This is a genomic window from Terribacillus sp. AE2B 122 (assembly GCF_902497585.1).
Lineage (GTDB): Bacteria > Bacillota > Bacilli > Bacillales > Amphibacillaceae > Terribacillus > Terribacillus saccharophilus_A.
The window spans coordinates 129121-186791 of sequence record NZ_LR700945.1; the positions used below are offsets into that span (position 1 = coordinate 129121).

Below are 57671 nucleotides of genomic sequence, written 5' to 3' on the forward strand. Positions count from 1 at the left end.
CGTCCTTCCAGGATTCTCTCGATTTTCTCTTCCTTCTATTATCGGAGAACTTTATTTTAACTCAGGAAAAAAGGTGAAAAAACGTGTGGAAAAGCGGGTGAAAAACAGCCAATTTTGAACAGAAAAACTTACTCATTTTTCTCTAGTTTTCCTTTCTTCAACAAATTCGGAAATCCGGAGATCTATATTATCACACTATCTTCAAACTGTGATATTTAGTTTAAATAAAAATTAAGTAAGATTAAGTTTTATTAACTTTATTTTATATAAAATGTATTTTACAATAAAGATGTAGTAATTAATTGTTTAATTTATCGTACAAAGGGATGGTAAAGAATCATGGAATTCAAACATATTACAATAGCGGGCAGTGGGGTTTTAGGAAGTCAAATCGCTTTTCAAACTGCATTTAATGGTTTTCATGTAACAGTATACGATATTAATGATGTAGCATTACAATCAGCTAAAGACAAAATAAACATATTGAAAGGGCGTTATCAAGAGGATTTACAGGCTAGTAAAGAGCAAGTAGATTCTGCATCTGACCGCATCTCTTACTATAGCGACCTGGCAAAAGCAGTTGCTGATGCAGATTTGCTGATAGAAGCAATACCAGAGATAGTGACGATTAAAACAGAGTTTTATGAGAAGCTAAATCAAGTTGCGCCAGATAAGACTGTTTTTGCATCAAACTCATCAACATTGATGCCAAGTCAGTTTGCGGGAGCGACAGGACGTCCTGAAAAATTCCTGGCACTTCATTTTGCTAATGAAATTTGGATTAATAATACAGCCGAAATTATGAAGCATCCAGGCACAGATATGAATGTGTTTGACCAAGTAGTTGAGTTTGCGAAAGCAATTGGAATGGTAGCATTGCCTCTTCATAAAGAGCAGCCAGGATATATTTTGAATTCATTGCTTGTTCCTCTTCTAGATGCAGCAGAGCTATTGCTATCAAGAGAGGTTGCAGATGTGGAGACGATCGATAAAACATGGATGATTGCTACAGGAGCTCCGAAAGGTCCATTTGCAATATTGGATGTTGTCGGAATCAAAACATCTTATAATATTGTGAAGGCTAAAGCGGACGCAACAGAAAATTCAGAATTTAAGAAACTCGCAGAGCTACTGAAAACAGAGTATGTTGATAAAGGAAAACTTGGAGTTGCTACAGGAGAAGGCTTCTATAAATATCCTAATCCTCGATTTATGGACCCTGATTTCTTGGGGAATCAATAAAAAAGTAATCCTCCTGTCATAATGGCAGGAGGATTCTTTTTAAAGTCTATTTTAAGTCTTGCAAAAGATGCTCGGTAAACTGGTCTACCATTTCCGGACATTTTTCATTTTTTCTCGTCACTCGCCATAAATAATTGGAAAGGGTAAAGTACTCATTAATCGAAATCGTCACCACTTCATCTCTTAAATGTGCCGGCAATGCTTGGATAATATAATCATTCGTTATCGTGATAGCATTCCTTTGCAGCACCATTTGTAAAAGGACATCTCCATTATTTGTCGTTAATGCAATCCTATTTCTCAAGTTATCTGGAAACAAATCTTCAGCTATTTTCTTTAAGTAAGGGTCATTGTACAATACGATTGATTCATTCATTTCGTTTATGATTTGGTCAAGGGAGATTTTATTGTTGAATCGTAGTAAGGAGCTCTTATTAACGGCAAGCACCACTTCAACCCTTTTAATCGGTTCCCATTCCAATGCAACATCATGATTGTTTGACCCTAGTGAAACAAACCCCATATCTGCATGGCCATTTTTTACTTGTTCCAGCACAGCAGCCGTATCTTCCTCCACTACTTGCACATTTACATAAGGATAGCTTTCTCGGAATTCGAGGGTATTGTTAATGATTTGGGACACTAATCCGGGAATTGTAGCAATGACAATATTACCGTACTGGTTGTTTTTTGATACTGCAATATCATTTTTAAGCCTGTCGATTGTTTTCAAGACAGAAACAGCATACTGGATGACCTTTTTTCCTTCAGCGGTTGGAACTACTCCTTTGCGTGAGCGTGTGAAAAGCAGTACGTCTAATTCAGTTTCTAACTGGGTTATGGAGAGACTGATTGCTGGGACGGTCATCATGTTCTTTTTAGCAACCTCAGTAAAGGAGCCTAACTCTCCGACATCTACTAAATATTGAAGCTGGGTTATATTCATGTTTTGTCACCTTAAATAGTTTTAGTTTGTAAAAGTTAGTTTATCAAAAAAGAGGGGAGATATGATATGTAAATAAAGATAAAAGTATAGTGGGCGAGGAATTTAAAGGAGGTTTAATAGGAGCAATAAGGTATGCTCAAAAGCAACATCGGTCAGCGGTTTCTAAAAAAGAAAGCTTTTATGCATAAGTGCTAATTTTGGGTAATCGATTCCTTAGTCCTCATTTACATTCTCACGGAAGGGAAACTAAAAAGCAAAGAGGACGAAATTATTGATTAATGAGACTTGCTACAGTGCGGGTCTTTTTTCACTGCAGTTTCTTGCGATAAGAGAAACGGTATGATAATTTTATAATGAACGTTCAATATAAAAGAGGGTGTCATATGAGAAAGTCACAAAAAAAAGAAGCTATATTGAATACGGCAGAAAAGTTATTTTATCAGAATGGTTTTCATGCAATTGGTGTTAAATCAATATTGGATCAAGCTGGAGTCGCACCGATGACTATGTATTATCATTTCGAATCAAAGGAAGAATTAATTAAAGAAGTATTAGCCCGAAGAGAACATCAATATTTTGAATTAGTAGGAGATAAGCTTAACAAAGGTGATGGTATTCATACTTACGTAAAGTCGTTGATTCAAGCTCATATAAACTGGTTAGAAGCAGAAGGTACAAATGGTTGTTTGTTTTTAAGAGCAAAGCAGGAATATGAAGGTGTAAACGAGGGAATTGCCTCCTTAAGCAGAGAGCATAAAAAAAAACTTGTTAACAAAATTAAAAATGATATGAAGGTATTTGATGTTCCAAAATCCTTGGGTATGCAAATCATGATTATTTTAGAGGGTTTAACATCCATGACCCAAATACAGGAATTAGATGAAATAAAAGAAGCAGCAGAACGTTTAATGAAAGGTATGCAGGTTTCTGATAAATGAATTTGAATAGGAAGATCAATGTAGTGCATTGTTTCCTATTTTTTTTACTCAATTATTATAATGAACGTTATATATAAAATAAGAGGTGATAGATATGTTTGAAAATAAATTGATTGTTGTTGGGTTACCAATGATTGCTGTGACATATGGTTTATCTCGATTCAGTTATGGGCTGATGCTTCCATATATTAATGAAACAATGAATATGGCACAATCTACTAGCGGGGTCATTTCGTCTTTGTCTTATATCGCATACTGTATAGCAATCGTTTTGGCAATGGTATTTTCGAACAGAGTATCACCGAGGTCTATTCTTATTGTTGCAGGATTCTCATCCACTATTGGTTTGGGGATTATATCTGTATCGGGTAATTCTGGAGTATTAGGTTTAGGTATATTTCTGGCCGGGCTAAGTACAGGTTTTTCTTCACCACCGTACGCTGATATTATTGATGAAAACGTAGAAATAAAATTACAGAATCAGACTAATTCATGGATAAACTCTGGTACGAGTATTGGAACAGCTTTAACTGGAGTTATTGCAATTATAATGACAGATAGTTGGAGAGAAACGTACTTAATATTTATGGTCATTGCCATAGTAGTATTATTCGCTAATTACAAAGTGCTGCCTAAAAAACAAAATCAAACTTTAAATAAAAACGTAAAATCAGGTTTCTCAAAAGAAGAGTGGAGAAGAGCCATACCATTAATTCTGGCATCTCTATTGTTAGGAATCTCCTGTTCGGCCTATTGGACATTTTCAAGAGATTTTATGTTACAGAATGAGAGTGTTCCTGATTACCTCGGAGAGTGGCTATGGGTGATTATTGGAGTTGCAGGGTTATTAGGAGGAACTGCAGGTGCATGTATCAATAAGTTTGGTTTAATGCCTGCATACAGGATTTCTGTGATAGCACTTTCAACCTCGTCTCTGCTATTAGGGACATTTACAGATTACATTATGATAGGGTTTCTATCACCAGCCCTTTTTGGTAGCTCATATATTTTTATGACCGGTGTGTTAATAGTATGGGGAATTTCCGTGTTTAAGTCCAACCCATCATTTGGACTAGGTATACCCTTTTTAATACTGGCACTTGGTCAAGCAATAGGATCAATTTTCTCCGGGGTCATTGCAGATCTATTAAGCTATAATGTTCTATTTATAGGTGCTTCTATAATTGGGTATCTAGCTTTAATATTTAAAAGAACATGAAGTTAGATTTGAAATTGCACCCTCTGTTATGGGTGTGTCAGTTGAATAGTTTAATCAATTAGAATATCTACTGAACTAACATGTAGTGTGAGATCCTTTTCTTCTATATATCTTCATCCTACTATGTCTAATTAAAAATAAACTCCTCCTAGTGAAAATAACTTCAGACCTGAATTTTGGTAAATAAACAATTTCGATATCCGGGTCTTTTTTGTGCAAAGACTTTGTCTTTCCTAGCTTGATTTTATCTTGTCTAGTAATAGTATATTATGGATATTGAGAGTAAAGAGAATGTGGTGCTAACGTGGTCTTTTATATTTAGAGCTGAGCTGTATTGTAATTACTATATTCACAATCAGGAGGAAAGCCAAAATGCTAAACGAAGTTAAACACAATTTAATCGTATCCTGTCAGGCTTTACCAGAAGAACCCCTACATAGTTCATTCATCATGTCCAAAATGGCATTAGCTGCAAAGCAAGGGGGCGCAAAAGGCATAAGGGCAAATTCTAAAGAGGATATTATAGAAATAAAAAAGGAAGTGAGCCTTCCTGTTGTTGGAATAATTAAACGTGATTATAAAGATTCCTCGGTATACATCACACCTACATATCAAGAGATTGATGAACTGCTAGAAAGTGGATGTGAAATGATTGCTATGGATGCTACAGAAAGAAGAAGGCCTGAGGGCATTGAATTAGGGGAATTAGTACGGTATGTTCGAGAAAAGGATTCATCGGTACAATTGATGGCTGACATTGCTACTTTAGAGGATGCTATACAAGCTGATCAGCTTGGTTTTGATTGTGTCTCCACTACATTGTATGGCTATACGGAGGAAACAAAGAATAACAAGCTTTACGACAACGATTTTGAATTCTTAAAAAGAGTACTTGATAATGTTAGTATTCCGGTAATTGCTGAGGGTAATGTCATAACACCAGAAATGGCAAAACGATGCTTACAATTAGGGGCATATTCTGTTGTGGTCGGTGGTGCGATTACTAGGCCGCAGCAGATTACTGAACGCTTTGTAGATATAATAAATTGAAAAGATACATATTTAAATTCCTTCGTGTAAAGATATACATTTGATATACAGACCTGGATTTCGGTAAAATAATTATCTCCGATCTCCAGGTCTTTTTTATGTGTACCTAGTTCGATATTCAGTTTTCTTTGCACTTTTTACTGGTTAATAGTAAAATAAAATGTTGTATTTTTTACTATGTTTTGATATGTATTGCTTGAGCGTGTTTAAAGTAAAAGAAACAGAGCATCTTTGCTCCTTGAATAAATATTAGATTTGTAACTATAATGAGAGGGTTTTATATATGAAAGATAATTTCTGGCGTGATTTACCACGACCATTTTTTGTATTGGCTCCGATGGAAGATGTGACGGATGTTGTGTTCCGTCATGTAGTGAGTGAAGCTGGCAGACCTGATGTGTTCTTTACTGAGTTTACAAACTCGGAGAGCTATTGTCATCCAGATGGAATAGATAGTGTGCGTGGCCGTTTGACGTTCACGGAGGATGAACAGCCGATGGTGGCTCATATATGGGGAGATAAGCCTGAGAATTTTCGCCAAATGAGTATTGGTATGGCGGAGTTAGGGTTTAAGGGACTAGATATCAATATGGGCTGCCCTGTACCTAATGTTGCAGGAAATGGAAAGGGAAGCGGCCTTATTTGTCGTCCTGAAGTTGCTGCAGAGCTGGTACAAGCTGCAAAAGCAGGTGGATTGCCCGTAAGTGTGAAGACAAGACTTGGATATACGGATATAGATGAATGGCGCGACTGGCTGACACATGTATTGAAGCAAGACATTGCTAATCTTTCCATCCATCTGCGTACAAGAGCGGAAATGAGCAAGGTAGATGCACATTGGGAATTGATTCCGGAAATCAAGAAACTTCGTGATGAGATAGCTCCTGATACACTTCTAACGATCAATGGGGATATTCCAGACCGTGAAACTGGCTTAAAACTGGCTGAACAATACGGAGTTGACGGGATCATGATTGGGCGCGGGATTTTTACAAATCCGTTTGCCTTTGAAAAGGAACCGAAAGAACATAGCAGTAAGGAATTGCTTAATCTTTTGAGACTGCATCTGGATCTCCATGATGAATATTCAAAAGCAGAAGCCCGTGCGTACAAGCCTCTTCCACGCTTTTTCAAGATATATCTTCGAGGATTCCGAGGTGCAAGTGAATTGAGAAATCAATGCATGAACACGAAGTCAACGGATGAAGTTCGCGCATTGCTTGATGATTTTGAGAGAAAGTATCTTGTTGAGGTGGAAGAGCAGTAGAAGTGTATTAGGTAGAAATGAAGTGGAAGCAAAACAAGTTTTAGTATAGAATTGGCTGGTATAAAAGCGGTATTGAACCGATTATGCCAGCCAATTTTTATATTATATGATTTTAATAATCTATTGAATGGTCTCTCCTAGTTGAATTTATGAAGACGAGCATATCCACTTACGTTTTAAATTAGCTTAAACAAATGATGCAAAACCAAATCTAAATACAGCAATGAATATCATAAAAGGGATAACAACAATAGCAACGATTGAATTAATAATTATAAGTAGTAGTTTAACTCTTTTTTCATTTATAAATATCGAAAAAGTAAGTCCGATGATTGGATTTAATATACAAAATACGACAAGGAAATTCATGATTGAATTTGCGAACAATGCACCTTGTGATATATAAGTAGCATATGTATAAAGGGTTAGCAGTGCTATTATGGTTAATATTAGGCAAAAGATAGAGAGAAATGGGTTAAGGGACCTCAAAGCATTCACATCCTTTAGTGAATTAAGTTCATTTTTTGCTATATGATTGGAATGTTACTGGTGTTTAAAATAAAGAGACTGGATAATGAGTGTGAAATAAGCATATAAAGAGTCTCAATATATAGGTTAGATTATATGATTAATCAGCTTTTATTATCCTTTAACTTTTCAATCAGCAGCGCCGAAGTAATTACAATAACCAAAATATCTACTAAAACCAGCGAACTAAAAAATGCGTCAGCAAGTGAATGATTATTGCTTAATCTATAAATTAACGAACCCAATGAAAATAATGCAAAATAAACAAGCATATAGAACACTCTTCCAGATGTTAACCACACTATGAGACCAATTAGAATAACTCCTATGATAACCCAGTCTATAGCAGATATTACTATTACCTCCATCAAATGAATAATCACTATTTCTTTACAAATTACAAGGTACACTACAATATATATACAAAATATACCATTTTTTCTGACGTGGTTAAAACTTTCTTCTAATGTACAAGAATCTATCATACTTTTAGCGCTAATGTCTTTTGAATTTATTTTGTATTTCTAATAAGAGTAGGTGTCTTATACATGTTAATTCTTATATGTGGTATTGGTCACTTGATGGCGTGTCTTCAAAACATCTGAATCAGGCAGCTCTAACAGGATAGTAGGCTATCGAACAAAGCGATCAATGAAGAATGAAGCTTTGTGGAAATTAGGGCAATCTTATGCTGCTAAATTGCTAGTGTTGGCAGGAGTGATGCATATAGTCATTGGAGGGATAGTGTTATTGTTTTTTCGCTATGAAAATGAGTTTTATTTGTTTGTTGAATTACTGTGGGTAATTATTTCTTTATTTATGTTATATGGATTAACTGAATGGAAATTGAAGCGAAAAGAGGAAGAAATAATTACTGAAAGAGAGCGATGATGCTGATTTTTTAATTGTGTCCGTACTTGAGTTGCTCATGAAAACAAAGAGAATACCTAACATTAACAGATATTTGAATCTGTTACGATATTGTTTTCGTAGGCATATAAAATATCTATTTTTAATATTACATAGGTTGGAGGTGTACTGGTGATAAAAAGTAAAAAAATGTTGTGGATTGCTCTTTCCCTATTTATTATTTCTACAGCAATTAGTTTTCCTTTTCCACATGCAATTCCGTATGGAGAGACCATTATATCAGTCTTTAATTTTCCGATTCGTACTGTAAATGGTTTGAATTTTATGGGTGTATTTTCATTTGCTTTATTTATTGCAAGTTTATTTTTCCTTACCAGATCGTTGAAGAAGTATCATAAGCGTGCAGTCTTAATTGCAATTATTTTAGTTGTTCTTTTGCCTCAAATGCTCATTAGTTCTTATCAAAAAACAATTGCAACCGGAATTTATGCTGTTTTTTACGACAGAGAAGCTAGTTATTGTGAATTTGAAATGGTTGGCGAATCAACATTAGGTGGAGAATGTGAACTTTCTTTTGAGAATTACAGCACGGATGATCTCCAATATACACTTGAGTTTCAGGAGAGCTACCCTTTTGAAGATGAAGTTCCTATGGTCTCACTCATGAATCATAATAAAGTTCCATATGAGGTCAGCATAGAGGGAAAAGAGAAAAAAGTAGTGAAAATCAAAACAAACATAGATGTTTCGAACATAGAAAACCATGTTGAAGGGGGAAGTGCATCAGATATAAATATTATTATTAGGTCCGGTGATAAAATAAGGAAACTGTGATTTAGAGAAGAGTGAATCTATATAAAATTTAATAAGGGAATGCTACAATTAATTGGAATTTTAAGTTAGGAGTGAGTATTTGTTAACTGTACTTCGTATTATTTTAGCAATAATTGTAGTGACATTCGGAATTTATGGATTGGTCACAGGTAATCATGAGCTATCTCCTTATATGTTTTTCTTTTTAGGTCTAATGATGATGGTTATAGGGATTTCTGAATTTAAGGTAAAACGGCAGGGGAATGCTGTTTTGTGTATTCTAGTGTCTATAATTGTCCTTTTTGTTTCCATTTTTTACTGGTTAGAATAAGTGTAATCCACTAATATAAGATCTGAAATGAGGATCATTGAGTGATAGTTAAAGATTCTTATTCGGAGGTCAGCAAGGTGTGGGCTATAACAGTGGTGAAGATGCTGAAGCGCATTTCCATACTGTATGGCGTGATAAGTTAGCTGATTACGGCGGAGCGTTTTCGGAATAACAGTTAGAATAAGTACTAAAAAGGCGTTAGCCCTATTATCCAGGTCTAACGCTTTTCTTCAATATATATCATGAATTAAATTTTTTCATCAGCAAACAATTGCTTCTTATCCCATTTCCCCCATTTATAATAAGAAAATGAAAAGATACTGCTTAGAATAAAACTAATTCCCATTCCTAGTGCGATTCCGTTTTCCCCAATGAAAGCTGAGCAGATATACGTCAGCGGGTAGCGAAGCAGCCAAAAGGATAGGATGTTCAAAATCAGTACTTGGTACATCGCTCCTGAGCTTCGGACGATGCCGTTCAAGATAAAATTAAGCCCGATAAATGGATAGAAGAAAGCAATTATTTTTAAGTAATCGGTGCCGAATGAAACGGCTGATTTTTCCTCAATGAACAAGCTGGTTAAAGGTTCCGCGAGTAAAAAGACAAGAATGGCAATCACAAGCATAATAGCTAGATTAAACAGTGCGCCGTACTTCGCGATTTCTTTTACCCGGTCCCAGCGTCCGATACCAATATTCTGGCCGGCCATACTGTTGACGGCTGTCCCTAATGCCATGGCAGGCAAGGTGATCAAGCTATCAATTCTTTGCGAAGCTCCAAATCCGGCGACGACCGATCCGCCGAAAGAGTTGACGACACTCATTATTGCTGTCACACCAGCATAGATGACCATCATTTGCAGACCGGATGGAATGCCAAGCTTCAAAATAAGCAATACTTGCTCCTTTTTTGGTAAAAAGGGGATAGACAACGGAGCGAGTCCATTGCGAAGTGTGTACCACAAACCTAAGAGAAAAGCGACTGCTTGCGATAAGACAGTGGCATACGCTGCGCCTTCGATACCCCAGCCAAAACCAGAAATGAATAATGGATCCAGAATGGTGTTCAAAATAACGGCAACTAAAACAAACTTCAATGGTGTTTTACTATCCCCTAAAGCTCTTAAGACAGTACCAATAAAGTTGTAGCCCATTAAAAACAAAATACCGATAAAGTTAACCTGTAAATAAGTTCTGGCTTCATCCACCATTTCAGCAGGTGTATGGAGCATGATGACAATTTGCCTGGAGAAAAGCAATCCGATAATACCAACAAATATGGATAACAATCCGAGTACAACAACGAAGGCATTTAAGTAAGCTTTTAATCCTTGATTGTCGCCTCTTCCTCTTTGTTGAGACAAAACTGTCAGAGTGGTATTATTGATCCCAATAATAAATGCAAGTATCGTTAGTAAAACGGTAGAGGAGACGGTTACTGCACCAAGCGCATTTGCGCCTAGGAGATTACCGACCCATAGACTGTCAATGAATTGATATGAAACCTGCAATAAGTTCGTAAGCATAATAGGTCCGGCAAAAGTAAAGAGCTGCTTCATAATCCGGCCTTCTGTAAAATCCTGTTGAACCAAGGTGATTGACACTTCCTATCTTTACGTATGTATGAATACCTATGTGAGAATCATACTGTTCTGCATTTATCCTTATCGTATTCGTCTAACCATAACATAAACGCTAAATTAGGTTATAACATAGAACAGAAAACCCTACAAATCCGAGGTTATCTTGATTTGTGCGGTTTCTTAATAGTAGTTCATATACTCGTTATGGAGAATATCAATGTTGAAAATTTATGCTTATTTAGGATAAAGACTTACTCTGTTTTCTTAGCGTTAAGATATTAAATATAGACCTTATACTAGAGTTTAAGAGAAGGATGATAAAAGTAACATATTGAATCGGATTAGTCGTGCCTGATTCTCGAATAAAGATCATATAGAGCAGCATTGCTATACAGACAGTAGCAAAAGTAAGATTTATTACCAAAGAAAAGATTAGGCGTTTTCTTGCAGATCTTGCTTTTGTTGCTTCCATAGCTGACCTCCTAATGTTCTTTATTAAGGTGAACTTTATAATTGCTTGTCTCTTCCTTTTCTAATCCGGATTTTTTAATGGCTAATCAAGTATAAATAAATCATACTATATTTTTCCAAAGTAATATAAGCGAATTCCTCTTCGGAAATGAAATTAAAAGAGCCATTCTAACCAATCAATACATTAGTAATAGCTTGAACCATGAGCCTGTATAACGCACCTAATTCGGGAAATCCTAACTTTGAACAATTTTATGAGAAGAGGAGGGAGATCCCATGGTTAAAGATTCCTATGCACCTCGCGAGAAAAAGAATGGCGAAGGTAAGAAGCCTGATGAACAAAGAAGAGGAAAAGCGAGATCAAATACTCGCGGCGGAAGAAATTAATAGTAAGATTGGATCGAAATATCTAATTGGCGTTTCTTTTTAACTAAATGATTATTCCTTATATAGACCCGGTATATGTGAGATATTCTTTCATTATACTGGGTCTTTTACATGTGAATTCGCGGCATCACGAACTGGATTTTTTGCCTATTTCAATCACCATAACTCTTGTCTATACTTAGGGTGTTATTTTTATACAATTGTTTGAATTTTTAAACTAAGCCAAACAGGAGGTATAGGGATGGAGCAGTCGCACAAAAATGGCTTTATCATGCGATCTTTGAATGGTATTGAACGAGTTGGCAACAAGCTTCCTCATCCAGTTACGTTATTTTTCATCTTTGCTGCAGTAGTGATTGTGTTATCGGCTATTTTTTCTGCAATCGGTGTCAGTGTAGAAGACCCTTTGAATGAAGGAGAAACAATCGCTGTCAAAAATCTGCTGAACTCTGAAGGGATTTTGTATCTGTTCGAAAGTGCTGTAACAAACTTCACTAATTTTGCCCCGCTTGGAACAGTTTTGGTGACGATGCTTGGTATCGGGATTGCAGAACGCTCGGGATTGATCAGTGCCGCTCTTCGCGGGCTTGTTACTTCGGTTCCCCGCACACTGATGACGGCAGCATTAGTTTTCGGCGGTGTCATGTCGAGTATGGCAGCGGATGCTGGCTATGTTGTATTGACTCCATTAGGAGCTGTCTTGTTCGCGGGCTTAGGACGCCATCCACTGGCGGGTCTCGCTGCGGCTTTTGCCGGAGTATCCGGTGGCTACAGTGCGAATTTGCTGCTAACTTCACTTGATCCGCTCCTTGGCGGTATGACGCAGGATGCCGCAGCAATCATCAGCCCTGAATATGCGGAAGGCATCAACTATGCGATGAACTTTTACTTTATGTTTGCTTCCGTTTTCCTGCTGACAATTTTAGGTACATGGGTGACCGATAAGATCGTAGAACCGCGGCTTGGCACGTATAAAGGCAATGTTAATGAAGAAGTTAATTACCTTAAGCCGGAAGAGAAGAAGGGTTTATGGGGAGCGCTTATTGCCTTCCTCTTAACTATCGTCGCTATTGCGTTACTTGTTATTCCTTCTTGGGGGCCATTAAGAGCGGGTGAAGCTAATATTATCGATGCACCATTCTTGAATACACTTGTCCCAGTCATCCTGATTGTATTTTTTATCCCCGGGCTTGTATATGGGCTCATTACAAAAGAAATCAGAAACGATAAAGACGTCGCCAATCAACTCTCGGAAACGATGGCAACGATGGGATCGTACATTGTGCTAGCATTTGCCGCAGCTCAATTCGTTTCTTATTTCAACGAGTCAAACCTTGGTACCGTTCTTGCGGTTAGAGGTGCTGCTTTCATTGACTCCACCGGTTTTACAGGTATTCCGCTAATACTGACCTTCATCATCGTTTCAGGTTTTATCAATTTGTTTATCGGCAGTGCCTCTGCTAAATGGGCTATCATGGCACCAGTGTTCGTCCCAATGATGATGCTCTCGGGCTATTCACCTGAGTTTACCCAACTCGTGTACAGAATAGCCGATTCAACCACTAATGTTATCTCCCCTTTAATGCCATATTTCGCAATCGTCATCGCATTTGCACAAAAGTACGATAAAAAGGTTGGGATCGGTACATTGATTTCGACTATGCTTCCTTACTCAATTGCCTTTACCATCGGCTGGGTATTGATGCTGCTAATTTGGATGTTGACTGGAATGCCGATAGGACCTGGTACGCCAATTGAATATCCTTGATCAATGAATAGCAGGAGCCCGATTCCTTGAATGGAATCGGGTCTTTTTCTATTTGTAATTATTCAGATATATTTTGAGGGAAAAACTTTATCTGGCATCCTGCTGCAAAACATGTTAAAAAAGTATAGGAGTCAATTCAGAAAAATTACCTTTCATTAAGTTGATAGATTAATAGATTCCTCACAAGAAGGGAGGAAAAATAATGAAGAAAACAACGAGAGTAATCCTAGATCCAGAAATCATGGACACAGAAATTAGCTCGCTAGACAATAAAGGGGCTGGCCAGGCAGTTGTATGGGTGGATAAAGGACAGGACAAGCTACGGAAAGTGAAACTGACTGTACCGAAGACATTGCCAGGTGAAAAAGTACGAGCCACTGTAGCTTGGCCGCATGCGAAAAGATCCAAAGCCGCTTTAGAGGAAGTTTTGGAGGCACATCCAGAACGGGTTACTGCAGCCTGTCCTCATTTTGACTTATGTGGCGGGTGCGCATGGCAGCACTGGCAGTATGAAGGACAGTTAACACATAAAACAGCTCATGTTAAAGATGCTTTGTTAGGACAAGGCTTTGATCCAGAGCTTGTGAAGGACACTATTGGTATGGAGAATCCTTGGCAGTATCGCAATAAAATGGATTTTGCTTTTGCACCGGATGGTTCTATGGGCTTGCATGAACAGGGGAATTTCCGTAAGATCATCCCGCTCGAGACATGTTTGATTATGGAAGAAGATATGAAGGAAGTTGCAATGGAAGTTGCCAGTTGGGTGAAGGACCATGCATTAAGTGGTTATAACAAAGATACGCATGAGGGTCTGCTTCGGCATTTGATGGTAAGACAATCATTTGTTACAGGAGAAATCATGCTGGCACTGTTTGCGACACAAGTGCCAGATACAGGTTTGGCTCAGGCTACCGAACAGCTCAAGAAACGAATTGAACAAAATTATCCGAAGGTAAAAAGTCTTTTATGGTTTGTAAATACAGATTGGGCCGATAGCATCCAAGCAGAGGACATGCATCTATTGGCCGGACGTGATTTCATTTATGATGAAATCGGAGGCTATCGATATCGTCTTTGGTTTGATACCTTCTTCCAGGTCAATCCGGTACAGGCACAGAAGCTTATCGACACAGCTCTAGAAATGGCACAGCCGAAAAAAACAGAAACAATGCTGGAGCTGTTTTGCGGAGTAGGAACCTTTTCACTTCCTTTTGCCAGCAAAGTTGAGAAACTTGCCGGCATCGAAATTGTGGAAAGTTCCATCGAATCAGCAAAACGAAATGCAGCAGACAACGGCATTTCCAACACCTATTTCCTAGCCGATAATGCCAGATTTGGAATGGATAAAGTTCTAGAGAAATTTGGCACGCCAGACTTGCTGCTGTTAGACCCTCCGCGGTCTGGAGCAGGCGGGAAAGTAATGAGAAAAATCGGCCGATCCAAACCAAAACGGATCGTTTATGTATCCTGCAATCCAGAAACATTTGCAGTTGATATTAAGGAACTAAATGAATTTGGTTATACGTTGAAGGAAGTACAGCCGGTAGACTTATTCCCGCATACTGTGCATGTGGAATGTGTTGCTGTACTAACTTTAGATTAACAAAGAAAGACAGATCACTTGGAGCAAGTGATCTGCTTTTTTTCGTTATTTTGCTGGTAAATCTTCAATTGAATCAATGTCCATGTAGGATGGTACAACAATACCATTTTTTGCGCCTGTCAAATTTGCACCTAAATCAATGATATCATCCTTATACTGTTCAAAGAATGGCCCATGTGTTACTGGTAACCAAGGAGCTACTGATGCATCCCCTTCTCCTTGGGCAATTGATTGGAATAAAACGGCTGGATCGACAGGAGTGACAGTTACCTCAAATCCTTGCTGTTCTAATACTTGCTTTATAACTTCACCAGAAGCACGTTCTGAATCCCAAGGGGTAGCGACTAATTCAAACTCTTTTCCCTGGACCTTATCTACGCCTTCCGTCCATTCCTTAACTTTATCTTGATTTGCGTCAATCCATTTAGTTGCAGCTTCCTCAAATTCCATATCTTGAGCGTCATTCATCACAGCTTCCATGTCTTCTATTTCCCAGTTAAAACGATCAAGAACTTCATAAGCTTCCGGAAAATCTTCTTGTAAACCTGTTCGGACTATTGTATGTATGCCTTCATCTCTACCCATAGTACCTTTTGGATCTTCTAAGTATTTTAAATCGTATGAAGCAAACATCCAGTGCGGATTCCAGCCAACTATTACAATGGGCTCTTCATTATCAATGGCCTCACCTAACTCGGTTAACATTCCTGCAGTTGAGCTCTCAAAAAGTTCCCATTCATTTAAGTTCTCATAACCCTCTACCGTATCTTCAGCAAGCCCCATTGCACCAGCTCCTGGTTCAATACCTGTAATTGTATAATCTAATTCTTCGCCTAAATCTGCAGCTTCGCTGTTACTCTCAGAGCTGCCGCAGCCTGTTAAAACAAAAACAAAAGACAAGACTGATATAATACCGATTATTCTTTTTTTAATCAAAAATTCTTCCCCCTTCTCTTTATAAGCACAAGTATTATGTTAACTCATACAGAAAATACAGTAAATTCTATAAAAACTGTATAAATTGGTGTTTACTGCTGTAGGGCGGCGTCAGGTGGATTAAGCTGTATTATCCATTTAAATACACAGTTATGGTCCGTTTTAAGGTGCTATCTGAATGAAATGGCTTACAAAGAGTGAAAGGGGAGTTTCTTGGATTTTGCCCTGATTAATGATGAATCCTACCACGTGATAACTTGGTTGGCTAAGTTGAAATGTGTAATTGGATACTGATTACTGGTATTTTATCCTGCGACAAAAGTTTGGTTTTTGGAAATTTCATCTAAATTACTGGGAATGAATGGATCGCTTTTGTATAATTTTTAACGACTATAGTAATAATCCATTAAGATCATCTACAGAGGTGAGTGACCATGAAGGTTAAATTTATTGTTGCTTTATTTATGACGATTTTTGTACTAGGAGGTTGTAACATGAATAATGATAACGAATCAAAATCTTCTTCAGCAAATGAAGCTAAAGAATTTCCAGAAGTAACAGCATTTCAAGATGAGTTTACGAGAGAATTTTTGGAATCTACCGAACCAACAAGGGAAGGTTATTACCCGTTCTTATCCAAAACAGGTGCTTATAAAATGGATTTCCCTGAAGGTATGAAAATTAATGATAAAAGTTACAGTATAGATCCGGATAAAAATAGTGAGGTAGTGATATTCTCCTCTCAAAATTCAAATGGTCCCTTTATAGACCATCATGTAGAATACTACAGTTTTATAAATGATCCGCAACATGGAAGAGATCAGATAGAAGGACGAGTGGGTGTCGAAATTAATTTTGAAGAAGTGTCCACAAATTACGATCAAAAACTTGAAATAGCTGAATATGAATACGAGAATTCTTCAGGTATAGTATCGTTGATTACAAAAGATGGTGTAGAGGGACAAATTCAAACTTTCTCAAGCCTCAGATGTTCAAATGATATGGAGGGGAATGTTTGTAAAGAGCAAATTGAAGATGAAAAAGCAGAAATAAAAAATTGGTTAAAAAGCATTCAACTAATTTCTAAAGAAAGTGAGTAAAGTTATGAGCGAAGATATTATTAGCGGCTCAGAATTTAAAACAAGACTAATTGATTTAGGATACAAGGATTTATCATCCGAAGAACTCGAGTTTAATATCAGACAAATATATATGGAGGAAAATGGAGAGTTATTAAAAGCTGACATTAAAATCCTTAAATCATCTGATATAGAAAGTGATTTTGTTAAAGATTCAGGCTATGACGGAATTGCAGTTCATATCGACACGGTCGAAAAGGAAGAAGTTTATGTAATATCAGAAGGTACCCAGGACTTGCCAGATTGGCTATATAATATAAAAGCTATGTTAGCAGGCCAAACCATCAAACAGGCACAGGCCACAGACGTATTTGTTCAAGAAGCAAAAAAACATTTTAATGTCGACGACAATGTTGAAGTAAATGGGATGTCACATTCATTGGCACATAATAATAATACTATAGCTCTCTTATCTTTTAATACTTTCGATAATGTGTATAGTGTAAATGGTGCACAATTAAATTATTATCAGCTTTTTAATACAGATTTCAGGTTTAATGATGCTGTTAAAAACGAGTTCTCTTTTAATAATGACGATGAAGTTTACAATCTTTCGCCCCAAGATCTACATGACTTTGCAATGACCTATTACGAAGATAAGACTGATAGAATAGATCAAGTTATTTCAACTGACGATCCTTTATACGCCGTTAGTGTTGTGCGAGGCTTCTTTACACTTGGCAGTATTACGATGGTTGATACAAATCCGGATGTTCCTGGACTTCGGGAGCTGATTGCCGATATACCTGATAATGTTATTAAAGATTTTCAGGAGCTGGCAATTGATTTTGCGGTTGCTTCTAATGAAGGCGGGACAAATGAAGGTGTAAAAGAACTGATAGGTATAGATGTCGGGGCATTTAAAGATAAAGAGGGGATGGAACTAGCTGGCCACATCATAGCGAACTATGACACTATGGTCCGTGCTTTGAATGAGAAGCTGCCACCTCTTCTGGATAGAGTCCAAACAGTTACTGCAAATTCAGATGAAATTTTCGGCAGCTTAGAGGAAGCTGGTTATATAACGGAGAGGCAAAAAGAAGTAACCATTGATCATTTGACCAAGATAGAGAAATCATTGATTGATATTGAGAATATCCTTAAAGACAACGTTAATCTCAGAGATAAACTCAACAATCCTTTTTTAGGAGCTGGTAATGAAATTGTTACTATTCTAAGATTAGCCAGTAACTTGGTTGAGATTTATATGAGTTATATGGAAATTGAAAAGACAGGTATTCTGAAGCGATTAGAGTCCATTAAGGATAGTCATGGTCTGCAGGAGATGCTTTCATCTATGTCAGATGGATTGAAGAGTTACATAGGTGCAGACATGATCTACACATCAACATCAACCAAGGGCGAACCCATCAAAGTAAATATCTCCGCAGCACTTCGAATGTATCAGAAATCCATCCCCATCCTAGAAGCAAAATCAACCAAGATCAGTAATTTCGAAAAGGCAATAAAACATGAATTAGATGAGTCGTACAAGGACGAGAAGAGAAAAGTTCAGGATGAAATCAATCAAATGGAATCCAGTCCTAGCAGCTATCGATTCTTATTAAGTAAACATGGGTATTACCCGACTTTCAATAAAGAGATAAAATCAATCAGGGTTCATGAGATATTTTATCCGTTAGAGAATAAAGATTTTGAAGAACAGCTGGAAGAGTTGAAGAAGTCGGTAGAGTCAGGCAAGTTATATATAGAAAAGTATCGAAAGGCTATTGAGGATTTATTTGAGGAAGAAGAAAACGTATCTCAGTTATTCGACCTATCGAGGAGGATTTGAATGCCTCAATTTACATTCACTGTTACAGAACAACTGATTCCGAATCAAGATTATACCGATAAGAAAAAGCAATTGCGTGTACATGTAGATAATATGAGAGCAGATGATGACGAGTTTTATGCATTGGTAAACAATATCATTGTCGGTGAAGATCAGAAAGGAAAAATTATTGATGCAATGAAGAAAGAGACTACCGCCCGCAAGGATCGGGATGAGTCTATTTATACTGACGTGATTTCAAAGATTAATAAAGCTGTTAATTCATTTAATGAGCAAGTCGCTGATATGAAGAAGCAGAGGTTATCAGTTACTTATGAAGATAAAACTGAATAAATGAAAAGGCTTTGACTCCTTATAAGAGATCAAAGCCTTCTTTTTTACCTTTAATAGTACGAATCATTCTCACGCCAATTCTCTTCTTCCTCGTCTGTCATCACGTCGTCAGGATCTATTAATCCGGTCATTTCAAAGCTTTCTCCGTTATCATCAGAAACAAGCCTTGCTTTCACATTTCCACCGTAATAATCTCCATTGGTGCCTTGTCCCATCTGCATGACGATCTCGTCTCCATCAAACTCCGCCGATTCCATTACCGAAAAGACATCCTTGTATATGCCTGGCAAGACTACCTCGAACTTATCCCAATTCGATCCGCCGTCGGTTGTGCGATAGTATTCTGTAGGACCTGTTGAACCAAAGCTCATGAAACCAAGGTCCATAGAGACGAAGGTTCCGCTTTGCACAATCCGTTCACTTGGCGCGCTGCCGACTAGATTCCATGTCTTTCCGCCATCAGTTGTTTGGTGAACTTGATTGCCTTCGGCTGACATGGTTCTGCCGCCTGACAGAATGACAAAACCATCCTGCTCGCTCGTAAATCCGATGATTCGCAACCGGATACCTTCGATTGCACCAGGCAGTTCCGCTGTCTCCCATGTCTTGCCTTGATTAGTTGATGACAAGATGGCAGTTTGCTTAAATCCTCCAACAATAAAGGCGAGTCTGTCTTGAGATAATACATAACTTTGATCCATCAGTTCCGTTTTGGAGCCTTGATATTCCCCAGAAAAGAGCTCGTCGACTTCGACAGGAACTTCCATCCAATCCTGGCCATTATTCATAGTTATATGCAAGCCTGATTGATCAATTGTATAAGATATAACAGAGCTGGTAGATGTTGGTTTTTCTTCAGGTTTCGGAGCCTCTTCTTCCTGGCAGCCAACTAACAGAAATAAAAAGAGACAAATACCTACAATATAACGCATATTTCTACATCCTTTCTTTCATTCTATTTTATGGTAAAAGGGAGTGAGAGTACAACCGATGCTTCTTGATTTTAACAACTATCATGACAATGTTTCCCCTTGCGATGAGTATGTAATGGGGAAAAGCTTCATACTAAATTGCAGACGAAGCTCAAGGAGGATTGACGGAAATGAATCAAGAAGAACGTGGAGTAGAACATACAAAAAAACTAAGAAAATTAAAAGATCAAGTCATCGTCATAACCGGCGCAACCAGCGGTATCGGACTAGTAACAGCCAGAATGGCAGCTGCGAAAGGCGCGAAAGTAGTACTTGCTGCAAGAAACGAAGCAGCGCTGAAAGAGTTAACAGTAGAACTACGGCAAGCTGGTCATGAAGCTGTTTATGTACGAGCGGACGTTGGTATTGAAGAGGATGTGAACATGATTGCAGAAACGGCGCTAAACTCTTTTGGCCGGTTCGACACATGGGTGAACAATGCGGGTGTGGGTATTTATGGTAAGGCAATGGAGGTAAGTAATGCAGATATGAAACGACTGTTTGCCACAAATTATTGGAGTGTTGTTTATGGCTCCAAGCAAGCAGTACGTCATTTCTCGGAACGGGGAAATCCTGGGGCACTGATTAATGTTGGTAGTTCATCTGGAGATAAAGGCACTCCCTATCTATCTTCTTATGCGACTTCAAAGTTCGCTGTACGGGGATGGACAGAAAGCTTGCGAATGGAGCTTGAAAAAGAAAAAGTCCCCGTTTCGATTACACTAATCCATCCAGCAAGAGTCGATACTCCTTATAGTGAGCATGCCAGAAGCTATCTCAAGCATCATCCAGTTCATAAAGGCATGATCTATCCTCCAGAAGCAGTAGCTGAAGCTATTTGTTATGCCGCTGCGAATCCGAAAAGAGATATCTATGTTGGCTCGCAGGCAAAGGCGATGCAATTTTTAGGAGTGAATTTTCCCAGCTTCACAGATAAGGCATGGGAGCTTGTTTTTCCTCGGACGCAGTACGATAAGAACAGGCTATCAAATTTACCGGAAGAAAGTAATCTGTATCATGCTGGATACGGTATGCATGAGCGTGGTGCGAATCTCGGATGGAAACGAAAACGGAGTATATTTGTTAAAGCAGTGAAACATCCTGTTCTAACACAAGTTCTGATAGCGGGGTTAAGTGCATGGTTATTCCTAAGAAGGAATCGAGATAATTAGAAGGACATATATATTAAGATAAAGTTAATTTGGAATAAATGTAAATTTAACAATTAATCTTGTAATCCCGCAGAAATACCACTATAATTGTTCTTATTAAAAAGACAGTTGTCCTTTTAGGGTGGACTGCTACTATTTCTCCCTTAGTACAGCATAAGAAGTGAGGGGATTATCATGAGAAATGCTTTAAAACTGTGGAATCGGTTAAGCTTGGTGCAGCAGATTATTATTGGTCTTATTATCGGTATTATTTTAGGAGTAACGATTCCAGATGCTGCGCAGCCTGTCACAATTCTAGGTACGTTGTTCGTTGGTGCTTTAAAAGCCATTGCACCGGTGCTTGTGTTGTTCTTGGTTATGGCAGCAATCGCGCAGCACAAAAAAGGACAGCAGACAAATATGAAGTCGATCATCGTTCTTTATCTTGTCGGCACTCTTGCAGCTGCAGTCGTGGCTGTAGTAGCAAGCTACATTTTCCCGATCAGCTTATCACTTGCAGATCGTCCTGAAGATGTAGCGGCAGCTCCTGGTGGCATTGCCGAAGTACTGCAGACATTATTGCTGAATATCGTGGACAATCCGGTCAATGCAATCGTGAACGCAAACTATATCGGTATCCTAGCCTGGGCTATTCTGTTCGGATTGGCATTGCGGAATACATCAGATACAACGAAGTCTGTCATTTCCAACTTCTCGGATGCCATTTCGAAAGTAGTTACTTGGGTGATCAAGCTTGCGCCACTTGGAATCTTGGGTCTTGTTTTCACATCCATTTCGGAAAATGGTCTATCGTCCTTAGCAAGTTACGGTCAATTATTGGCCCTGCTGCTTGGCTGCATGTTTTTCGTGGCACTCGTTGTCAATCCGCTTATTGTCTACGTGTTGATCAGACAGAACCCATATCCACTTGTATTTGCTTGTTTGAAGGAGAGTGGTGTAACAGCATTCTTTACTCGCAGTTCAGCAGCAAATATACCAGTTAATATGAAGCTGAGCGAAAAGCTTGGCTTGAACAAAGATAGCTACTCTGTTTCCATCCCGCTCGGTGCAACAATCAATATGGCTGGTGCAGCAGTTACCATATCTGTTTTGACTCTTGCAGCTGTTCATACGATGAATATTGAAGTCGACATCGTGTCTGCTATCCTTTTAAGTGTTTTAGCAGCTATCAGCGCATGCGGTGCTTCTGGCGTGGCAGGGGGATCATTACTTTTAATCCCGCTCGCAAGCAGCCTGTTCGGTATCCCGGCTGACGTTGCGATGCAAGTAGTAGGTGTAGGCTTCATCATTGGTGTCGTGCAAGACTCCGCTGAAACAGCACTTAATTCCTCTACAGATGTCTTGTTCACTGCTGCTGCTGAGTTCAAGGAAAGAAGAAAAGCAGGAGAGAAGATTAAGATCAACGTTAATAATAAAACTGCTTGAAACTAAAACTGCATCTTTGATAAGATGCAGTTTTTTTCATGTGGAGAAAAGATGCAAGATGGTTCTTTTGTTATAATTAGTTAAATTATGTAAGTATACTAGAATAGTGGAGACGAGACATGGTTCATATAAGAAAAGTAAAGAAGTCTGAAGAAGCACTGCTTCATAACCTTATGCAATTTTATATTTACGAATTTAGTAAATACATCCCGGAAATTAAACTTGAAAGCAACTTTAAGTATAAGCCCTTTGACCTGAGTCAGAACTGGGAAGACGAAACACATTTTGCTTACTTTTTCTGTCTGAAAACTGAAGTGATCGGATTTGCACTCATAGAAAGTAATAAGAAGATAAATACGGTGCTAGAGTTCTTCGTCCTAGCTAGTTATCAAGGGAAGGGATTTGGAAAAGCAGCTGCTAGAAATATTTTTAAAGCATTCGACGGATACTGGAATGTCTCTCAAATTGAAAAGAATCAACCAGCTTTAGCTTTTTGGCGGAAAACGATTTCCGATATTACGAATGGAGACATGGAGGAAGTCTATGAAAATAGGACGTATGTTCAGAAGTTCCATACTAGTTCTATCGTGTGACGACTTCTGGGGATAGATGTAATATACAATCTTTTTATCGGCATTGAAGGTGTAAGTTTAGCTTTGTAGGAAAATCAGAACCGCATGTCAAATATCTTTGAAGGAGTAATAATGTGGTTAAGCATAAAGATAGTTATACTAATTGATTGAGAGAAGAAGCATGCGAAATTGCACATGCTTCTTCTTTTATTTAAATATCTGTTAGATGAAAATGCTCCACAACATATTGCTTGAACTTCTCCGCAATAGGCGATAAAAACTTCCCTTCCATACTAGCGATGCCGATTGTCCGTTCACACTTTGGTGAGCTTATACGAACCTTAGCGATTTTCGTTCGATCCAAGCTTTTAACGTCAGGAAGGATGGAAATGCCCATCCCAGCTCCGACGAAACCGGCAATCGTCGTTACCTCTTCACCCTCAAACATAATCTTAGGAACAAGGCCCACTTGCTCGAAGATACTATCAATTGTTACGCGCAATGCATAGCCTTCCTCCATAAGGATAAAAGGTTCATCGGCGATTTCTTGTAATGTGATCGATTCTCGATTGGCTAGGGGATGGTCTTTTGGGAAGAACAAGAAGAGCTCCTCTTGCCATAATGGAGTCCAGGCAATTTTGGAATCCTCAGGGAAGGATGCGAGCAGACATAGATCCAGGTCGCCAGATTGTAAGTTTTCCAACAGCCAATTGGAATGGTTCTGTTTTAAATGAAATCTAACATGCGGATATTCTTCTTTAAATGCACCGATTATATTAGGAACTATTGTTGTGCCGAGTGTGTGCAGAAATCCAAGTGAAATTTCTCCCTTATCCGGGTCAAGCAAAGATTGGATTTCGTCTTTTCCTTCCTGGAATTCCTTTAAGATGAGGTCAACTCGCTTTAATAGAAGTTCTCCATACTTATTCAATTTAATTGTTCTGCCTTGACGGTCAAAAAGCGGCGTGCCAATTTGACTTTCCAGTCGAGCAATCGAGCGGGAAAGAGCTGGCTGGGTAATGGACAGGATCTGCGCAGCTCTTGTAACGTGCTGTTCACGTGCGAGTGTCTGGAAATATTCGAGTTGTTCCCATTCCATGCTGTTTAGCCTCCATTTATTATGTATTACATAGAGTAATTAAAAACATATTTATTATGCATTATACATTATACATAGCGAGTGTTACGATTTTATAGGAGAAATAAAGATACAGGAAATCTGAGGAGGATTACCATGGATTATAGGATCGAAAAAGATACTCTTGGGGAAGTAAAAGTACCAGCGGATAAATTCTGGGGTGCACAAACACAGCGAAGCAAAGAGAATTTTAAAATAGGATCGGAAAGAATGCCGGAGCGTGTCGTGAAGGCTTTCGCTATATTGAAGCGCAGTACGGCTATTGCCAACCAGCGTCTGGGAAATCTGGCTAAAGAAAAAGCAGACGCTATCGTAACAGTCTGTGATGATATTCTTACTGGTAAGTATGATGATAATTTCCCGCTTGTTGTATGGCAGACAGGAAGCGGTACACAAAGTAATATGAACATGAATGAAGTGGTTGCAAACCTTGCTACTGCTTTGCTGAAGGAAAAAGGTTCAGAAGCAGTAGTACATCCGAATGATGATGTTAACCGCAGCCAAAGCTCAAATGATACATTCCCGACGGCTATGCATGTTGCAGGCGTGCTGGCTGTTTATGAACAGTTGCTTCCTGCGGTAGAACAGCTGCGTGACACGCTAAATAAAAAAGCGGAAACATTCCATAACCTCGTGAAAATCGGACGTACACATCTTCAGGATGCTACGCCTTTGACGCTAGGACAAGAGATCAGCGGCTGGGTGCATATGCTGGATCGATCAAAGGAAATGATTGCAGAATCTACTGAGAAACTGCGTGCCTTGGCAATCGGAGGAACAGCTGTTGGAACTGGCATCAATGCACATCCACAGTTCGGTGATACTGTAGCTGAAGAGATTAGCAAATTTACAGAGCAAGAATTCAATAGCGCATCAAATAAATTCCATGCATTGACTAGTCATGATGAAATGACATATGCCCATGGTGCATTGAAAGCACTAGCTGCTGACTTGATGAAGATTGCCAATGATGTACGCTGGCTGGCGAGCGGACCTCGCTGTGGCATCGGCGAAATCATTATTCCTGCTAACGAGCCAGGCAGTTCTATCATGCCCGGGAAAGTAAATCCAACGCAGTGTGAAGCATTGACCATGGTTGCAGCCCAAGTGATGGGGAATGACGCAACAATCGGATTTGCAGCAAGTCAGGGTAACTTTGAACTGAACGTATTCAAACCAGTTATTATCTATAACTTCCTACAGTCTGTTCAGCTATTAAGCGACAGCATGGTATCTTTCCATGACAACTGTGCAGTAGGCATTGAGCCGAACGAGCAAACCATCCAGGATAACCTAACGAATTCTTTGATGTTGGTAACTGCTTTGAACCCGCACATCGGATACGAAAATGCGGCGAAAATAGCTAAACTGGCACATAAAGAAGGACTAACACTGAAAGAAGCTGCAGTGAAACTCGATCTGCTGACAGAAGAGCAGTTTGATGAGATGGTGAAGCCGGAGGATATGGTGAAACCGAATATCTAATATGCAAAGAAGCAACCAAGCAGCTAACGCACTTGGTTGCTTTTTAATTTTTAATAGACTTATGGCATCTCGCTTATTCGGAGCATGTGCGTGAGACCTTTCCAAGCAACATAGCTATGGTTGTCTCCGAAGCGTTGAATGTGCGACTTTATATTCTCCCATTCTCCTCGAAGCATAGGATGTATTTCCGTTGTATCCGCTATGATGTATAGAGTATCTAAGAAATCAATTGTTTCATTTAGAAGAAAGGGATCTTTAACCGTGAGGAGTACAGAAATGACATCTGGTATAGCAGAAAAAGCCTCAAATGATGATAAGTTCGTTGTTAACTCCTCATAGCAATCACTAAAATACCATTCATTCTTCTCTAGCTTTGTCTCCCAATTTGCAAATATCTTAATCAATTCATTTCGCATCCTACAAAGAATACCCCGTCGACTGGAAAAAGAACTGTGACTGCTCGTAATTATACGATATTCGCGAGAAGTCAAACGGAAGACCATTGTTCAAATAGAAGATTGTTTCTACGAATAGTTTTGGATCACCTACAAGAAGTCCAAGATGCGATGCTTCATCTTCATTCAGCTTCTGGATGTGCACGTACATATCGGAGAAGCCGATTTTGGCACCTAAGGCATTGCTAATGTAATCGAAGATGGATCCGGTGGCGATTTCGTTATTCAGATAGGTGACAATATCCTTGTTGTAATAGGACTCTTCAAGACAAAGTATTTGTCCGTTGATATAACGTATCCGTTTAACGTAATGGACGTCATCTTCCGAATCGATTTTCAGGTTGAAGGCGACTTCTGCTGATGGTTTCCGGATATCGAGCTCCAGCACTTTTGCTGTAATGTCGAATCCGCTCAGCTCGTCACTGAAGCCTTGGTTCGAGAAGCTGATGTAGCCTTTTCGGTTGCGGCGCCGTACGAAGATGCCGCTGCCGCGCACTTGGTAGACAAGCCCTTTTCGTTCGAGCAGGCTGAGTGCTTTGATGACAGTGCTTTTGCTTGTTTTATATTGGGACATCAAAGTTTCCAGCACAGGCAGCTTGGTACCCTGCGGGAGGTCTTTCTTTTCGATATCGTGTTGGATCTCATTGGCGATTTGCTGATATTTAAGCATAGCTACATTCCTTATTTGTTTGGATAGAGCGATTTTAGCACATTAAATCTTTAACGAAAACCCTACTCTTTTAAAATGCTCTATTAATTTTATTAGTTTATACTTGATAAATTATACCGGTATAATTATAATGTAAGCGTATACTAAAAGAAAAAGAGGTGTCCCAAGTGGCTGAAAAAGTAAGGGATTATCCAAAACTTGCTGGGGATATACTGGAGGCTGTCGGTGGGGAAGAGAATATTGTAAACGCTACCCGCTGTGCGACACGGTTGCGTTTAGTGCTGAAACGTTCGAAGCCTTCTGCTAAACAAGAGGTAAATAGTTTGCCAGGTGTCATTACAGTAGTAGAAAACGGTGGTCAGTTCCAAGTCGTTATCGGTCAGCATGTCGGCGAGGTATATGATGAATTTGCCAAACTCGTAAATGTTGATACTGCTGAAGCAGGTAACGAGAACAAAGGCTCAATCCTTAACCGAATTATTGCAACAATGTCAGCTGTATTCGCACCATTCATCTATGTGCTTGCGGCGGCCGGTATTCTGCAAGGTGCACTTATTCTAATCAACTTGGTTTTCCCAAACTTCGAAACAACTAGTACGTACCAAGTATTTAGCTTTATTTCGTGGGCTCCATTTACGTTCCTGCCTATTTTCATTGCTATTACGGCGTCTAAGCATTTCAAGACAAATACGTATATAGCTGTTGCTGCTTGTGCAGCGCTTGTCAGTCCTGATTGGGCTACGATGGCTGCAAGCATTGCGGACGGAAATAGCATGAACTTCCTTGGGTTGCCTTTGACAGAAACGACTTATACATCATCTGTCTTGCCGCCACTGTTCCTAGTTTGGATCCTTTCTTACTTGGAGCGCTTCTTGAACAAGCACATGAACGAAGTAATCCGTCCATTGTTCGTGCCATTGATTTCTATCATAGTCATGGTTCCGCTGACACTTGTAGCAATAGGTCCATTGACTTCTCTTGGAGCAAATGGAATTGCGAACGGATACAATTTCTTAGCTGAATACGCACCATGGCTTGCAGGAGCGATCATTGGCTCCCTATGGCAGGTTATCGTTATCTTCGGTGTTCACTGGGGTATTACGCCGATGGTACTGGCTAACTTCGAGCAATATGGTCGTGATTCTTTCCAGGCTTATCAAACGATTGCGGTAATCGCACAGGTTGGAGCGGTTGTCGGTGTTATTTTAAAAGCGAAAAGTAAAGAAGTTAAAAAAGTCGGTGTTTCCGCAGGTATTACCGGTATATTCGGTATAACAGAACCAGTAATCTATGGTGTGACACTGCGATTCAAGAAACCATTTATTATTGGTTGTATATCTGGTGCAATTGGTGCAATTGTAGCAAGTTTCTTCAATCCATATTATTTCGCTTATGCTGGACTTCCAGGACCATTAACTATTGTGAATGGTATCAATGGAGACTACCCTACAAGTTTCATAGGTATTGTTATCGGCGCCGCTATCGCTATTGTGCTGCCAATCATCTTGATTCAGATTTTTGGTTTCGGTGAAGATACTGCAGCACAAGCTGACAGCAGTGTGGCAGTAGATCAGAAAGATAGCAACGCAGAAGCGTCTGCAGCAGAAAACAATGAAGAAGTAGTTCACGCACCGCTAAGCGGTAAATTGCTGGCGTTGGAAGAAGTGCCAGATGAAGTGTTCAGTTCAGGAGCAATGGGGAAAGGGCTGGCAATTGAGCCAAGTGAAAATAAAGTTTATGCGCCATTTGACGGAACCATTGTCATGCTCGCACCGACAAAGCATGCAATCGGATTACGCTCCAAGTCTGGTGCAGAAGTATTGATCCACGTAGGTCTTGATACAGTTAAGCTTAATGGCTCACCGTTCACACTGCATGTGAAAGAAGGAGACCGCGTGAAGCAAGGGGATGTATTGAGCGAGTTTGACAGCGAAGCGATTGAAGCTGCAGGTGTGCAAACGATTACGCCTATCATTCTTACCAATCCAGCTAATTATAAAGAAATCATCATTGACGAAACAGAGACAACGACGCAAGGCAATGACTTGCTGACGGTTGTGAAATAGGAGGAGATAGAGATGAATACATTACCGAAGGACTTCTTATGGGGCGGCGCTCTTGCCGCCCACCAATTCGAGGGTGGCTGGAACCAGGATGGCAAAGGCCCAAGTGTTATTGATGTATTAACTTCTGGTGCACATGGTGTGCCGCGGGAACTTACAGAAACGGTGGAACCGGATAAGTTTTATCCAAACCATGAAGCTATCGATTTCTACAATCGCTACAAAGAGGATGTTGCCTTATTCGCAGAGATGGGTCTTAAGTGCTTGCGTACATCCATTGGATGGACACGCATCTTCCCGAAAGGCGATGAAGCGGAGCCAAACGAAGCGGGCTTGAAGTTCTACGACGATCTTTTTGATGAACTATTAAAGCATGGCATTGAACCAGTCATTACACTATCCCATTTCGAAATGCCATTACATTTGGCGCGTGAGTTCGGCGGATTCCGCAGCAGAGAGGTTGCCCACCACTTTGTCCGGTTCGCAGAAGTCTGCTTCGACCGTTATAAAGACAAGGTTAAGTACTGGATGACATTCAACGAAATCAATAACAAAATGGATACCGATAATCCATTATTCCTTTGGACGAACTCTGGTGTCACAGTGAAAGAGGGCGAAAATGCCCGTGAAGTGATGTACCAGGCTGGTCACCACGAGCTAATTGCAAGTGCACTAGCTGTCAGCAAAGGAAAGGAAATCAACCCTGAATTCCAAATTGGCGCCATGGTATCACACGTGCCGATTTATCCGTATTCCTCCAATCCAAACGATGTGATGCTGGCAGAAGAGCTGATGCGTGAGCGTTACTTCTTCCCGGATGTACATGTTCGCGGCTACTACCCAAGCTATGTGCTAAAAGAATTCGAACGAGAAGGTTATAACATCGTATTTGAAGATGGCGATGAAGAGATTCTTCGCAATGGTACGGTTGATTACCTTGGATTCAGTTATTACATGAGTACGACTATCAAAAGTGATAAAGAGACGGAACAAGACAGAAATATGACAAATGGCGGGTTGGCACAAAGTGTAGAGAACCCATATATCAAAGCAAGTGACTGGGGATGGTCCATTGACCCAACTGGTTTACGTTACACATTGAACCGTTTCTACGACCGTTATCAGATTCCATTGTTTATCGTCGAGAATGGCTTCGGCGCAATTGATAACGTGGAAGAAGACGGATCCATCCACGATCCACAGCGGATTGATTACTTGCGCTCCCATATCGAGGAGCTAATAAAAGCAGTTAAATACGATGGCGTTGACCTGTTAGGCTATACGCCGTGGGGAATTATTGACATCGTATCCTTCACAACTGGTGAAATGAAGAAGCGCTATGGCATGATTCACGTGGATCGTGATAATGAAGGAAACGGCAGCATGAAACGGTCGAAGAAGGATTCGTTTGAGTGGTATAAGCAAGTGATTGTTTCGAATGGGGAAGAGCTGTAAAAAAATAGACCTCTGGGATGGTGTCTCCACCTCCAGAGGTCTATTTTTTGTTAGTAACTTTTGTAGTGCTATTTATTTATGTCTTGATTTACTTTTTTCTTTCTTCCAATCCTCATTCATGGCCTTCCAGAGCGACCAAACCATAAACAGGAGTATAAAGGCGAAAGGAAATGCAGAAACAATGGACGCAGTCTGTAACGCGTTAAGTCCGCCAGTTGCCAGCAGTACAGAAGCAATTGCTGCTTGGATAATCCCCCAAGTTAATTTAATTTTATTGGATGGATTGAGGCTTCCACCTGATGTTTGCATACCAAGCACAAACGTTGCAGAGTCAGCAGAAGTAATAAAGAATGTGCCGATTAAGAACAACGCAACGACTGATAGTAACGTAGACATCGGCAATCCTTCGAACACACCAAATAACGATTGTTCTTGCGCAAGGTCAGTAAGTCCTGTATTGATTCCGTGAATTTCTTGGAACAGACCAGTACCGCCAAAGACAACAAACCAGAATGCACAGAAGATAGCTGGGATAAATAAAACGCCTATTACAAATTCACGAATGGTTCTACCTTTAGAGACACGTGCAATGAATGTTCCTACGAAAGGTGACCATGCAATAAACCAAGCCCAATAGAAAATGGTCCAGCTCTGAACCCAACTATTAATATCACTATCAAATGATCCTGTCTGAAAACTAAGTGCAGGCAGGGACTCCGCATACGATCCCATAGTAGATATAAACGTGTTAAGGATAAATTGTGTTGGGCCTAGGAATAAAGTTAGTAAAAGCAGTAATACTGCCAACACAATATTAGCGTTGCTCAGCCATTTTATTCCTTTACCTATGCCTGACCAAGCAGATGCCAGGAACAGAATGGTAACAATGATAATAATAACAAACTGCGTACTGAAATTATTTTTTATATCAGTAATGAATGCCAATCCGCCGGCGATTTGGGAAGCTCCTAATCCAAGGGAAGTAGCAACACCAAAGATAGTGGCGAACACAGCTATAATATCGATTAGTTTTCCAATCCATCCATTTGTTCTGTCACCAATCAAGGGCTGGAATGTGGAACTTATGAGTCCCGGAGCACCTCTGCGGAATTTGAAGTAAGCAATGGCTAAACCAATGACGGTGTACACGCCCCATGTCTGTAACCCCCAGTGGAATACAGAATAGCGAAGTGCATTCTTAGCCGCTTCGATACTTTTCGGATCAGCTTCGGGTGGTGCTGCAAAGTGCGCAAGCGGCTCTGCAGTTCCCCAGAACACAAGTCCTATACCCATACCAGCACTGAACAACATAGCAAACCATGTAATACGTTTAAATTCTGGTTTTTCTCCTTCTTTTCCTAAACGCATAGACCCAAAACGACTAAAAATCAGGTAGATGGAAAAGATCAGAAAGATAGCAACTGAAAGAATATAAAACCAACCAAATTTTGAGGTCAAAAAGGATTGTGCCTCAGTAGTTATATAATCCATATTCTCTGGTGCTATTACGCCCCAAAGAACAAAAATAGCGCAAAGGATTAAAGATATCCAAAAAACATTGCCTACTTTATTCATAATTCTATTCCCCTTTCAAAAATTCTTATAATCTCATCAATAGCTGTTTTTATAAGGAGTGAATTTATCTTAGTGATTCTAAATTCTACTCTTTCTAAGACAGCGGCCAGGATCATAAGAATTCTAACAACTTATCCGAACTGTATAGAACGACCTTTCTATTTTTAACATAAGTTTAATATTCAATCAACCGATAAAGCTTCTTCAGCGCCGTAAAAACCCCTTGATAATATAATTTTAACGAAATATTAAATAAGCAATAAAGCCCTCCGTTATCACTCATTATCTTGTTAATTTAAATCGTAAGGTACAAGACGGGAAAAGATTTTACAGGAGGCAGTAGAAAATTGTTTGACTTGTAATTACTGTAGGTTGTAATTTGTAATTTAGGTCTATCTAATTTAAAGGAGCCGTTAAGCATATGAGTCGATCTACAAAAAAAGATATGTTACTGCAAGTAGCGGAACGATTGTTTTATGAGCATGGATTTCGCGGTGTAGGTCTTAAGCAAATCATCCGGGAGGCAAATGTTGCTACAATGACGCTTTATAACCATTTTCCTTCCAAAAATAAATTAGTTGAAGAAGTACTGAAGCGACGAGAAGAACGCTATTGGTCTTATCTGGATTCTTATATAGAGAAAGGTTCGAGTTCTCCTTTCATTCTAGCTGTAGAAGCGCACTGTCGCTGGTTAAAGGAACATTCCTATAAAGGGGATATGTTTTTGAGGGCAATAGAAGATTATACAGGGATAGACGATGAAATTGAAAACATCGCTAGAGAACATAAAATAAGATTGCTGCACTATTTTCAACAGCTCGCACAAGAAAATTGGGATAATAATCCACTTGATTTAGCCAATCAGCTGACGCTGCTTCTTGAAGGAACCACTTCTATGACCACCTTGATTGGTGCGGATAAAGCAGCGGACTACTCCATTGCGATGGCAAAAGTACTTTTTCAGCACACGTCATGATTTTTATTTTTATTAGAGCCTGATATATACATCTGATTTATTACGTTAAGTGAGATAGAAGGTATAATTCAGTTTTTCATCAAGTCATCTTTCACCTTTAATGTTTACACACAAACAGTACGCTGATTTGCGTGGTCAATATCGAGAAAATGAATAATATATCTGAACTGAAGAAGCAGAGTAGTGGGAAGACTAACCTAGTGAATAGAACATAATGAAACACCCTTCAAGTACTGCAGAGTGATAACTGGAGGGTATTTTTTATGGAGAAAAACAGCTATCCAAAGCCGTTATTGACTGTTGCAAAGATAACTTAATCGGTCAGTATATCCGGATTACAGATCAGGAAGAGATTGGGTAATAATATCCAGTAAATGTATTTCTAAGCAACTAGAGTGTTGCATGTTATCCCAATCTTGTAACGAAGGCCATACAACTTTTGTACCCAATCACTAGTCAAAATGTAAGCGCTTTAATATAAAATGAAATCAGGAGGTGAATCCAATGATGCTAGACAAGCGGCCATCCATCTTGCTTGAGCAGCTTATCCGTTCACAGCACATTACATTGCAACAGCTCATGGATCTCACTCAATTATCCAAAAGGCAGCTGACTTATGACTTGGAGAAGCTGAATGACTGGCTTACAGCAGAGCAGTTGCCGCAGATCCTATATAAAGGGACGCAGCTCATTCGTGTACCTCAGGAGGTGGTGCAGTGTTACCAAAAGAAGCAGCTGATTCAAAATGGTCAGCAGCTTGTATTAGGCGAAGAAGATCGTCTGCTTTTTCTTTACCTGTATTTGTTCATAAGGGAGGAGCCTGTATCATCTTACCATTTAACACATGTGCTCCAAGTTAGCAAAAATACAGTAGTTGCCGATATCAAACGTGCCAATAAGCGGATTAATCCATTCTTAGTAGAAATTCGTTATACAAGACAGAATGGCTATCATCTTAGGGGATCCGAAGCGGATAAAAGAATTTTGGTTCAAAATCATCTGGCGAAGATGCTCCAAAATCCCACTTTTCCGACAATAGTGAAACATCTCACAGCACATTTAAAAAATGTGACAGCAAAAGATGTGCAAGATTTATTGCAGACGATGGAAAAGGATTTCGGACTTCAGTTTGTTGAGGAAAGGCTGGATCATTTCACTTATTTTTTAGTGCTGTATGCCTGCCGACTTCGTGAAGGAAAAACAGTCCGTTTCCATGAAGACGAAATTCTCAATATGAAACAGGATGCAATGTGGGGTGTGACACTCTCTGTTTTTGAAAAGCTTCAACTACCACTTGATGAAAATGAAGTATGTTATTTCAGCATCCACTTGCTTGCTCTATCACTAGGTCAAATACAGCAGGAAAGCAATACGCGAGATCTGCTGTATAGATTGTGCGAACAATTGGTCTTGGATTTCGAGAACAAGGCTGCTGTCGTTTTCGAACGAAGGGCTAATGTCGTACGCACCCTCTATCAGCATATGAGGCCAGCTTACTATCGAATGAAATATCGGATTCCGATACACAACCCGCTTTTACAACAGATTAAAAATGAACATCAAGAATTATATCTGATTGTACAAGAGCTGTTACAACCGGTTGGAGACCTGCTCAATATAGTTATTCCGGAAGAAGAGATAGGATTTATTACGATTCATTTCGGCGCGTTATTAGAAAAGCCGACACAGCAAATGCCAAGGAAGAAAAGAGCTCTAGTCGTCTGTCCGAGCGGTATAAGTTCATCCTTGATGGTGAAATACATGCTCGAATCATTATTTTCAGAGATTGTGGTCGAGGATACATGCTCACTCCGACAATACGAACAGAAGACTGCAATGGATTATGATGTTATCTTCTCAACAATTGATTTGCAGTCCAGTATCCCGTGTTTTCACGTTAAACCGATCATGTCGCCTACTGAAAAAAGTGCTTTAGTCAATGGCGTATATGAAACATTATTCGGGATTCAATATGATGGCGTATCAGTAAGAGAGCTTCTTCAGGAAATCAGCCGATACGCCAGCATCCATGATGAGAAACAATTAGAAAACATGCTGCGGACATTCCAGTTCCATCGCAAAACAGAACGAAGAAAGGAGAATCAACCAGTGTTACAAGACTTGTTACATGAAGATACTGTTCAACTAGCTGAAAGTTTACCAAGCTGGCAAGATGCCATTGCCTGCGTTGCCAAGCCTCTGCTGCAAAATGAGTCTATCTCGCCAACTTATGTAGAGGCAATGATAGAAAATATAGAAAAACTAGGGCCTTATGTAGTGATAGGACCGGATGTTGCCATCCCGCATGCCAGACCGGAATCCGGTGTGCATGCAGTAGGAATGAGCTTTCTTAGATTAAAGGAGCCTGTCTATTTTTCCACAAATCATACCAAAGGAGTTAGATTATTATTTTGTATTGCGGCAATCGATAACAAAACCCATTTAAGAGCACTGTCGCAGCTGACCAAACTGCTCAGCGATAAAGAAAATGTTGCAACACTGATTGAATCTGACAGTAAGGAAGAAATACTTGCACTATTTAAAAGTTATTCAACTATAGCTTAAAAATTGGAGGAGTAATTATGAAGATATTAGCAGTTTGCGGGTCAGGACTAGGAAGCAGCTTTATGTTGGAGATGAATGTTCAACAGATTCTATCAGAGTTAGGTGTCACTGGCGTAGAGGTGAGTCATTCAGATTTGAGCTCGGCAACTCCTGATGATGCCGATTTGTTTATTGCTGCCAAGGATATTGCTGATGGGATGCATCACTTAGGTGAAGTAATCGTGATTGACAGCATCATCGATATGGACGGAATCAAAGCAAAGCTGCAAGAGGTTCTTCAACAGAAAGGCATCATTTCCTAAAGAACAAAGGAGGAGAATACAATGGTCGAAAGATTTCTGAAACTGGTCATCGATATTCTTAGCACGCCGGCGGTATTGGTCGCATTGATTTCCTTGGTGGGGCTAATCATCCTGAAGAAGCCGCTGAGCGAGATTATTAAAGGGACGACGAAAACATTCCTTGGTTTCTTGGTAATCTCTGCTGGTGCGAATATCATTGTTGGCTCACTAGATCCATTCGGACAAATGTTCCAGCATGCTTTCAATGTAAATGGTGTAGTACCGAACAATGAAGCTATCGTAGCGATGGCACTGACAGAATACGGAAGTACAACTGCATTTATTATGTTCTTTGGTATGTTAGCCAATATTCTGATCGCGCGTTTTACTAGATTGAAATTCATCTTCCTTACAGGTCACCACACGCTGTATATGGCTTGTATGCTCGCTGTAATCCTTGCAGTATCAGGATTGAAGGGTGTTCCGCTTATTATTGTCGGTTCCTTGGCTCTTGGGTTGATCATGGCTGCTTTTCCGGCAATTTGCCAGCCGTTCATGCGGAAAATCACAGGTAACGACAATGTGGGATTCGGTCATTTCTCAAGCTTAGGTTATGCACTTTCCGGAGTGGTAGGCAAAGTAGTTGGGAAGGGATCCAGATCTACAGAAGATATTAAGTTTCCGAAAGGATTGGGGTTCCTGCGAGATAGTTCGGTTACGATCTCGCTTACGATGGTTGTGCTTTATGTCATCATTGCACTATTTGCTGGTCCAGGATATGTAGAGGGGGAATTGAGCGGAGGCACTCACTATATCGTCTTCTCTATAATCCAAGGTGTCACGTTTGCAGCAGGTGTATTCGTTATCCTGACAGGGGTGCGTCTAGTGCTAGCTGAAATTGTCCCTGCTTTCAAAGGTATTTCGACGAAACTTGTTCCGAATTCTAAACCAGCTCTTGATTGTCCAGTTGTTTTCCCTTATGCACCAAATGCAGTTCTTATCGGATTCTTCTGCAGCTTCCTTGGAGGAATCGTTGGCATGGTGGCACTCGGGCTTGCTGGAGCTGTTATCATCTTACCGGGCGTTGTACCGCACTTCTTTACAGGAGCTACAGCTGGTGTTTTCGGAAACGCCACTGGCGGTGTGAGAGGAGCAACTATTGGAGCTTTCGCAAATGGATTGTTGATTACTTTCCTTCCGGTATTTTTGATGCCGGTACTAGGAGATTTAGGATTCGCTAGTACGACTTTCTCAGATGCAGACTTTGCGGCTTCCGGCATCGTACTTGGACAGGTGGCGAAAATATTCGGTGCAGCAGGTGTTACCGTAACGGTTGTTGGTCTTGTTGTGTTGGCTGTTGTCTTCGGATTGTTTAAACGCAATAAAAAGACAAATGACTCCAATCAGATTGGTGCCTAATAGATGCTGAATAGGAAGGAAGAAGATAAATGATGGATTTAGAGAAGGTAGAGAGGTTCCGGGATGAAATTAGATTGAAGACACTTCAAGAGCTTCATCATTTGGGGTTCGGTCACTATGGAGGAAGCTTATCTATCATTGAAACATTAGCAGTACTTTACGGAGATGTGATGCAAGTTGATCCGACTGATCCAATGTGGGGAGATCGAGATTATTTCATTTTATCAAAGGGACACGGTGGCCCAGGGCTTTATGCAGCGCTTGCAGTAAAGGGATATTTTCCTGAAGAGATGCTGTATACACTAAATCAAAATGGTACAAAGCTGCCTTCTCATCCAGACAAAAACCTGACTCCAGGTGTGGACATGACGACAGGTTCGCTCGGTCAAGGTATATCAGCTGCTGTAGGTGTTGCGCTGTCTCATAAGCTCTCCGAACGGAAGAACAAGACATTTTGTATCGTAGGTGACGGAGAACTGAATGAAGGCCAATGCTGGGAAGCTTTTCAATTCGCTGCCCATCATAAACTGCACAATTTATTCGTTTTCGTTGATGATAATAAGAAGCAATTGGATGGTCTGACGAAGGATATCATTGACCCTATCGATTTTGCTGCAAAGATGGATGCCTTTGGTTTTTATACTTGCAAAGTGGACGGAAGTGACGTAGGAGACATCCATCAAGCAATCTTGCAAGGTATGAATCAAAAGGAAAAACCAGTAGCCATCATCTTGGATACTATCAAAGGGCAGGGAGTCCGTTATTTGGAGGAGTTGGCTGATAATCACCACATCAGACCGAACGAATCAGATACAGCGGCAATTGAACAGGCAATTCATGAGTTGGAAACGAAACTGAAGCAGGAGGTGGGAGGATGATTTCGACTGTTTATGAAAAAGAAAAACGAGAGATGCGCCAAGTCTATGCTGAAACCATTCTGGAACTGGCAAAAGCAAACCCGGAAGTGATAGCTCTGGAAGCGGACTTGATGAGTGCTATCACAACGAATAAAATCAAAGCAGAAATACCAAATCAGCTCATCAACAGCGGTATTATGGAAGCCAACATGATGGGAGTTGCAGCTGGTTTATCTCTTACAGGGAAAATTCCTTATGTGCACACTTTCGGCCAGTTCGCTACGAGAAGGACATTTGATCAGCTATTCGTTTCAGGCGGATATGCCAAGACAAATATCAAAATCCTCGGGTCAGATGCAGGTATTACGGCAGAGCATAACGGCGGTACCCATATGACATTTGAGGATATTGGGCTTATGAGGCTGGTTCCGCAAGCGCATGTTTATGAAGCTAGTGATTCTACTATGCTTGGGTACTTGCTGAGACGTATTGAAAAAGAGCACGGCATCCACTATATCCGTACAATTCGGAAGAATGCCGTCAAGCTTTACGAGGAAAACGAAACCTTTGAAGACGGAAAAGGGAAGCTATTGCGTGACGGATGTGATGTCACTATCATAGCAACCGGTATTATGGTTGCAGAAGCTTTACAGGCTGCAGATATTCTCGAGCGGCAAGGGATCCACGCGGCTGTCATTGATATGTATTCTATCAAACCAATTGATGCAGAATTGATCACAGAATATGCCCAAAAGACAAAAGCAATTGTAACAGCAGAAAATCATAACGTAATTGGCGGATTAGGCAGTGCTGTATCAGAGGTATTGGCTGAGAATCATCCTGTGCCGATGTATCGAATAGGTGTGCGAGAGCAGTTTGGGCAAGTGGGAAAAGTAGATTATTTAAAGACTTTTTATAAATTGAGTGTTAAGGATATTGCAGAGGCAGCAATCGAATTGTTAGCTAGATAATACACAACACGCTCATTTTGAATAATTCTTCTTTTAGAGAGCCAGGTAAACCAAAAGAAAATAGTTAAACGAGGAGATCAAGTAACACTTGATCTCTTTTTGTATTTCTCAAGCTGTTAATTTGTCAAAATAATTAGCAAACGTTATAATCCCTATGAATATCATCAGAATTATAGGTTATAAGAAATTGCTATTATTTAGGAGAGATGCGTGTTGGGTGATATAAATTATGAATTGGGGATTGATATCGGCGGAACTTTTACCGATCTTACCCTAAAGGAGATAGATGGATCTGGCATTTGGAATGTAAAGACGCCTACTGTGCCTAATGATCCAGCGAGTGGGATTTCCAATGGATTGCAACTGCTCAAGGAAAAGGGTATTGATTTGACGAAGATAACCTATTTCGTGCATGGGATGACAATCGGGCTGAATACGTTGCTGCAGCGGAATGGTGCGAAGATTGGCTTATTCATAACGGAGGGATTTCGGGATATTCTTTCCATCCAGCGTCTGCGCCTGCCAGTGCCATATGATCTTCATTCGAGATTACCAGAAAGCTTGATTGAACGGCAGCATGTTTATCCAATTAAGGAACGGATGCAAGCAGACGGAAAAGTGTTTACATCATTGGATATGAACGCTGTAGATCAGGCAATTGATCAAGCAGTTGAAGCAGGCTTGGAAGGACTTGTTGTTTCATTCTTACATAGTTATCGTAATCCGGCACATGAATTGCAGGTGGTGGAGCGAATTAAGGAACGTGCTCCTCATTTGTATGTTGAGGCTTCTTCATCTATATGGACTGAGATGCGTGAGTATGAACGTACAGTTATTGCGGCAATGAACGTCTATATTCAGCCCAATGTGAAGCGTTATTTTGAAACGCTGGTTGAACGGCTTGAACAAGAAGGTATCCAAGCGAAGCCGTTCATCACACAATCCAATGGCGGATTAATGGAAATCCATGCAGCGGCTGAGCAGCCAGTTAAGACTTTGTTCTCAGGACCAGCTGCTGGAGTTATGGGAGCAGTACAAGCAGCAGACGCATCGGGGATTGATAATGTCATCACCTTTGACGTTGGCGGAACAAGTGCGGATATTTCACTGATTGAAGGCGGCGAAATTCTCTACACCCAAACGAACGAATTGGGTGGACTGCCGACGATTCTTCCATCAGTGGCCATTTATTCGATTGGAGCAGGCGGAGGTTCGCTTGCATGGATTGATAAAGGCGGCATCTTGAAAGTTGGCCCGCTGTCAGCGGGATCTGATCCAGGACCTGCATGCTACGGCCGCGGAGAGGAACCTGCGCTTACGGATGCATTTCTTTTGAGTGGCTATTTGAATAGCGCTTCATTTGCCGGAGGAAATGTTGGCCTCAATCAAGACAGATCTGCTACAGCCTTCCAGAAAATTGCTGACCATTTAAATAGTGATGTGCTGGAAGCAGCTGACCAGACGATTCAGGTAGCTGTAGCGAATATGTTCACAGAGTTAAGCAATGTTTTGGAGCAGCACGGAATTGATCCGGGCGACTTCAGTTTGATGGCTTTCGGCGGCGCTGGACCAGTACTTGCCAATATGGTCGCAGAAGAAATCCAGGCCAAGCAAGTGATCATACCTGCAAACCCAGGTAACCTCTGTGCACAAGGCTCCTTGGCTGCAGACTTTGTTTATGATGCAATTACCTCCAGACAGGTACTGCTGAAAGATATGGACAAAGCGGAATGGCATACGATTTTCACAGCGATGGAACAGGAAGCAACAGACTGGCTTGACCGTCAGCAAGTAGACGCCTTCCTTCAATCAACACAGCTGCACCACACGATTGATGCGCGTTATAAAGGACAGGCGTTCGAACTGGAAGTACCATTCCAGCTTGATTGGCTCGAAACAGATCCTAGTTTGAAGCTGGCGGAAATCTTTCATGCGCAGCATGAGCGGCTATACGGACATAGTGATCCAAACGCAAGCATAGAACTGATGAATTTCAAAGTACGCATTGTTGGTGAAACTGCTGCAACAAGTCATACAGGTACTGTACTGAACGAGAATTCCTTAAAAACGACTGAGCGTTCCGTTCGAATCAATGGACAGACATTCAGTGCAGCCATTGTTGAAAGAACAGCACTTCAGTCAGGTATGGAGATACAAGGACCAGCTATCATCGAGCAGCAGGATACAACGACTGTCGTTCTGCCAAGCTGGAAAGCTAAAACAGATGAAGCAGGCAACTTGTTATTGGTAAGAAAGGAGATGAACTAATGCGTTCGAATCCCGCACAACTAGAGATTATGCGCAGTTATTTCAATGCGATTGCCACTGGAATGGGGCATGTCATCGAGCGGACTAGCTTCACAACATTCGTAAAAGAATCCGCCGATTTTGCGACAGCACTAGCGACTCCGGAAGGCGAATTTTACATGTATCCGAAATCAGTCGGAGTAACGATCTTTCTAGGACTAAGTCTGCGTAAGGCGATTGAATCCGTTGGGGAGGAAATCGAGGAAGGCGATATTATAATCACAAATGATCCGTATACAACCGATGGCCTTGCAACTCATCTGCCAGATGTGCATGTGTTCAAGCCGATTTTCCATGATGGAAAACTGGTGAGCTATGCTTGGGCATTCGTTCATGTTAGTGATGTCGGCGGCCTTGTACCTGCCAGTATTTCCCCGACTGCGACAGATGTGCATCAGGAAGGCTTGCGTATCCCGCCTGTGAAGCTGTATCGCAAAGGAAAGCCGAACAAGGATGTATTGGCGTTCCTTCGTTTGAACAGCCGTGTAGCTGATCTTAATGAAGGAGATATCAATGCGATGGTGGCAAGCGTGAATACTGCCGAAAACCGTTTGCATCGTATGATCGGCAAGTTTGGAATGGAAGCTGTAGAAAATGGTATCGCTGATCTGCTGGAGCAAGCGGAATCACGGTCACGGGAAGTGCTGCGTCAGATTCCTGATGGAGAGTATTCTTTTGCTGATTACTTGGATGATGACATGGTATCAGAGGTGCCGATCCGCTTGGCAGTCACACTGCGTGTAAAAGACGGAGAAATCACGCTCGATTTCTCAGATAGTGATCCACAGACACAGACAGCTTTCAACTTGGTAACAAATGGGCAGAAGCATAGTTTTCTTTATCAAGGACTGATCAATTTCATTATTACTTCTGATCCGCATATTCCGAATAATGGCGGCATCACGAGACCATTCTCTGTCATTGCTCCGAAGGGGACACTAGTGAATCCTGCTTATCCAGCAGCAGTAGGTATCCGTCACTCGATCACGATGCGGATGTACAATGTGGTGCTTGGTGCGATTGGCCAAGCCTTACCTGAGCTTGTTCCAGCAGCAGGAGCAGGGCAGTCAGCAATTGTCGTCTTATCTGTTCCGCAGGATGATGGAACAAGGAATATGGCTGTTGTTGAACCGATGGGCGGCGGAGGCGGAGCCCAGCAGGAGCAGGATGGAATCGATGGAATCGATCATTCTTCAGGCTTCCTGAAAAATACACCAATTGAAAGTCTGGAACAGCATATTCCTGTCCTTGTCGAACGCTATGAATATGAAAAAAACACAGGCGGAGCCGGTCAATATCGCGGCGGTCATGCAATTACACTAGCTTTCCGTATCCTGGAGTCTGACTCGATGGTAACGGCAAGGGGAATGGAGAGATTCCGTTTCCAGCCTTGGGGATTAGCTGGCGGCCAAGCTGGACAGCAAGGCTTTGTTGTTCGGAACCCAGAGAACGAAGCAGAGAAATTGCCAAAGATTGATGTACTGCGTCCTGCAAAAGGAGACATTATCTCTATCACATCACCAGGCGGAGGCGGATTTGGCCCGGGCTATCTTCGCCCAGTCGATAAAGTGGCAGCAGAAGTGGCAGATGGTTTGCTCTCTGCAGAGCGGGCGGCAGAAGCGTATGGAGTTATATTTGGTGACAGTGGCGTAGACGAAACGGCAACTAAAGAAGTACGTTTGAAAATGGAAGCAGCTGAAAACAAGGCTTGGGATTTCGGTGCTTTCCGTTCTGCCTACGAAAGTGTTTGGACGGCTGAAGCGAGTGCAGCATTGGCTGTAGCGCTGCGCAGCTATCCAGCTAACCTGCGAAATGATATGAAACGGCAAGTTCATCGCCATTTCGACGCACAAAAACAGTCGCTGACGAAACAAGATGTATTGGATGCCTTACGCCAAATTACGGGGGAGGAAGCGAATGAAACGGTTAGGTAAATACGCTGCTGCAAGCGTAGCACTCATTTTATTGCTTGTATTGGTTTCGTGCAGCAGCGGCGAGGAAGAAAAATCCGTCACTATTGGTGTGTATGGCGGTGATTGGGAAGCTAATATCGGTGAGGCAATTGATAGCTTTGAGAAAGAAACGGGCATCAAGGTTAATGTCATTGCTGGTACAGATGCCGAATGGTATATGAAAATGCGGGCAGCAGATGGCTCCAATGTCCCGTACGACTTGTTGATCCTGCAGCCTGATACGATTCAGCGTGCTATGTCTGCTGATCTGCTGGAACCTCTTGACGAAGAGAAAGTACCGCATGTGGCAGAACTGTATGATTCTGTTCAGCAGCGGTTCGAAAAAGACGGCAAGGAATATGCAGCAGCCTTCAGTATGGGACAGCTTGGTATTGCCTATACTCCGGATGCAGTAGAGAATGTACCAAAAAACTGGCTTGATTTAGCGAATGAGGAATACCAAGGACAGCTTGGGCTGTCATCACCTTCATATTCCGCAGGTTTGCAGTTCTTCTCAGGTGTTACACAGGCACTTGGTGGTGAAGAAGGCAATCCAGAGGATATTGATAAGACGTTTGAGGAATTAAAGAAAATCAATAAAAATGCAGTCGCCTATCCGGATAATCCAGGAACAATCCAGACATTGCTGGACAGAGGGGAAATCAGCATCATACCATTCTGGGACGGTCGGATTTTCGCGTTGCAGGATGCTGGGATGGATATCGATTTTGTATACCCAGAAGATGGTGCTGTGGCAGCTGTTGCCAGCTGGGCCATGATGAAAAATGCACCGCATGAAGAGAATGCCTACAAACTGCTTGATTATTTGAGCAGCCCTGAAGTGCACAGTATGTTCTCGGAGAAATCCTATTATGGTATGGCAAATGAAAATACACAATACAGTGACGCAATTAAGGATAAAGTCAAGGTCGGGGAAGATCAATTTGCTTCTTTGAAGTGGGTCGATTATGAAGTATCCACAGGCAAAGTATCCGAATGGACGAATAGATGGTCACGAGAGTTGGGGGAATAACATGAGTGGAATAAAACTAGAAGGAATAAGCCTTGATTATGGTAATCACTTGGCATTGAAAGAAGTGGACTTGGAAATCAAACAAGGGGAGTTCTTTTCCTTGCTTGGTCCAAGTGGCTGTGGAAAATCGACGCTTCTGAATATTATTGCGGGATTTCTTGGTCAAACGACGGGTGTCGTTTATATCGGTGACGCGGATGTAACGAATATACCGCCTTATAAGCGGAATCTCGGCATGGTTTTTCAGAACTATGCCCTGTTCCCGCATTTGTCGGTCCGAGATAATGTGGCATATGGTCTTAAAAACAAGAAAATGTCCAAGCAAGAAATCAAGCAGAAAGTGGACGAATCGCTTGCGCTTGTCCAGCTGGAATCCTATGCAAAGCGCATGCCGCATCAACTGAGCGGCGGACAGCAGCAGCGAGTTGCTATAGCCCGTGCGCTTGCTATTGAACCAAGCGTGCTGCTGCTTGATGAGCCTCTAAGTAATCTGGATGCCAAGCTGCGAAAAGAGATGCAGTTCGAGCTGCGCCGGATTCAAAAAAGTGTCGGCATCACGACTGTTCTGGTAACACATGATCAGGAGGAGGCGCTCAGCCTGTCAGACCGGATTGGTATCCTTGGAGATGGCGTCCTGCAGCAGGTAGGTGAACCGCTTGAAGTATACCGCCGCCCTGCAAATCGCTTTGTCGCTGAATTCATCGGTCAGGTGAACATATTTGATGCAGTACTTAGCGAAGGTACTTTTTATGAAACTACAGCTGGATTCAAGCTGGAGGCTGAGCACCATGAAAGTGGAAAGCAGCCGAAACGCGTTCGTTTCATGCTTCGGCCTGAGCGGATTTTTGTGGAGCAGCAAGCTTCTGGAGAAGACACTGTCAACCGTGTCAAAGCAGTAGTAAAAGAAAGCAGCTACATAGGAAATGCCATCCGCATCAGAACAGAAGCAGGCGGCATTGAACTGGCTGTCCATGCACCGGATCCGCTGTTTCCAGTTTTGCCGGCACCAGGTCAGGAGCTAGCGCTTTCATGGAACAAAGAAGATATCATTTACTTAGAGGTTCTGGATTATGAAAGCAACTAGACAAAAGAAGTTTTATGGCATCTTATTAGCTCCCACTCTGATCTTTCTGGGTATCTTTTTGCTGCTTCCGCTCATTCAATTGCTGATCCTAAGCTTTCAGCAAGTAGATAATTTCTTCGAGGTTATCAATGGGTATACGTTCAGTCATTATATCGAGGTGCTGACAACACCAGTCTATTTGAAAACAATTTGGCAGACATTATTTGTGGCAGTCATTACTACGGTGATTTGCTTGGTCCTTGCTTATCCAGCTGCCTATTTGCTTGTTCGATCTCCAAAGCGCTGGCGGGCATTTTTCTACATCCTGCTTGTGTCGCCGTTGCTGACGAGTGTGGTTATCCGGACATTCGCATGGATCATCTTGCTGGCGCAAAACGGACTCGTCAATGATGTACTCATGAAGACGTCTATCATTGATGAACCGCTGGATATGCTTTGGAATATGAATGCAGTCATTATTGCTTACGTACAAGTTATGCTGCCATTCGCAGTGCTGCCTATTGCGACGGCAATGTCGGATATTAAAGGTAATCTGCGTTCGGCTTCCATGATTCTTGGCTCAAACCGGATTTCGACCTTCTTTCGCGTTACCTTGCCGCTTACGATTCCAGGAATGATCAGCGGTGCGATGATCGTCTTTTCACTTGCGGCCGGAAGTTATATTACACCGCTATTAGTGGGCGGAAGAATGCAACCATTACTACCGTTATCCATTTATCAGCAGATCATGCAAGTCTATAACCTGCCGCTAGCAGCTGCGATGGCCTTTACGCTGATGGTGCTCGTGTTCCTTGTAATTGCGGTACTTGGTTACATCCTGAAAAAATGGGAGGTGCGTGTGAATGGGTAATAAAGGTACAAGATGGCTGGACAGTCTTATCTGGATTGCCGGCATTGCTGTTTATCTATTCCTAACAATCCCAGTATTAGTGATTATTTTGTCAGCTTTCAGTCCGACGGATTATCCGCAGTTCCCGCCAACCGATTTTTCTGTGCGATGGTTTGAAGAAGTATTTCAAAGTGAACAGTGGATGCAGTCACTTTGGTCCAGCACTCTCGTTATGATCATCGTGACACCGCTCACTGTTCTGCTTGGGACGATGTCATCTTATGCATTAGCACGATTGTCCTTTCCGGGTAAAGGGCTGATTCAGTCCTTCATCATGTCACCTTTGATGATTCCGCAAGTGGTGCTTGGTGTTGCACTATTGTATTTGTTCTCTTCTTTAGGCTTATTCGGTTCTACACTAGGTCTTATTATTGGACACATCGTTATTTGCTTCCCGTATGTTGTGCGTACCGTTTCCGTCAGCATTACTAATCTTGACAGCAGACTGGAGCTTGCTTCGATGAACCTTGGTTCGACACCATGGCAGACGTTTTATCGCGTCACACTGCCATTGATCAAACCTGGTATCATCGCTGGAGCTGTCTTTGCAGCAGTCACATCATTCGGAGAAATCTCCGTCAGTCTATTTGTTAGTACGCCAGAGACAATAACGATTCCGGTTCGGACCTTCGGGTATATCGACCAAACCTTTGATCCTAGCGTCAATGCCATTGCCGTTATCTTTATAGCATTGTCGGTCATTGCACTTGTTATCATTGAAAAAACAATCGGATTATCCAAAGTAATGTAATAAGAAAGAAGCTAAGCGATGTCAGCTTAGCTTCTTTACTTTACTGCCTTCCAAATTGTCCACCTGTCCATTTCCACAATATCCCTTTCCTCTGTGATACAATCGTCTATATACAGAACTAACTTCTCCAGTTCGTCATCCTCTAAAGCATGCAGGATGCTTCTCCCCAGTCTGGCACGAATATCTGCCAGCAGTTTTTCTTTCGATACATGTATTTGACGAACTTCCCATAATGTATGTTTCTCTATATCATGAAAGCCGCAATCTTCTAGATCCTTTATCACTTGAGCGGATGTATGTCTTCTGCTAATTTCCATCTCCGCGAGTCTTGGAAAACATGAGAAGAAGTATCCTCTAATATGCTCGGGACTTCCTGTCAGCAGGCAATCTTCTGGTGTGCGGTCCTGAATAAGCAATACTCCGCCAGGTCGCAGCAAACGATGTGCTTCAGAGAAACAAGGCTGCAGCTCCTGTAAGTGATGAATCAAAGCGCGTTCAAGAATAAGGTCGCAGCTCACTGATTCTAACCCAGTTACGTGAGCGTCCCCCTTGTGGAAACGAATTCCTTTCCAACCCCGACAATTCTCTGCTGCTGCCTCAAGCATGACCTCTGATGAATCTACTCCTGTCACAGACGGTAGGCCTATTTCCATAAGTGCTTTCGTGTAAATACCGCCACCGCAACCGATATCGAGAGCCTGTTCAATAGGATGATTTTCGATGAGGGAGGTATAAGTTCTAATCCATGTGGCGTTTGCATTTCTTTGGGTATAACTCCATTTATTCTTTGTATGATGAAAATCCATAGTTTCTATCCTTTCTGATTGGAAGTGTTGATAAATGGCTTTACAGATGTTGGATCTAAATGGGGCACAGCAGGGTGTCATTATGAAGCATAATAAGGATAAATCTGCTCCTATCTTGTTATTTCTGCACGGAGGTCCTGGATTTCCTGCTTATCCGCTAATTAGCGCGAACAGAGTAGAGCTGGAACAAGAATTTACCGTTTGCTATTGGGATCAGCGCGGTACCGGTTCCTCCTACAAAGCAGCAAAGGGCGGAGATTCGCTTACGTTGGAACAACTGCTTGCTGATACGTTAGAATTGATTGCTTTCTTAAGGAAGACATATGCCCAGGAGAAGATATATGTACTTGGACATTCTTGGGGCAGTATTTTAGGTACTTTGGCTGCGCAAAAGATGCCAGAACATCTTCATGCCTATATAGGTGTCGGGCAAATTGGTATTCAGTTTGAATCGGAAAAAGAAGCCTATGACTATCTCGTCTCGGAAGCGGCTCGTCGTTCAGATGAAAAGGCAAAACGGGAATTAGCTCGAAGAAAATTTGATGAAGATTACTATCAAAACCGTGCCTACGGGGCAGTTCGATTTAAATATACAAGAAAGTATGCTGTCGGTTTTACGCGAGATGGATACAGTAACAGCCGCCTCATCCGGGAAATAATGCGCTGTCCAGAATATAGATGGAAAGATAAATTCAACGTATTCGCAGGCAGCGGATTATCGTATCAAAAGTTAGCAAAAGAGATAAGTACAACCAATCTAACTCGTACGGTTCCTGAGTTGAAGGTGCCGGCATACTTCCTTCATGGGCAGTATGACTATCAAACTACTTATCAGCAGGCTTACAACTTCTATACATCACTTAAAGCACCAGTTAAACAGTTTCATACTTTTTCAGAAAGTGCACACAGTCCGTTTCTCGAGGAACCGAAGAAGTTTATCAATCTTTTAAAAACGATACGGGAGACTGTTGCATCGTGACAAATCAAAAATCAGAAGTTCGTCCGCTTAAAAGTACCGATGTCGCCCTTCTGGTCAAATGGCTGTCAGATCCTGAAGTACTTGCATTTTATGAAGGCGGGGGTTCCGCAAAGTAATTGCAAAAGCGTGAGTGGCATGAAGGGAGCTATCGGGATTGCTGGTTAATGGAATAGTAAGGAGATGCATATGAGAATAAAGTTACGTGAGCTTATGGAGGAGGACTGGGAAGCTGTCCATGCGTATGCCTCACTGGAACAGGTTTGTGGTTATCAGCCTTGGGGGCCGAACACGGAAGCTGAATCGAAACAGTTTGTAGAGGAAGTGTTGCAGGATGCTGAGGAAGAGCCGCGGAAGCGATATGTATATGCAATCATCTTCGAGGAGAAAATGATTGGTTCTGCAGAATTGTGTATCAATAGCACACAAAACCAAGAAGGGGAAATCGGCTATATCATCCATCCCGATTTCTGGAACAAAGGCTTTGCAACAGAAGCTGCTAAAGCTGTTCTTTCTATTGGATTTCGTGGATTTGGTCTGCATCGTATCTATGCTACCTGTGATCCGAATAACCTGGCTTCTGCAACCGTATTGGAGAAAATCGGCATGCAGAAGGAAGGTTTTATCCGGGAACATATTCGCATGAAATCAAGCTGGCGGGATTCCTTCCTTTACAGCATGCTAGAACAAGAACACCCTCAAGAATGGTAGCCATATGTGTACGAGAATAGAAAATAAAGGACTGCAAGCAGAGCTGCCAGCGGTATGGTGACGCCCAGGATATTGGAGCGTTTCCAGGGACCTTTTGGATCTTTATAACCTTTATACAACAGATATATTAATAAACCGATCATCGGTACAAACAGTAAATGACGGATATCAGCTACCCATTCATTATTCACGATCCAATTCACGTTAGGTGTCGTTGCTCCTTCATAAGCGTTATCAATGCGCTCCTTAACAATAACAAACAGAGCACCGAGTACTAGATAGTAAATAATAAATAAACTTTTAATAGGTTTGTTTAAATAGCGGGTAGATAGGATGACCGCAAAAAATAAGACAAGCAGTATAGCTAACAGAATATATTCCTGCATGATATATATTCTCCTTTCTCTTATTGAACTGACTTACATGAAGATAGGATTGATAATGTGAAATTAACTTCGACCAATCAATTTGTGAGACAAATGAGTCTGAAGGAAGAATCCTCAGCGCTCCTTAATCATTTCCCATTTTCACTGCCAGTCATTCAAAAGTTAGGCAAACTTTCTTTCCATCCCAATGTTACGTACTTCATTGGAGAAAATGGCATGGGCAAGTCGACACTGCGTGAAGCGCTTGCTGTCGCACTCGGCTTCAATCCTGAAGGCGGTTCGAAGAATTTTTCTTTCTCAAGCTACGCATCACATTCCGAATTGCATGAACTAGTGCGAGTTGTACGCGGCGGGAACCGCCCAAAGGATGGCTATTTTTTTCGAGCAGAGACTTTCTATAATGTAGCAACTAATATTGAGGAAATGGATCGGGAGGGGTACGGGCGAAAAATCATTGATTCCTACGGTGGAAAATCACTTCATGAGCAGTCCCATGGAGAAGCTTTTTTTGCAGCTTTCATGGAGCGATTTTCCGGAAATGGACTATACATTCTCGATGAGCCGGAGGCAGCTTTATCCCCAATCCTCCAGCTATCGATGCTTGCTCGGATTGATGAGCTGGTGGAGGAGGGCTCACAGTTTATCATCTCGACACATGCTCCGCTGTTGATGGCTTACCCGGGCGCGAAGATTCTACAGCTGGATGCGGAAGGAATGGAAGAAGTCCAACTGGAGGATACACAGCATTATAGCATCATGAAGCAATTTTTCGAAGATAGAGGCAGGCTTTTGCATCATTTATTTAAAAAATGAATGGGGGAGAAATTGTGTTCGAATTGACAATCCGTTTTGCTGTTACCGATATTGAGAAAGCCAGGAGCTGGTATACGACCTTTCTTCAGAAAGATCCGGACTTCATTCCGCATGCAGGATTTCTAGAATGGGAAGTAGTGCCAGGCTGCTGGCTGCAGTTAGCCGAAACACCGGAAACTGAATATCGAAACGGACCACTCCGCCTAGGTGTAAGGAACTTGGAAGCAGCAAGAGAAAGGGCTATCGAACAGTTGAACATACAGGATTTTGACATTCATATGCGTTCAGATGTACCAGTCAAGTGGGCAACCTTTCCTGATCCTTGGGGGAATCAGCTCGGATATTATGAATATCTCGATAAAGAAGAAGAACAGAACAGGACAAATCAGTTAAAATAGTTGAATAGAAGAATAGCATGTGATAAGGAGTGTTCCCAAATGACAAATAGTGAAACGAATCCTAAGGTTGACGAGTTCTTAAGCAAGGCTAAACAGTGGAAAGAAGAATTTATAAGCCTGAGAAATATTGTTCTTGACTGTGAGCTAACCGAAGATTTTAAGTGGAAGCATCCTTGTTACACGCTTGAGGGTAAAAACATCGTTTTAATCCATGGATTCAAAGACTATTGCGCGCTTTTGTTTCACAAAGGTGCTTTGTTAAAAGATGCCCACGGGGTACTGATTCAGCAAACGGAGAATGTACAAGCGGCACGCCAAATAAGGTTCACCAATGTACAAGAAATAGCTGAAATGGAAACCGTCATAAAATCCTATATATATCAGGCGATAGAAGTTGAAAAAGCCGGTCTGCAAGTAGATTTAAAAGAGCAGGCTGAATACATAATTCCTGAAGAACTTCACAATAAATTCAATGAAATCCCTGCCTTGAAAACCGCTTTTGAAGCACTGACACCGGGACGGCAAAGAGCATATATATTTTATTTTTCTCAAGCTAAACAATCCAAAACGCGAGAGGCAAGGATTGATAAATATATGCAGCATATTCTCGATGGAAAAGGGTTGAATGATAAATAATGTAACGGCAGCAGAAATTAGTGGCATATAGTTAGTTATACAAATTAGAGGTGAAGACATGGAAATTACCAGAGCAACAATAAAGGAAGTAAAACAAACAGCAAAATTATTCGATCAATACCGGCAGTTCTATAAGCAAGCTCACGATTTAAGTGGTGCAGAGGCGTACATAACAGAAAGGCTGGAGAAGGATGATTCCGTCATCTTCCTCGCAAAGGAGGGAGATGATTATGTCGGTTTCACTTAGCTATATCCTACTTTTTCTTCTATCGGGATGAAACGCGCATGGATACTGAATGACTTATATGTAGCGAAAAGTGCTAGAAAACAAGGTGTAGGAGAAAAATTACTTGATGCAGCGGAGGCTTTCGCAAGGGAAACTGGTGCGGGAAGTATCGCACTAAGTACAGCTCCTGATAACGAGAAGGCGCAGCGTCTTTACGAACGGAAAGGATACGAGCGAGACCAGCAGTTCTATCATTACGAGTTTACCCTGTAGAGGAGGATGTAGAGGATGATTATCGATGTTCTGCAGCATGTTCCATTTGAGGATCTTGCTGCTATAAGTGATTGGGGAGAAGCGCGCGGACATAGCTTTCGCGTTCATCATCTCTACGAAAAAGTTGATCTTCCCCATGCAGCGAATATCACCTTGCTCATCATTCTGGGCGGGCCGATGAGTGCCAATGATGCAGATCAATGGGTAAAGGAGGAGCGCGAACTGATCCGTCAGCTAATTGATCAGCAAAAGCCTGTATTCGGTATCTGTCTCGGTGCACAGCAAATTGCGAAGGCTTTAGGAGCGACTGTATTCCAAGGTGAACAAAAGGAAGTTGGCTGGCATCCAATTCAGACCGTTTCTACGCACTTTTCTTTCATTCCAGACGAGATGACTGTCTTCCATTGGCATGGTGAACAATTCTCCTTACCAGACGGTGCGATACGGCTTTTTGGAAATGAAATCTGTGAAAATCAAGGCTTTGTGTATCACGATCATATAATAGGTTTACAATTCCATTTCGAGACGACTAGAGAAAGTATGGAGAAATTGATATTGCATGACCGGGATTATCTTGATGATAGTCTATATGTCCAGAGTGAGCAGGCAATGAAGACAGCAAATTTTCCGTTAGAAAATAAAGAAGTATTGTATCAGCTGCTGGATCATTTGGTGGATGCTGTGAGAGAGGATCGGAAAACAAGTGGATTGTAGCTGCGAGAAAACGAACGATATTCTTTTTGAAGCGGACTTTGCTGATCCAGTTTGGTGTGCGGTTTGCAAGGAAAATCTAGATCTTGATGAATTTCCAATATCAAATGAGTTGAAACAGATGATTGGAAATTGGACGAAGAAATATGGGCATTGGTTAGATTGGGATAAGGAATTATTAAAGATAGGTGCAGTAAGGACTGAAGAAGAATTTAATAAGGAAGGAAGGTTATTGTCTATCAAATTGCAGCATGAACTGCCTAATTTCACTATCTGCTATAAAAAATCTTATTTAAGCTCTTTTTATACATGAAAGCTGCCAGCTAATAAAGCTGACAGCTTTTTTGATTCAACTAGTTATATTGAATTACTCGTATAAATTCGGTATAAGGGATTTCCTTAAACATATAATCGGTTATGAGCACTGTTCATGCCTCTATTTTCTACTCTAAAAATGTATACGCTTACAAATTTAGTCAGAAATCAGAAGGGGGAATTCTGTATGCGAAAAAGAGTCAAAGGCTTTGGATTAATTCTGCTTATTTTTGTTCTTGCTTTGATGACGGCATGCTCCAGCAGTGGTGAAACAGAAAGCGGAAAGAAAGAATTGACTGTCGTTTATCGATCACCTGGATCAGTAGATTCACTAAAGAATTTTTTTGACTCAGGTGTGTTGGATGAATTTGAAAAAGAACATCCGGATATCGATGTGAAGATAACGCCAATTACAGCGAGTGAGGGAGACTATTTCTCTAAAGTTGCACTGCAGATGAAGTCAGCAGAAACCGCTCCAGATGTTGTATCGGAGGATACATTCATGCTTAATTCTGATGCGAATGCCGGCTATCTTGATCCTTTGGATGATCGTATTGCAGATTGGGAGGAATGGGATAACATTATTGAAAATCTAAAATCAGGTGTGACAGCGGAAGATGGCAAGGTGTATGGGGTGCCGTCGACTTCTGACTCTCGTGGGCTTTGGTACAGCAAAGAGCTGTTCCAGGAAGCGGGCCTTCCTGTACCTTGGGAACCGAAAAATTGGGAAGAAGTACTGGATGCAGCGATAACAATTAAAGAGAAGACAGATGGAGTGACACCGCTATTTATGCAAGTTGGCAAGGCCAATGGCGAGGCAGTTTCGATGCAGACACTCGAGATGCTGCTATATGGAACTGGTGATACTCTCTACGACGACTCCGATAAAAAGTGGGTTGTGGATAGTCCAGGTTTACTGGATTCGTTCCGCTTTATTTCACAGGTGTACGATGTAGAAAAAGTTGGTCCAGATTTCTCTGTCGTCATGAGCGGTCAATCAGGAAACGTGGCTTTCCAGCAGTTATTCCCGCAAAAGAAACTGGCAATAGCACTGGATGGCAGCTGGAACGCACGGAACTGGGCTGAGAACGGAGCGGCTCCGATTGAAAATGTTGAGGAGAAAATAGGGTTTGCACCTATGCCGACCCAGAATGGGCAGGAACCAGGAGCAATTACAATGAGTGGAGGCTGGGCATGGGCAATTCCATCCAAAGCAGATATGAAGGAAGAATCATGGGAATTCATTCAATTCCTGATGGAAAAGGATAACAGCATCAATCGCTCCCTGACAGATGGTAACTTGAATACTCGTACAGATGCTGTTGAAGTAGAAGAGTATGTGAACCGTCCATTTGCCAAAGAATCGCAAGCGTACTTGGAAAATGCACAATTCAGACCAACGAATGATAAGTATCCAGCAGTTTCCACGCAGCTGCAGACAGTAGTCGAAGCAATCGCAACTGGAAAACTGACTCCTGAAGATGCTGTGCAGCAATATAAAGCTGGAGTAGAACGAGTGGTAGGCAAAGAAAACACGAAGGTGGCTGAATAGGAAACCATCCCATCAAGGGCGCTGGATTACCCAGTTCCCTTTGATTGGGCGGGAGAAAGGTGACGAATATGTATGCATAGAAAAGCGATACTTTTTTTGTCTCCGTCTTGGATTCTTCTTTTATTATTTTTCATAACACCGATGTTACTGACTTTCGGTTTTGCTTTTACGAATTTGTCACTTACAGGAACCGATGCAGCCAACATTCAATTTATCGGATTCCAAAATTTCACTAATATGTTTCAAGACCCAGAATTTCGAATTAGTGTGTTCCGGACGCTTATTTTCTTACTTTTCTCTGCCGTAGTCGGACAGGTTGTATTAGGATTGATCCTTGCATTGTTAATGAAGGAGAAGCGACGCGGTTTTCGCCGATTTATTGGTGTGATCGTAATTGCCGGCTGGGTGACGCCGGAGATTGTCGTAGCTTTTTGCTGGGTAGCTTTCCTGAGTGATGCGGGTACGTTCAATGCAATTCTGCAGGGGATTGGGTTTGAACCAATCACCTGGTTATTCACTTTCCCGATGGTAAGTGTCATTATCGCAAACATCTGGCATGGTACTGCTTTTTCGATGATGGTTTTCCAAGCGGCACTGGACGATGTGCCAAAATCAGTACAAGAAGCTGCGGTCATAGATGGAGCGTCCCGCTGGCAGATATTCTTCCGCGTTACACTTCCAATTGTTAAAGGCTCGATAGTGACTAATATGATGCTCGTTACGCTGCAGACACTTGGCGTTTTCACGTTGATTTACACGATGACAGGCGGGGGACCAGGTAATGCTACACAGATTCTTCCAATATTCATGTACAACCAAGCATTCGTAAACTACCAATTCGGATATGGCACAGCCATTTCGCTAGTTCTACTCGTAATCGGTACGGTTGCCAGTCTGCTGTACATGCGTTTTATGAAAGTAAAACTATAAGGAGGAGGGATGCAGAATGAAGGTATCGAAAAAAGAATTAGTAATCCACTATCTGGCGCTCATCTTCTTAGCTATCTGCTTCTTACTGCCTTTTTTGTGGCTCGTATTCGCTTCCTTCGATCAGCAGGCAACCCAAGCAATCAAGCTGCCGGAGAAATGGACGCTCGATAACTTTACGGCTATTCTGTCAGACCCAAGTAATATCCGTTCTTTTGCAATCGGTTTGTTTATATCGCTTGGGCAGGCAACGATTGTTGTAATTGTTGCTGGATTGGCTGCTTATCCGCTTTCTCGATATAGGCTGCGATATAAGCGGTCATTCCTGCTTACCATCTTGTTCATGACGTCTTTGCCGATCACGGCAGTTATGGTTCCGGTCTATCAGCTGTTCCTATTCCTGAACATCCAAGATTCTATTATTTTCACGACGATCTTCCTTGCTGCGTCAGGATTGCCATATGCCATCTGGATGATGAAGAATTTTATGGATGCGGTACCGATTGAACTGGAGGAATCGGCATGGGTGGATGGTGCATCGGTGCTGACGAGTATGCGTAAAGTAGTTGGGCCGTTAATGCTGCCAGGAATCTTTACGATTGCAATTTTCACATTTACAGGCAGCTGGGGAAATTTCTTTGTTCCTTATATTTTGCTGCAGACACAGGAGAAGCTTCCAGCGTCTGTGACACTATACCAGTTTTTCGGAAACTACGGCATTATCGAATACGGCAAATTAGCAGCGTTCTCCATGCTGTACACAATGCCATCTATCATTCTTTATATCTTTGCTCAAAAATACATGTCCAAGGGCTTCAGTCTCGGAGGAGCATCCAAGGGCTAAGGGAGTGTAAGTATGTTGGGTTTGAAAGAACGTCAGCTAGAAAGAAGAATAGAAGAGTTGGAGAAATACCGCTATCGGGATCGACATGATTTGCAGCATTTTCTAGCATTGGAGGATCAGGATAAGAAGGTCGCACCTGAAGTACCAGGTCTGGAAGCTTTTAAAGAGAAGCTGCATGTTGGGGACCATTGGAAAGGCCGAGATCGCTATCTATGGCTGGCAAAGGAAATCGTTCTTCCTGAGGAATGGGCAGGGAAACAGGTAGTTGGTGTATTCGATTTTGGCAAGACCGGCGGCGGAGGAAATTCAGGCTTTGAGTCACAATGCTATGTGAACAATGTAATGTATCAGGCGGTAGACTCCAATCACCAGGAACTGTTCTTTGAGGATGAGTGGTATGGTGATTCTATTCTTTTGGCATTTCGTCTCTGGTCAGGATTAGAAGGAGGTGGCAAAAGGGTAGACCAGGAGCATCAAATAAAGCGCGCTGAAGTAGCCCTTTTCGATGAACAAACCGATGATTTTTATTATACGACCTTTGCCATTCTTGAAACAATACGTGTACTAGACGAGAATGCCGCGGAGCGGGTCCAGTTATTATCGCTGTTAGACCAGACTATCCGGTTAATTGATTGGAGCTCCCCAGGAAGTGATATATTCTATCATTCTATTTATGAGGCAAACGACTATCTCCAAAGAGAATTGGATAATCTGGACAGCGATTCTCCAATCACAATTCGTTGTATCGGTCACACTCATATTGATGTAGCTTGGCTGTGGCGTTTGAAACATACGAGAGAAAAAGCAGGC

Annotated in this window: 53 protein-coding genes and 1 pseudogene (1 of these 54 running past the window's edge); 44 read left to right on the forward strand and 10 right to left on the reverse strand. The window is 41.3% G+C overall.

What is annotated here, in order from left to right:
• Positions 1-339 precede the first annotated feature (339 nt).
• Positions 340-1242: a 3-hydroxyacyl-CoA dehydrogenase gene (locus AE2B122_RS11540; RefSeq protein ID WP_175074171.1), complete on the forward strand. Its 903-nt coding sequence runs from the start codon at positions 340-342 to the stop codon at positions 1240-1242.
• A gap of 46 nt (positions 1243-1288) precedes the next feature.
• Here AE2B122_RS11540 and AE2B122_RS11545 read toward each other — a convergent pair whose 3' ends face one another.
• Positions 1289-2188 carry a LysR family transcriptional regulator gene (locus AE2B122_RS11545; RefSeq protein WP_095218812.1) on the reverse strand — a complete coding sequence of 300 codons (900 nt, stop codon included), beginning with the start codon at positions 2186-2188 and terminating at the stop codon, positions 1289-1291.
• Between the two features lie 383 nt (positions 2189-2571).
• Here AE2B122_RS11545 and AE2B122_RS11550 point away from each other — a divergent pair, with 383 nt between their 5' ends.
• The 7 genes from AE2B122_RS11550 (at position 2572) to AE2B122_RS19200 (ending at position 9204) form a co-directional block, all read left to right on the forward strand.
• The gene (locus tag AE2B122_RS11550) at positions 2572-3126 is read left to right on the forward strand and encodes a TetR/AcrR family transcriptional regulator (RefSeq protein ID WP_175074172.1); all 555 of its coding nucleotides are present in this window, start codon (positions 2572-2574) and stop codon (positions 3124-3126) included.
• A 94-nt stretch (positions 3127-3220) separates the two neighbouring features.
• The gene (locus AE2B122_RS11555) at positions 3221-4345 is read left to right on the forward strand and encodes an MFS transporter (protein ID WP_175074173.1); all 1125 of its coding nucleotides are present in this window, start codon (positions 3221-3223) and stop codon (positions 4343-4345) included.
• Positions 4346-4717: 372 nt separating this feature from the next.
• Positions 4718-5395 (forward strand): N-acetylmannosamine-6-phosphate 2-epimerase, encoded by a 678-nt coding sequence (locus AE2B122_RS11560; protein ID WP_095218809.1) that lies wholly within the window; start codon positions 4718-4720, stop codon positions 5393-5395.
• A 283-nt stretch (positions 5396-5678) separates the two neighbouring features.
• On the forward strand, positions 5679-6662 hold the full coding sequence (locus tag AE2B122_RS11565; protein ID WP_095218808.1) for a tRNA-dihydrouridine synthase: 984 nt from the start codon (positions 5679-5681) through the stop codon (positions 6660-6662).
• Positions 6663-7814: 1152 nt separating this feature from the next.
• On the forward strand, positions 7815-8081 hold the full coding sequence (locus AE2B122_RS11570; protein WP_256366460.1) for an SdpI family protein: 267 nt from the start codon (positions 7815-7817) through the stop codon (positions 8079-8081).
• Between the two features lie 150 nt (positions 8082-8231).
• Positions 8232-8894 carry a hypothetical protein gene (locus AE2B122_RS11575; protein WP_175074175.1) on the forward strand — a complete coding sequence of 221 codons (663 nt, stop codon included), beginning with the start codon at positions 8232-8234 and terminating at the stop codon, positions 8892-8894.
• 172 nt (positions 8895-9066) lie between these two features.
• Positions 9067-9204 (forward strand): YczI family protein, encoded by a 138-nt coding sequence (locus AE2B122_RS19200; RefSeq protein WP_256366461.1) that lies wholly within the window; start codon positions 9067-9069, stop codon positions 9202-9204.
• A 247-nt stretch (positions 9205-9451) separates the two neighbouring features.
• Here AE2B122_RS19200 and AE2B122_RS11585 read toward each other — a convergent pair whose 3' ends face one another.
• On the reverse strand, positions 9452-10762 hold the full coding sequence (locus tag AE2B122_RS11585; protein ID WP_095271286.1) for an MATE family efflux transporter: 1311 nt from the start codon (positions 10760-10762) through the stop codon (positions 9452-9454).
• A gap of 1123 nt (positions 10763-11885) precedes the next feature.
• On the opposite strand from AE2B122_RS11585, the gene AE2B122_RS11590 reads away from it, so the two are divergent.
• Together AE2B122_RS11590 and rlmD are read left to right on the forward strand one after the other, a co-directional pair.
• Positions 11886-13412 (forward strand): AbgT family transporter, encoded by a 1527-nt coding sequence (locus tag AE2B122_RS11590; protein ID WP_175074176.1) that lies wholly within the window; start codon positions 11886-11888, stop codon positions 13410-13412.
• Positions 13413-13614: 202 nt separating this feature from the next.
• Positions 13615-15018: a 23S rRNA (uracil(1939)-C(5))-methyltransferase RlmD gene (rlmD, locus tag AE2B122_RS11595; RefSeq protein ID WP_175074177.1), complete on the forward strand. Its 1404-nt coding sequence runs from the start codon at positions 13615-13617 to the stop codon at positions 15016-15018.
• A 45-nt stretch (positions 15019-15063) separates the two neighbouring features.
• Here rlmD and AE2B122_RS11600 read toward each other — a convergent pair whose 3' ends face one another.
• Entirely contained in the window at positions 15064-15954 is an 891-nt protein-coding gene (locus AE2B122_RS11600; protein ID WP_175074178.1) for a glycine betaine ABC transporter substrate-binding protein, read from the reverse strand.
• 494 nt (positions 15955-16448) lie between these two features.
• Between AE2B122_RS11600 and AE2B122_RS11605 the strand changes: the two genes are divergently transcribed.
• The 3 genes from AE2B122_RS11605 to AE2B122_RS11615 are packed head-to-tail and all read left to right on the forward strand — an operon-like array spanning position 16449 to position 19221.
• Positions 16449-17054, forward strand: a complete 606-nt coding sequence (locus tag AE2B122_RS11605) for a hypothetical protein (RefSeq protein WP_175074179.1) — start codon at positions 16449-16451, stop codon at positions 17052-17054.
• A gap of 4 nt (positions 17055-17058) precedes the next feature.
• Positions 17059-18888 carry a DUF6792 domain-containing protein gene (locus AE2B122_RS11610; RefSeq protein WP_175074180.1) on the forward strand — a complete coding sequence of 610 codons (1830 nt, stop codon included), beginning with the start codon at positions 17059-17061 and terminating at the stop codon, positions 18886-18888.
• Entirely contained in the window at positions 18889-19221 is a 333-nt protein-coding gene (locus AE2B122_RS11615; protein ID WP_175074181.1) for a hypothetical protein, read from the forward strand.
• A gap of 50 nt (positions 19222-19271) precedes the next feature.
• Here the strand turns inward: AE2B122_RS11615 and AE2B122_RS11620 are convergent, their stop codons facing one another.
• On the reverse strand, positions 19272-20153 hold the full coding sequence (locus AE2B122_RS11620) for a hypothetical protein (protein WP_175074182.1): 882 nt from the start codon (positions 20151-20153) through the stop codon (positions 19272-19274).
• 170 nt (positions 20154-20323) lie between these two features.
• On the opposite strand from AE2B122_RS11620, the gene AE2B122_RS11625 reads away from it, so the two are divergent.
• The 3 genes from AE2B122_RS11625 (at position 20324) to AE2B122_RS11635 (ending at position 23382) form a co-directional block, all read left to right on the forward strand.
• Positions 20324-21364: an SDR family oxidoreductase gene (locus AE2B122_RS11625; protein ID WP_175074183.1), complete on the forward strand. Its 1041-nt coding sequence runs from the start codon at positions 20324-20326 to the stop codon at positions 21362-21364.
• Between the two features lie 174 nt (positions 21365-21538).
• Positions 21539-22789, forward strand: a complete 1251-nt coding sequence (sstT, locus tag AE2B122_RS11630) for a serine/threonine transporter SstT (protein ID WP_095218792.1) — start codon at positions 21539-21541, stop codon at positions 22787-22789.
• A 119-nt stretch (positions 22790-22908) separates the two neighbouring features.
• Entirely contained in the window at positions 22909-23382 is a 474-nt protein-coding gene (locus AE2B122_RS11635; protein WP_175074184.1) for a GNAT family N-acetyltransferase, read from the forward strand.
• 190 nt (positions 23383-23572) lie between these two features.
• On the opposite strand, the gene AE2B122_RS11640 is transcribed toward AE2B122_RS11635, so the two are convergent.
• The gene (locus AE2B122_RS11640) at positions 23573-24460 is read right to left on the reverse strand and encodes a LysR family transcriptional regulator (protein ID WP_175074185.1); all 888 of its coding nucleotides are present in this window, start codon (positions 24458-24460) and stop codon (positions 23573-23575) included.
• Between the two features lie 135 nt (positions 24461-24595).
• Here AE2B122_RS11640 and fumC point away from each other — a divergent pair, with 135 nt between their 5' ends.
• On the forward strand, positions 24596-25984 hold the full coding sequence (gene fumC, locus AE2B122_RS11645) for a class II fumarate hydratase (protein WP_175074186.1): 1389 nt from the start codon (positions 24596-24598) through the stop codon (positions 25982-25984).
• 59 nt (positions 25985-26043) lie between these two features.
• Here the strand turns inward: fumC and AE2B122_RS11650 are convergent, their stop codons facing one another.
• Entirely contained in the window at positions 26044-26388 is a 345-nt protein-coding gene (locus AE2B122_RS11650; protein WP_095271060.1) for an ABC transporter, read from the reverse strand.
• 13 nt (positions 26389-26401) lie between these two features.
• A complete protein-coding gene (locus AE2B122_RS11655) occupies positions 26402-27109 on the reverse strand; it encodes a GntR family transcriptional regulator (protein WP_175074187.1) in 708 nt (235 codons plus the stop codon).
• Between the two features lie 167 nt (positions 27110-27276).
• Here AE2B122_RS11655 and AE2B122_RS11660 point away from each other — a divergent pair, with 167 nt between their 5' ends.
• Together AE2B122_RS11660 and bglA are read left to right on the forward strand one after the other, a co-directional pair.
• Complete coding sequence (locus AE2B122_RS11660) at positions 27277-29175, forward strand: beta-glucoside-specific PTS transporter subunit IIABC (RefSeq protein ID WP_175074188.1); 1899 nt, start codon at positions 27277-27279, stop codon at positions 29173-29175.
• A gap of 12 nt (positions 29176-29187) precedes the next feature.
• The gene (gene bglA, locus AE2B122_RS11665) at positions 29188-30627 is read left to right on the forward strand and encodes a 6-phospho-beta-glucosidase BglA (protein WP_175074189.1); all 1440 of its coding nucleotides are present in this window, start codon (positions 29188-29190) and stop codon (positions 30625-30627) included.
• A gap of 72 nt (positions 30628-30699) precedes the next feature.
• On the opposite strand, the gene AE2B122_RS11670 is transcribed toward bglA, so the two are convergent.
• Complete coding sequence (locus AE2B122_RS11670) at positions 30700-32202, reverse strand: BCCT family transporter (protein WP_175074190.1); 1503 nt, start codon at positions 32200-32202, stop codon at positions 30700-30702.
• A 421-nt stretch (positions 32203-32623) separates the two neighbouring features.
• On the opposite strand from AE2B122_RS11670, the gene AE2B122_RS11675 reads away from it, so the two are divergent.
• The 12 genes from AE2B122_RS11675 to AE2B122_RS11730 all read left to right on the forward strand — a co-directional run bounded on the left by AE2B122_RS11675 (position 32624) and on the right by AE2B122_RS11730 (position 47287).
• A complete protein-coding gene (locus AE2B122_RS11675; RefSeq protein ID WP_095218783.1) occupies positions 32624-33178 on the forward strand; it encodes a TetR/AcrR family transcriptional regulator in 555 nt (184 codons plus the stop codon).
• A 504-nt stretch (positions 33179-33682) separates the two neighbouring features.
• Positions 33683-35743: a BglG family transcription antiterminator gene (locus tag AE2B122_RS11680; RefSeq protein ID WP_175074191.1), complete on the forward strand. Its 2061-nt coding sequence runs from the start codon at positions 33683-33685 to the stop codon at positions 35741-35743.
• A 17-nt stretch (positions 35744-35760) separates the two neighbouring features.
• A complete protein-coding gene (locus tag AE2B122_RS11685) occupies positions 35761-36045 on the forward strand; it encodes a PTS sugar transporter subunit IIB (RefSeq protein ID WP_095230717.1) in 285 nt (94 codons plus the stop codon).
• Between the two features lie 21 nt (positions 36046-36066).
• Entirely contained in the window at positions 36067-37443 is a 1377-nt protein-coding gene (locus AE2B122_RS11690; RefSeq protein WP_175074192.1) for a PTS ascorbate transporter subunit IIC, read from the forward strand.
• 29 nt (positions 37444-37472) lie between these two features.
• Positions 37473-38321 carry a transketolase gene (locus AE2B122_RS11695; RefSeq protein ID WP_254593484.1) on the forward strand — a complete coding sequence of 283 codons (849 nt, stop codon included), beginning with the start codon at positions 37473-37475 and terminating at the stop codon, positions 38319-38321.
• Positions 38318-39271 (forward strand): transketolase family protein, encoded by a 954-nt coding sequence (locus AE2B122_RS11700; RefSeq protein ID WP_175074193.1) that lies wholly within the window; start codon positions 38318-38320, stop codon positions 39269-39271. The genes AE2B122_RS11695 and AE2B122_RS11700 overlap by 4 nt, the downstream gene beginning before the upstream one ends.
• A 213-nt stretch (positions 39272-39484) precedes the next feature.
• Positions 39485-41539: a hydantoinase/oxoprolinase family protein gene (locus AE2B122_RS11705; protein WP_175074194.1), complete on the forward strand. Its 2055-nt coding sequence runs from the start codon at positions 39485-39487 to the stop codon at positions 41537-41539.
• Complete coding sequence (locus AE2B122_RS11710) at positions 41539-43512, forward strand: hydantoinase B/oxoprolinase family protein (protein WP_175074195.1); 1974 nt, start codon at positions 41539-41541, stop codon at positions 43510-43512. Before AE2B122_RS11705 ends, AE2B122_RS11710 begins: the two co-directional genes overlap by 1 nt.
• A complete protein-coding gene (locus AE2B122_RS11715) occupies positions 43496-44563 on the forward strand; it encodes a PotD/PotF family extracellular solute-binding protein (RefSeq protein ID WP_175074196.1) in 1068 nt (355 codons plus the stop codon). Before AE2B122_RS11710 ends, AE2B122_RS11715 begins: the two co-directional genes overlap by 17 nt.
• Position 44564: 1 nt before the next feature.
• Positions 44565-45647 carry an ABC transporter ATP-binding protein gene (locus AE2B122_RS11720; RefSeq protein WP_175074197.1) on the forward strand — a complete coding sequence of 361 codons (1083 nt, stop codon included), beginning with the start codon at positions 44565-44567 and terminating at the stop codon, positions 45645-45647.
• A complete protein-coding gene (locus AE2B122_RS11725) occupies positions 45634-46497 on the forward strand; it encodes an ABC transporter permease (protein ID WP_175074198.1) in 864 nt (287 codons plus the stop codon). Before AE2B122_RS11720 ends, AE2B122_RS11725 begins: the two co-directional genes overlap by 14 nt.
• Positions 46490-47287: an ABC transporter permease gene (locus tag AE2B122_RS11730; RefSeq protein WP_175074199.1), complete on the forward strand. Its 798-nt coding sequence runs from the start codon at positions 46490-46492 to the stop codon at positions 47285-47287. The genes AE2B122_RS11725 and AE2B122_RS11730 overlap by 8 nt, the downstream gene beginning before the upstream one ends.
• A gap of 35 nt (positions 47288-47322) precedes the next feature.
• Here AE2B122_RS11730 and AE2B122_RS11735 read toward each other — a convergent pair whose 3' ends face one another.
• Complete coding sequence (locus tag AE2B122_RS11735; RefSeq protein ID WP_175074200.1) at positions 47323-48093, reverse strand: class I SAM-dependent methyltransferase; 771 nt, start codon at positions 48091-48093, stop codon at positions 47323-47325.
• 34 nt (positions 48094-48127) lie between these two features.
• Here AE2B122_RS11735 and AE2B122_RS11740 point away from each other — a divergent pair, with 34 nt between their 5' ends.
• From AE2B122_RS11740 to AE2B122_RS11745, 3 genes are all read left to right on the forward strand, one after another.
• Positions 48128-49072: an alpha/beta fold hydrolase gene (locus AE2B122_RS11740; protein ID WP_175074201.1), complete on the forward strand. Its 945-nt coding sequence runs from the start codon at positions 48128-48130 to the stop codon at positions 49070-49072.
• Positions 49069-49188 carry a GNAT family N-acetyltransferase gene (locus tag AE2B122_RS19020; RefSeq protein WP_217468085.1) on the forward strand — a complete coding sequence of 40 codons (120 nt, stop codon included), beginning with the start codon at positions 49069-49071 and terminating at the stop codon, positions 49186-49188. Before AE2B122_RS11740 ends, AE2B122_RS19020 begins: the two co-directional genes overlap by 4 nt.
• Positions 49189-49258: 70 nt before the next feature.
• Positions 49259-49780 carry a GNAT family N-acetyltransferase gene (locus AE2B122_RS11745; RefSeq protein ID WP_371809597.1) on the forward strand — a complete coding sequence of 174 codons (522 nt, stop codon included), beginning with the start codon at positions 49259-49261 and terminating at the stop codon, positions 49778-49780.
• On the opposite strand, the gene AE2B122_RS11750 is transcribed toward AE2B122_RS11745, so the two are convergent.
• Positions 49768-50166 (reverse strand): hypothetical protein, encoded by a 399-nt coding sequence (locus tag AE2B122_RS11750; protein ID WP_175074203.1) that lies wholly within the window; start codon positions 50164-50166, stop codon positions 49768-49770. The two genes, AE2B122_RS11745 and AE2B122_RS11750, sit on opposite strands and share 13 nt — an antisense overlap.
• 57 nt (positions 50167-50223) lie before the next feature.
• On the opposite strand from AE2B122_RS11750, the gene AE2B122_RS11755 reads away from it, so the two are divergent.
• The 10 genes and pseudogenes from AE2B122_RS11755 to AE2B122_RS11800 all read left to right on the forward strand — a co-directional run.
• Positions 50224-50979: an AAA family ATPase gene (locus AE2B122_RS11755; protein ID WP_371809598.1), complete on the forward strand. Its 756-nt coding sequence runs from the start codon at positions 50224-50226 to the stop codon at positions 50977-50979.
• 14 nt (positions 50980-50993) lie between these two features.
• Complete coding sequence (locus AE2B122_RS11760) at positions 50994-51377, forward strand: VOC family protein (protein WP_371809600.1); 384 nt, start codon at positions 50994-50996, stop codon at positions 51375-51377.
• Between the two features lie 39 nt (positions 51378-51416).
• Positions 51417-52013: a YdeI family protein gene (locus AE2B122_RS11765; RefSeq protein ID WP_175074204.1), complete on the forward strand. Its 597-nt coding sequence runs from the start codon at positions 51417-51419 to the stop codon at positions 52011-52013.
• 58 nt (positions 52014-52071) lie between these two features.
• A pseudogene (locus AE2B122_RS11770) lies at positions 52072-52512 on the forward strand (GNAT family N-acetyltransferase).
• Between the two features lie 15 nt (positions 52513-52527).
• Positions 52528-53226 (forward strand): type 1 glutamine amidotransferase, encoded by a 699-nt coding sequence (locus tag AE2B122_RS11775; protein ID WP_175074205.1) that lies wholly within the window; start codon positions 52528-52530, stop codon positions 53224-53226.
• A gap of 118 nt (positions 53227-53344) precedes the next feature.
• A complete protein-coding gene (locus AE2B122_RS19025) occupies positions 53345-53536 on the forward strand; it encodes a hypothetical protein (RefSeq protein WP_176467142.1) in 192 nt (63 codons plus the stop codon).
• Positions 53537-53725: 189 nt separating this feature from the next.
• Positions 53726-55090: an extracellular solute-binding protein gene (locus AE2B122_RS11785; protein WP_175074206.1), complete on the forward strand. Its 1365-nt coding sequence runs from the start codon at positions 53726-53728 to the stop codon at positions 55088-55090.
• Between the two features lie 72 nt (positions 55091-55162).
• Positions 55163-56020, forward strand: coding sequence for a carbohydrate ABC transporter permease (locus AE2B122_RS11790; protein ID WP_095218768.1), 858 nt, complete (start codon positions 55163-55165; stop codon positions 56018-56020).
• A 16-nt stretch (positions 56021-56036) separates the two neighbouring features.
• Positions 56037-56861: a carbohydrate ABC transporter permease gene (locus tag AE2B122_RS11795; protein ID WP_038558611.1), complete on the forward strand. Its 825-nt coding sequence runs from the start codon at positions 56037-56039 to the stop codon at positions 56859-56861.
• 12 nt (positions 56862-56873) lie between these two features.
• Positions 56874-57671, forward strand: the start of a protein-coding gene (locus AE2B122_RS11800; protein WP_254593485.1) for an alpha-mannosidase. The gene runs 2337 nt beyond the window's last position; the window shows 798 of its 3135 coding nt (coding positions 1-798); it begins with the start codon at positions 56874-56876; its stop codon lies beyond the right edge, outside the window.

Coding starts and splice junctions, on each gene's coding strand:
- AE2B122_RS11560 (WP_095218809.1), top strand. CDS start 4,718: ATGCTAAACGAAGTTAAACACAATTTAATCGTATCCTGTCAGGCTTTA.
- AE2B122_RS11545 (WP_095218812.1), bottom strand. CDS start 2,188: ATGAATATAACCCAGCTTCAATATTTAGTAGATGTCGGAGAGTTAGGC.
- AE2B122_RS11720 (WP_175074197.1), top strand. CDS start 44,565: ATGAGTGGAATAAAACTAGAAGGAATAAGCCTTGATTATGGTAATCAC.
- AE2B122_RS11565 (WP_095218808.1), top strand. CDS start 5,679: ATGAAAGATAATTTCTGGCGTGATTTACCACGACCATTTTTTGTATTG.
- AE2B122_RS11685 (WP_095230717.1), top strand. CDS start 35,761: ATGAAGATATTAGCAGTTTGCGGGTCAGGACTAGGAAGCAGCTTTATG.
- AE2B122_RS11675 (WP_095218783.1), top strand. CDS start 32,624: ATGAGTCGATCTACAAAAAAAGATATGTTACTGCAAGTAGCGGAACGA.
- AE2B122_RS11765 (WP_175074204.1), top strand. CDS start 51,417: ATGACAAATAGTGAAACGAATCCTAAGGTTGACGAGTTCTTAAGCAAG.
- AE2B122_RS11540 (WP_175074171.1), top strand. CDS start 340: ATGGAATTCAAACATATTACAATAGCGGGCAGTGGGGTTTTAGGAAGT.
- AE2B122_RS11610 (WP_175074180.1), top strand. CDS start 17,059: ATGAGCGAAGATATTATTAGCGGCTCAGAATTTAAAACAAGACTAATT.
- AE2B122_RS19200 (WP_256366461.1), top strand. CDS start 9,067: ATGTTTTTCTTTTTAGGTCTAATGATGATGGTTATAGGGATTTCTGAA.
- AE2B122_RS11690 (WP_175074192.1), top strand. CDS start 36,067: ATGGTCGAAAGATTTCTGAAACTGGTCATCGATATTCTTAGCACGCCG.
- AE2B122_RS11680 (WP_175074191.1), top strand. CDS start 33,683: ATGATGCTAGACAAGCGGCCATCCATCTTGCTTGAGCAGCTTATCCGT.
- AE2B122_RS11635 (WP_175074184.1), top strand. CDS start 22,909: ATGGTTCATATAAGAAAAGTAAAGAAGTCTGAAGAAGCACTGCTTCAT.
- bglA (WP_175074189.1), top strand. CDS start 29,188: ATGAATACATTACCGAAGGACTTCTTATGGGGCGGCGCTCTTGCCGCC.
- AE2B122_RS11620 (WP_175074182.1), bottom strand. CDS start 20,153: ATGCGTTATATTGTAGGTATTTGTCTCTTTTTATTTCTGTTAGTTGGC.
- AE2B122_RS11625 (WP_175074183.1), top strand. CDS start 20,324: ATGAATCAAGAAGAACGTGGAGTAGAACATACAAAAAAACTAAGAAAA.
- fumC (WP_175074186.1), top strand. CDS start 24,596: ATGGATTATAGGATCGAAAAAGATACTCTTGGGGAAGTAAAAGTACCA.
- AE2B122_RS11775 (WP_175074205.1), top strand. CDS start 52,528: ATGATTATCGATGTTCTGCAGCATGTTCCATTTGAGGATCTTGCTGCT.
- AE2B122_RS11555 (WP_175074173.1), top strand. CDS start 3,221: ATGTTTGAAAATAAATTGATTGTTGTTGGGTTACCAATGATTGCTGTG.
- AE2B122_RS11590 (WP_175074176.1), top strand. CDS start 11,886: ATGGAGCAGTCGCACAAAAATGGCTTTATCATGCGATCTTTGAATGGT.
- AE2B122_RS11725 (WP_175074198.1), top strand. CDS start 45,634: ATGAAAGCAACTAGACAAAAGAAGTTTTATGGCATCTTATTAGCTCCC.
- AE2B122_RS11640 (WP_175074185.1), bottom strand. CDS start 24,460: ATGGAATGGGAACAACTCGAATATTTCCAGACACTCGCACGTGAACAG.
- AE2B122_RS11655 (WP_175074187.1), bottom strand. CDS start 27,109: ATGCTTAAATATCAGCAAATCGCCAATGAGATCCAACACGATATCGAA.
- AE2B122_RS11700 (WP_175074193.1), top strand. CDS start 38,318: ATGATTTCGACTGTTTATGAAAAAGAAAAACGAGAGATGCGCCAAGTC.
- AE2B122_RS11670 (WP_175074190.1), bottom strand. CDS start 32,202: ATGAATAAAGTAGGCAATGTTTTTTGGATATCTTTAATCCTTTGCGCT.
- AE2B122_RS11715 (WP_175074196.1), top strand. CDS start 43,496: ATGAAACGGTTAGGTAAATACGCTGCTGCAAGCGTAGCACTCATTTTA.
- AE2B122_RS11790 (WP_095218768.1), top strand. CDS start 55,163: ATGCATAGAAAAGCGATACTTTTTTTGTCTCCGTCTTGGATTCTTCTT.
- AE2B122_RS11750 (WP_175074203.1), bottom strand. CDS start 50,166: ATGCAGGAATATATTCTGTTAGCTATACTGCTTGTCTTATTTTTTGCG.
- AE2B122_RS11585 (WP_095271286.1), bottom strand. CDS start 10,762: ATGAAGCAGCTCTTTACTTTTGCCGGACCTATTATGCTTACGAACTTA.
- AE2B122_RS11710 (WP_175074195.1), top strand. CDS start 41,539: ATGCGTTCGAATCCCGCACAACTAGAGATTATGCGCAGTTATTTCAAT.
- AE2B122_RS11615 (WP_175074181.1), top strand. CDS start 18,889: ATGCCTCAATTTACATTCACTGTTACAGAACAACTGATTCCGAATCAA.
- AE2B122_RS11735 (WP_175074200.1), bottom strand. CDS start 48,093: ATGGATTTTCATCATACAAAGAATAAATGGAGTTATACCCAAAGAAAT.
- rlmD (WP_175074177.1), top strand. CDS start 13,615: ATGAAGAAAACAACGAGAGTAATCCTAGATCCAGAAATCATGGACACA.
- AE2B122_RS11785 (WP_175074206.1), top strand. CDS start 53,726: ATGCGAAAAAGAGTCAAAGGCTTTGGATTAATTCTGCTTATTTTTGTT.
- AE2B122_RS11605 (WP_175074179.1), top strand. CDS start 16,449: ATGAATAATGATAACGAATCAAAATCTTCTTCAGCAAATGAAGCTAAA.
- sstT (WP_095218792.1), top strand. CDS start 21,539: ATGAGAAATGCTTTAAAACTGTGGAATCGGTTAAGCTTGGTGCAGCAG.
- AE2B122_RS11695 (WP_254593484.1), top strand. CDS start 37,473: ATGATGGATTTAGAGAAGGTAGAGAGGTTCCGGGATGAAATTAGATTG.
- AE2B122_RS11795 (WP_038558611.1), top strand. CDS start 56,037: ATGAAGGTATCGAAAAAAGAATTAGTAATCCACTATCTGGCGCTCATC.
- AE2B122_RS11745 (WP_371809597.1), top strand. CDS start 49,259: ATGAGAATAAAGTTACGTGAGCTTATGGAGGAGGACTGGGAAGCTGTC.
- AE2B122_RS19025 (WP_176467142.1), top strand. CDS start 53,345: ATGATTGGAAATTGGACGAAGAAATATGGGCATTGGTTAGATTGGGAT.
- AE2B122_RS11550 (WP_175074172.1), top strand. CDS start 2,572: ATGAGAAAGTCACAAAAAAAAGAAGCTATATTGAATACGGCAGAAAAG.
- AE2B122_RS11740 (WP_175074201.1), top strand. CDS start 48,128: ATGGCTTTACAGATGTTGGATCTAAATGGGGCACAGCAGGGTGTCATT.
- AE2B122_RS11730 (WP_175074199.1), top strand. CDS start 46,490: ATGGGTAATAAAGGTACAAGATGGCTGGACAGTCTTATCTGGATTGCC.